The sequence below is a fragment of the Bacillus sp. EB V-12 genome, from assembly GCF_056158125.1.
The window spans coordinates 1-57,213 of record NZ_JBUXJL010000006.1 but is presented as its reverse complement, the minus strand read 5'-3'; the positions used below and the strand labels follow the sequence as shown (position 1 = coordinate 57,213).

General features: G+C 36.4%; 59 protein-coding genes and 1 pseudogene (1 of these 60 only partly in view). 34 read left to right on the top strand and 26 right to left on the bottom strand.

Annotation, left to right across the window (positions count from 1 at the left end; all coding sequences use genetic code 11):
- Window positions 1-758: the 3' portion of a spore coat putative kinase YutH gene (gene yutH, locus ACZDYH_RS19240; protein WP_000614215.1), read on the top strand. Its footprint begins 244 nt before the window's first position; 758 of the gene's 1,002 nt are visible here — the last part of the coding sequence; its start codon lies beyond the left edge, outside the window; its stop codon occupies window positions 756-758.
- Window positions 759-819: 61 nt separating this feature from the next.
- Here the strand turns inward: yutH and ACZDYH_RS19235 are convergent, their stop codons facing one another.
- Entirely contained in the window at window positions 820-1,035 is a 216-nt protein-coding gene (locus tag ACZDYH_RS19235) for a hypothetical protein (RefSeq protein ID WP_001125507.1), read from the bottom strand.
- A gap of 319 nt (window positions 1,036-1,354) precedes the next feature.
- The gene (locus ACZDYH_RS19230) at window positions 1,355-1,591 is read right to left on the bottom strand and encodes a NifU family protein (RefSeq protein ID WP_000431159.1); all 237 of its coding nucleotides are present in this window, start codon (window positions 1,589-1,591) and stop codon (window positions 1,355-1,357) included.
- Between the two features lie 195 nt (window positions 1,592-1,786).
- Here ACZDYH_RS19230 and ACZDYH_RS19225 point away from each other — a divergent pair, with 195 nt between their 5' ends.
- From ACZDYH_RS19225 to ACZDYH_RS19215, 3 genes are all read left to right on the top strand, one after another.
- Window positions 1,787-2,095 carry a YuzD family protein gene (locus ACZDYH_RS19225; RefSeq protein WP_000248588.1) on the top strand — a complete coding sequence of 103 codons (309 nt, stop codon included), beginning with the start codon at window positions 1,787-1,789 and terminating at the stop codon, window positions 2,093-2,095.
- A gap of 51 nt (window positions 2,096-2,146) precedes the next feature.
- A complete protein-coding gene (locus tag ACZDYH_RS19220) occupies window positions 2,147-2,941 on the top strand; it encodes a nucleotidyltransferase domain-containing protein (RefSeq protein ID WP_000788486.1) in 795 nt (264 codons plus the stop codon).
- Window positions 2,942-3,064: 123 nt separating this feature from the next.
- Complete coding sequence (locus tag ACZDYH_RS19215; protein WP_166694941.1) at window positions 3,065-3,733, top strand: hypothetical protein; 669 nt, start codon at window positions 3,065-3,067, stop codon at window positions 3,731-3,733.
- 73 nt (window positions 3,734-3,806) lie between these two features.
- On the opposite strand, the gene ACZDYH_RS19210 is transcribed toward ACZDYH_RS19215, so the two are convergent.
- Both ACZDYH_RS19210 and ACZDYH_RS19205 read right to left on the bottom strand, forming a co-directional pair.
- A complete protein-coding gene (locus ACZDYH_RS19210) occupies window positions 3,807-4,445 on the bottom strand; it encodes a DUF4304 domain-containing protein (protein ID WP_166694942.1) in 639 nt (212 codons plus the stop codon).
- Window positions 4,432-4,902 carry an SMI1/KNR4 family protein gene (locus ACZDYH_RS19205; protein ID WP_002025033.1) on the bottom strand — a complete coding sequence of 157 codons (471 nt, stop codon included), beginning with the start codon at window positions 4,900-4,902 and terminating at the stop codon, window positions 4,432-4,434. The genes ACZDYH_RS19210 and ACZDYH_RS19205 overlap by 14 nt, the downstream gene beginning before the upstream one ends.
- Window positions 4,903-4,991: 89 nt before the next feature.
- Here ACZDYH_RS19205 and ACZDYH_RS19200 point away from each other — a divergent pair, with 89 nt between their 5' ends.
- The 5 genes from ACZDYH_RS19200 to phnA all read left to right on the top strand — a co-directional run bounded on the left by ACZDYH_RS19200 (window position 4,992) and on the right by phnA (window position 7,496).
- On the top strand, window positions 4,992-5,246 hold the full coding sequence (locus tag ACZDYH_RS19200; RefSeq protein ID WP_000383680.1) for a DUF7660 family protein: 255 nt from the start codon (window positions 4,992-4,994) through the stop codon (window positions 5,244-5,246).
- Between the two features lie 36 nt (window positions 5,247-5,282).
- Window positions 5,283-5,666, top strand: coding sequence for a hypothetical protein (locus ACZDYH_RS19195; RefSeq protein ID WP_000607083.1), 384 nt, complete (start codon window positions 5,283-5,285; stop codon window positions 5,664-5,666).
- A 180-nt stretch (window positions 5,667-5,846) separates the two neighbouring features.
- Window positions 5,847-6,644: a DUF2628 domain-containing protein gene (locus ACZDYH_RS19190; protein ID WP_166694943.1), complete on the top strand. Its 798-nt coding sequence runs from the start codon at window positions 5,847-5,849 to the stop codon at window positions 6,642-6,644.
- Between the two features lie 69 nt (window positions 6,645-6,713).
- The gene (locus ACZDYH_RS19185) at window positions 6,714-6,995 is read left to right on the top strand and encodes a hypothetical protein (RefSeq protein ID WP_166694944.1); all 282 of its coding nucleotides are present in this window, start codon (window positions 6,714-6,716) and stop codon (window positions 6,993-6,995) included.
- 159 nt (window positions 6,996-7,154) lie between these two features.
- Window positions 7,155-7,496: an alkylphosphonate utilization operon protein PhnA gene (gene phnA / locus ACZDYH_RS19180; protein WP_000212737.1), complete on the top strand. Its 342-nt coding sequence runs from the start codon at window positions 7,155-7,157 to the stop codon at window positions 7,494-7,496.
- A gap of 199 nt (window positions 7,497-7,695) precedes the next feature.
- Here the strand turns inward: phnA and ACZDYH_RS19175 are convergent, their stop codons facing one another.
- The 4 genes from ACZDYH_RS19175 to ACZDYH_RS19160 form a co-directional block, all read right to left on the bottom strand.
- On the bottom strand, window positions 7,696-8,493 hold the full coding sequence (locus ACZDYH_RS19175; protein ID WP_000679254.1) for an ABC transporter permease: 798 nt from the start codon (window positions 8,491-8,493) through the stop codon (window positions 7,696-7,698).
- On the bottom strand, window positions 8,477-9,136 hold the full coding sequence (locus ACZDYH_RS19170) for an ABC transporter ATP-binding protein (protein WP_049107538.1): 660 nt from the start codon (window positions 9,134-9,136) through the stop codon (window positions 8,477-8,479). Before ACZDYH_RS19170 ends, ACZDYH_RS19175 begins: the two co-directional genes overlap by 17 nt.
- Window positions 9,137-9,190: 54 nt before the next feature.
- Complete coding sequence (locus ACZDYH_RS19165) at window positions 9,191-9,364, bottom strand: aspartyl-phosphate phosphatase Spo0E family protein (RefSeq protein ID WP_001054091.1); 174 nt, start codon at window positions 9,362-9,364, stop codon at window positions 9,191-9,193.
- 233 nt (window positions 9,365-9,597) lie between these two features.
- On the bottom strand, window positions 9,598-10,668 hold the full coding sequence (locus ACZDYH_RS19160) for an NAD(P)/FAD-dependent oxidoreductase (RefSeq protein WP_000682079.1): 1,071 nt from the start codon (window positions 10,666-10,668) through the stop codon (window positions 9,598-9,600).
- Window positions 10,669-11,019: 351 nt separating this feature from the next.
- On the opposite strand from ACZDYH_RS19160, the gene ACZDYH_RS19155 reads away from it, so the two are divergent.
- The 3 genes from ACZDYH_RS19155 to ACZDYH_RS19145 all read left to right on the top strand — a co-directional run bounded on the left by ACZDYH_RS19155 (window position 11,020) and on the right by ACZDYH_RS19145 (window position 12,791).
- Window positions 11,020-11,259 carry a YuzB family protein gene (locus ACZDYH_RS19155; protein ID WP_000595026.1) on the top strand — a complete coding sequence of 80 codons (240 nt, stop codon included), beginning with the start codon at window positions 11,020-11,022 and terminating at the stop codon, window positions 11,257-11,259.
- A 270-nt stretch (window positions 11,260-11,529) separates the two neighbouring features.
- Complete coding sequence (gene dapF / locus ACZDYH_RS19150; protein WP_102956709.1) at window positions 11,530-12,396, top strand: diaminopimelate epimerase; 867 nt, start codon at window positions 11,530-11,532, stop codon at window positions 12,394-12,396.
- A 41-nt stretch (window positions 12,397-12,437) separates the two neighbouring features.
- The gene (locus ACZDYH_RS19145; RefSeq protein ID WP_000573822.1) at window positions 12,438-12,791 is read left to right on the top strand and encodes a HesB/IscA family protein; all 354 of its coding nucleotides are present in this window, start codon (window positions 12,438-12,440) and stop codon (window positions 12,789-12,791) included.
- A 104-nt stretch (window positions 12,792-12,895) separates the two neighbouring features.
- Here the strand turns inward: ACZDYH_RS19145 and ACZDYH_RS19140 are convergent, their stop codons facing one another.
- Window positions 12,896-13,459 (bottom strand): GNAT family N-acetyltransferase, encoded by a 564-nt coding sequence (locus tag ACZDYH_RS19140; RefSeq protein ID WP_001084691.1) that lies wholly within the window; start codon window positions 13,457-13,459, stop codon window positions 12,896-12,898.
- A 357-nt stretch (window positions 13,460-13,816) separates the two neighbouring features.
- Here ACZDYH_RS19140 and ACZDYH_RS19135 point away from each other — a divergent pair.
- Both ACZDYH_RS19135 and ACZDYH_RS19130 read left to right on the top strand, forming a co-directional pair.
- A pseudogene (locus tag ACZDYH_RS19135) lies at window positions 13,817-13,885 on the top strand (methyltransferase); the annotation flags it as partial.
- 143 nt (window positions 13,886-14,028) lie between these two features.
- Window positions 14,029-14,382 carry a YxeA family protein gene (locus tag ACZDYH_RS19130; protein ID WP_000833148.1) on the top strand — a complete coding sequence of 118 codons (354 nt, stop codon included), beginning with the start codon at window positions 14,029-14,031 and terminating at the stop codon, window positions 14,380-14,382.
- Between the two features lie 30 nt (window positions 14,383-14,412).
- On the opposite strand, the gene ACZDYH_RS19125 is transcribed toward ACZDYH_RS19130, so the two are convergent.
- Window positions 14,413-14,874 (bottom strand): 2-thiouracil desulfurase family protein, encoded by a 462-nt coding sequence (locus ACZDYH_RS19125; RefSeq protein WP_000635481.1) that lies wholly within the window; start codon window positions 14,872-14,874, stop codon window positions 14,413-14,415.
- Window positions 14,875-14,954: 80 nt separating this feature from the next.
- On the opposite strand from ACZDYH_RS19125, the gene ACZDYH_RS19120 reads away from it, so the two are divergent.
- On the top strand, window positions 14,955-15,836 hold the full coding sequence (locus ACZDYH_RS19120; RefSeq protein WP_088361681.1) for a helix-turn-helix domain-containing protein: 882 nt from the start codon (window positions 14,955-14,957) through the stop codon (window positions 15,834-15,836).
- 17 nt (window positions 15,837-15,853) lie between these two features.
- On the opposite strand, the gene ACZDYH_RS19115 is transcribed toward ACZDYH_RS19120, so the two are convergent.
- Window positions 15,854-17,101: an MFS transporter gene (locus ACZDYH_RS19115; protein ID WP_048656031.1), complete on the bottom strand. Its 1,248-nt coding sequence runs from the start codon at window positions 17,099-17,101 to the stop codon at window positions 15,854-15,856.
- 217 nt (window positions 17,102-17,318) lie between these two features.
- Window positions 17,319-17,798, bottom strand: coding sequence for a GyrI-like domain-containing protein (locus ACZDYH_RS19110; protein WP_000606648.1), 480 nt, complete (start codon window positions 17,796-17,798; stop codon window positions 17,319-17,321).
- A 448-nt stretch (window positions 17,799-18,246) separates the two neighbouring features.
- Here ACZDYH_RS19110 and ACZDYH_RS19105 point away from each other — a divergent pair, with 448 nt between their 5' ends.
- The gene (locus tag ACZDYH_RS19105; protein WP_474886984.1) at window positions 18,247-27,921 is read left to right on the top strand and encodes an isopeptide-forming domain-containing fimbrial protein; all 9,675 of its coding nucleotides are present in this window, start codon (window positions 18,247-18,249) and stop codon (window positions 27,919-27,921) included.
- Between the two features lie 114 nt (window positions 27,922-28,035).
- Here ACZDYH_RS19105 and ACZDYH_RS19100 read toward each other — a convergent pair whose 3' ends face one another.
- Entirely contained in the window at window positions 28,036-29,025 is a 990-nt protein-coding gene (locus ACZDYH_RS19100; protein ID WP_000829789.1) for an NAD(P)/FAD-dependent oxidoreductase, read from the bottom strand.
- 461 nt (window positions 29,026-29,486) lie between these two features.
- Here ACZDYH_RS19100 and ACZDYH_RS19095 point away from each other — a divergent pair, with 461 nt between their 5' ends.
- The 5 genes from ACZDYH_RS19095 (at window position 29,487) to pepA (ending at window position 33,979) form a co-directional block, all read left to right on the top strand.
- Entirely contained in the window at window positions 29,487-30,695 is a 1,209-nt protein-coding gene (locus ACZDYH_RS19095) for an NAD(P)/FAD-dependent oxidoreductase (RefSeq protein ID WP_000856612.1), read from the top strand.
- A 120-nt stretch (window positions 30,696-30,815) separates the two neighbouring features.
- Entirely contained in the window at window positions 30,816-31,322 is a 507-nt protein-coding gene (locus ACZDYH_RS19090; protein ID WP_000415315.1) for an NUDIX hydrolase, read from the top strand.
- Complete coding sequence (locus tag ACZDYH_RS19085; protein WP_149149995.1) at window positions 31,319-31,636, top strand: YuiB family protein; 318 nt, start codon at window positions 31,319-31,321, stop codon at window positions 31,634-31,636. The genes ACZDYH_RS19090 and ACZDYH_RS19085 overlap by 4 nt, the downstream gene beginning before the upstream one ends.
- Before the next feature lie 86 nt (window positions 31,637-31,722).
- The gene (locus ACZDYH_RS19080; RefSeq protein ID WP_006922360.1) at window positions 31,723-32,349 is read left to right on the top strand and encodes a 3D domain-containing protein; all 627 of its coding nucleotides are present in this window, start codon (window positions 31,723-31,725) and stop codon (window positions 32,347-32,349) included.
- A gap of 145 nt (window positions 32,350-32,494) precedes the next feature.
- On the top strand, window positions 32,495-33,979 hold the full coding sequence (gene pepA, locus ACZDYH_RS19075; RefSeq protein WP_166694946.1) for a cytosol aminopeptidase: 1,485 nt from the start codon (window positions 32,495-32,497) through the stop codon (window positions 33,977-33,979).
- Window positions 33,980-34,152: 173 nt separating this feature from the next.
- Here the strand turns inward: pepA and cdaS are convergent, their stop codons facing one another.
- On the bottom strand, window positions 34,153-34,758 hold the full coding sequence (gene cdaS, locus ACZDYH_RS19070) for a sporulation-specific diadenylate cyclase CdaS (RefSeq protein ID WP_000545252.1): 606 nt from the start codon (window positions 34,756-34,758) through the stop codon (window positions 34,153-34,155).
- Window positions 34,759-34,901: 143 nt separating this feature from the next.
- On the opposite strand from cdaS, the gene ACZDYH_RS19065 reads away from it, so the two are divergent.
- Together ACZDYH_RS19065 and galU are read left to right on the top strand one after the other, a co-directional pair.
- Window positions 34,902-36,626 (top strand): phospho-sugar mutase, encoded by a 1,725-nt coding sequence (locus ACZDYH_RS19065; protein ID WP_166694947.1) that lies wholly within the window; start codon window positions 34,902-34,904, stop codon window positions 36,624-36,626.
- Between the two features lie 107 nt (window positions 36,627-36,733).
- The gene (gene galU, locus ACZDYH_RS19060; RefSeq protein WP_002097988.1) at window positions 36,734-37,621 is read left to right on the top strand and encodes a UTP--glucose-1-phosphate uridylyltransferase GalU; all 888 of its coding nucleotides are present in this window, start codon (window positions 36,734-36,736) and stop codon (window positions 37,619-37,621) included.
- Between the two features lie 46 nt (window positions 37,622-37,667).
- On the opposite strand, the gene ACZDYH_RS19055 is transcribed toward galU, so the two are convergent.
- On the bottom strand, window positions 37,668-38,261 hold the full coding sequence (locus ACZDYH_RS19055) for a biotin transporter BioY (RefSeq protein ID WP_001252150.1): 594 nt from the start codon (window positions 38,259-38,261) through the stop codon (window positions 37,668-37,670).
- 50 nt (window positions 38,262-38,311) lie between these two features.
- The gene (locus ACZDYH_RS19050; protein WP_000810329.1) at window positions 38,312-39,055 is read right to left on the bottom strand and encodes a DUF3298 and DUF4163 domain-containing protein; all 744 of its coding nucleotides are present in this window, start codon (window positions 39,053-39,055) and stop codon (window positions 38,312-38,314) included.
- Window positions 39,056-39,150: 95 nt separating this feature from the next.
- Between ACZDYH_RS19050 and ACZDYH_RS19045 the strand changes: the two genes are divergently transcribed.
- A complete protein-coding gene (locus ACZDYH_RS19045) occupies window positions 39,151-39,534 on the top strand; it encodes a hotdog fold thioesterase (RefSeq protein WP_001140612.1) in 384 nt (127 codons plus the stop codon).
- Between the two features lie 39 nt (window positions 39,535-39,573).
- Here the strand turns inward: ACZDYH_RS19045 and ACZDYH_RS19040 are convergent, their stop codons facing one another.
- Both ACZDYH_RS19040 and ACZDYH_RS19035 read right to left on the bottom strand, forming a co-directional pair.
- Complete coding sequence (locus ACZDYH_RS19040) at window positions 39,574-40,950, bottom strand: glycine--tRNA ligase (protein WP_166694948.1); 1,377 nt, start codon at window positions 40,948-40,950, stop codon at window positions 39,574-39,576.
- A gap of 346 nt (window positions 40,951-41,296) precedes the next feature.
- Entirely contained in the window at window positions 41,297-42,010 is a 714-nt protein-coding gene (locus tag ACZDYH_RS19035; RefSeq protein ID WP_166694949.1) for a DNA alkylation repair protein, read from the bottom strand.
- A 117-nt stretch (window positions 42,011-42,127) separates the two neighbouring features.
- Here ACZDYH_RS19035 and ACZDYH_RS19030 point away from each other — a divergent pair, with 117 nt between their 5' ends.
- Window positions 42,128-42,595 (top strand): hypothetical protein, encoded by a 468-nt coding sequence (locus ACZDYH_RS19030; protein ID WP_000390061.1) that lies wholly within the window; start codon window positions 42,128-42,130, stop codon window positions 42,593-42,595.
- 78 nt (window positions 42,596-42,673) lie between these two features.
- Here ACZDYH_RS19030 and ACZDYH_RS19025 read toward each other — a convergent pair whose 3' ends face one another.
- Entirely contained in the window at window positions 42,674-43,999 is a 1,326-nt protein-coding gene (locus tag ACZDYH_RS19025) for an ArsB/NhaD family transporter (RefSeq protein ID WP_000545207.1), read from the bottom strand.
- 289 nt (window positions 44,000-44,288) lie between these two features.
- Between ACZDYH_RS19025 and kapD the strand changes: the two genes are divergently transcribed.
- Window positions 44,289-44,912, top strand: coding sequence for a 3'-5' exonuclease KapD (gene kapD / locus ACZDYH_RS19020; RefSeq protein WP_000344356.1), 624 nt, complete (start codon window positions 44,289-44,291; stop codon window positions 44,910-44,912).
- Window positions 44,913-44,952: 40 nt separating this feature from the next.
- Here kapD and kapB read toward each other — a convergent pair whose 3' ends face one another.
- Complete coding sequence (gene kapB / locus ACZDYH_RS19015) at window positions 44,953-45,336, bottom strand: kinase-associated lipoprotein KapB (protein WP_474886977.1); 384 nt, start codon at window positions 45,334-45,336, stop codon at window positions 44,953-44,955.
- Window positions 45,337-45,500: 164 nt separating this feature from the next.
- Between kapB and ACZDYH_RS19010 the strand changes: the two genes are divergently transcribed.
- Window positions 45,501-45,677, top strand: coding sequence for a hypothetical protein (locus ACZDYH_RS19010; RefSeq protein ID WP_000982757.1), 177 nt, complete (start codon window positions 45,501-45,503; stop codon window positions 45,675-45,677).
- Between the two features lie 68 nt (window positions 45,678-45,745).
- Window positions 45,746-46,285 carry a superoxide dismutase [Cu-Zn] gene (gene sodC / locus ACZDYH_RS19005; protein WP_006922350.1) on the top strand — a complete coding sequence of 180 codons (540 nt, stop codon included), beginning with the start codon at window positions 45,746-45,748 and terminating at the stop codon, window positions 46,283-46,285.
- 219 nt (window positions 46,286-46,504) lie between these two features.
- On the opposite strand, the gene ACZDYH_RS19000 is transcribed toward sodC, so the two are convergent.
- A complete protein-coding gene (locus tag ACZDYH_RS19000) occupies window positions 46,505-47,656 on the bottom strand; it encodes a PatB family C-S lyase (protein WP_166694950.1) in 1,152 nt (383 codons plus the stop codon).
- A gap of 117 nt (window positions 47,657-47,773) precedes the next feature.
- On the opposite strand from ACZDYH_RS19000, the gene ACZDYH_RS18995 reads away from it, so the two are divergent.
- Entirely contained in the window at window positions 47,774-48,025 is a 252-nt protein-coding gene (locus tag ACZDYH_RS18995) for a YugE family protein (RefSeq protein ID WP_000537637.1), read from the top strand.
- Window positions 48,026-48,145: 120 nt separating this feature from the next.
- Here ACZDYH_RS18995 and ACZDYH_RS18990 read toward each other — a convergent pair whose 3' ends face one another.
- Window positions 48,146-48,985, bottom strand: coding sequence for an alpha/beta fold hydrolase (locus ACZDYH_RS18990; protein WP_001015860.1), 840 nt, complete (start codon window positions 48,983-48,985; stop codon window positions 48,146-48,148).
- A 109-nt stretch (window positions 48,986-49,094) separates the two neighbouring features.
- The gene (locus ACZDYH_RS18985) at window positions 49,095-50,087 is read right to left on the bottom strand and encodes a 2-hydroxyacid dehydrogenase (protein ID WP_002024995.1); all 993 of its coding nucleotides are present in this window, start codon (window positions 50,085-50,087) and stop codon (window positions 49,095-49,097) included.
- A 266-nt stretch (window positions 50,088-50,353) separates the two neighbouring features.
- Between ACZDYH_RS18985 and ACZDYH_RS18980 the strand changes: the two genes are divergently transcribed.
- The 3 genes from ACZDYH_RS18980 (at window position 50,354) to yugI (ending at window position 52,636) form a co-directional block, all read left to right on the top strand.
- A complete protein-coding gene (locus ACZDYH_RS18980; protein ID WP_000255696.1) occupies window positions 50,354-50,851 on the top strand; it encodes an Lrp/AsnC family transcriptional regulator in 498 nt (165 codons plus the stop codon).
- A complete protein-coding gene (locus ACZDYH_RS18975) occupies window positions 50,848-52,038 on the top strand; it encodes an aminotransferase (protein WP_474886972.1) in 1,191 nt (396 codons plus the stop codon). Before ACZDYH_RS18980 ends, ACZDYH_RS18975 begins: the two co-directional genes overlap by 4 nt.
- Before the next feature lie 253 nt (window positions 52,039-52,291).
- A complete protein-coding gene (gene yugI, locus ACZDYH_RS18970; RefSeq protein ID WP_000003764.1) occupies window positions 52,292-52,636 on the top strand; it encodes a S1 domain-containing post-transcriptional regulator GSP13 in 345 nt (114 codons plus the stop codon).
- A gap of 109 nt (window positions 52,637-52,745) precedes the next feature.
- On the opposite strand, the gene ACZDYH_RS18965 is transcribed toward yugI, so the two are convergent.
- Window positions 52,746-52,979: a DUF378 domain-containing protein gene (locus ACZDYH_RS18965; protein WP_000105788.1), complete on the bottom strand. Its 234-nt coding sequence runs from the start codon at window positions 52,977-52,979 to the stop codon at window positions 52,746-52,748.
- Window positions 52,980-53,253: 274 nt separating this feature from the next.
- On the opposite strand from ACZDYH_RS18965, the gene ACZDYH_RS18960 reads away from it, so the two are divergent.
- On the top strand, window positions 53,254-54,606 hold the full coding sequence (locus ACZDYH_RS18960) for a glucose-6-phosphate isomerase (RefSeq protein ID WP_000103654.1): 1,353 nt from the start codon (window positions 53,254-53,256) through the stop codon (window positions 54,604-54,606).
- A gap of 107 nt (window positions 54,607-54,713) precedes the next feature.
- A complete protein-coding gene (locus ACZDYH_RS18955) occupies window positions 54,714-55,127 on the top strand; it encodes a YugN-like family protein (RefSeq protein ID WP_000612334.1) in 414 nt (137 codons plus the stop codon).
- On the opposite strand, the gene ACZDYH_RS18950 is transcribed toward ACZDYH_RS18955, so the two are convergent.
- Complete coding sequence (locus ACZDYH_RS18950; RefSeq protein ID WP_000842320.1) at window positions 55,114-56,109, bottom strand: potassium channel family protein; 996 nt, start codon at window positions 56,107-56,109, stop codon at window positions 55,114-55,116. The two genes, ACZDYH_RS18955 and ACZDYH_RS18950, sit on opposite strands and share 14 nt — an antisense overlap.
- Before the next feature lie 92 nt (window positions 56,110-56,201).
- A complete protein-coding gene (locus tag ACZDYH_RS18945) occupies window positions 56,202-56,882 on the bottom strand; it encodes an MgtC/SapB family protein (protein WP_000386676.1) in 681 nt (226 codons plus the stop codon).
- Window positions 56,883-57,213: the final 331 nt, after the last annotated feature.

Sequence of the window (57,213 nt, the reverse complement as noted above, 5' to 3'; positions counted from 1 at the left end):
ATTACTGCTTATTAAAAGGTATGCGAGCGTTAGAACGACATGCTACGTCATTAGGAAGTGAACTTTCTATATTCCATAAACGAGGTGCATTCTTTCCAGAAGAAATCGAGCAATTAAGCCGCATTGGTGAATGGAAAGCGTTATGGGAAAAGAGACTCGATCAGTTAGAAAAGTTTTGGCAATCACAAGTGATGAACCACCCTACAGACGTATTCGATCAATTGTTTATTGAATCCTTCCCGTATTACTTAGGAGTTGCAGAAAATGCCATTCAATATGTTGTTGATACAGAAATGGATGATACGCCGCAACTAACGGATGCAGCGACAATTTGCCAAGAACGATTCACACCTTTATTATGGCATCAAACGAAGCGTCTCAAACTCCCTTTTGATTGGGTGTATGATCACCCAACTCGAGATATAGCAGAATGGATTCGCTATATGATGATTGAAAAAAAGAAAGACTGGGATCAAACAATCGTTCAATTTGTTACAGATTATGAACGGAATTACTCGCTGTCCTCATTTGGTTGGCGTTTATTATTTGCAAGGCTCCTGTTCCCGCTTCACTATTTTGAAACGGTCGAACGATATTACCAAACTGGAAACGAAGAACAAAAAAGCATATATAGAGATCGCTTAGAAGCCATTTTACACGATGTGAACCGCTCAGAGCAATTTATGAAGCACTTTTATGGCTCACTTCGTTTACCAGTAGATAAGCTCGGGATTAGAAAATTAGATTGGTTATCTTAAAAATATAAAAAAGAGACCGAGTGAGGTCTCTTTTTTATATACCACAATTTTATGTAATACATTATGCCCCTACCTGTTGATCTGTACATATATTTAAAACGAATTGATGCCTTTCGAGCTTTTCATTTACTTTACCCAATAATTCTTGCTGGATTTCTTTAAATAAAAATTGATAGCTTGTATTCCATGTTGGTATAACGGATGAAAGGCCTAATAAATACTCTTTTTTCTTTTCTAGTTCTTGAATTGTTACAAAAGTGTTCCCCATTTTTGGCATTTGTCGTCCCCCTATGTTTTTTTACTGTATATGTGTGAACGATTCACTATATAGTATTAATTATCGCATTTTTTGAGAGGGATTTCCAATTTTGTTTTATGATGTTAACGGATAAATGTGATTTGAATAAAAAAGGAGACCAAATTTGGTCTCCTTTTAGCAAGTGACTTTGAACGAGCCGCTTCTGCTTTTAGATTAATATCCAGCTCCAGCGGCTAAAATGTTCGGTGGCTTCGCTTCTTCCGCCGAGGCAAAAAGCGCCTCTATGTCAGAAGCTCCATCCCCCTCACATTTTGAGCGAGCCGCTTCCGCTTTTAGATTAAAATACTTGTTCTACTTCGATAACGCCTGGTACTTCTTCAAGTAACGCGCGCTCGATACCAGCTTTTAGTGTGATTGTAGAACTTGGGCAGCTTCCGCATGCACCCATAAGGCGTAGTTTTACGATACCTTCTTCAATGTCTACTAATTCAACGTCTCCGCCATCGCGAAGTAAGAATGGACGTAATTTATCTAATACTTCTAATACTTGTTCTTGCATATGTGGGTTTTCCATTTTTATCGACTCCTTTCATCAGTTTTATTATAATCAAGATAGAGGGGAAAATCTATTTTTTCTCTTCTTGTTTTATTGTCGAAATATTGTATCGTGTTTTTTCAGTATAGGGGTATGGAATAAGTTTGTAAAATGATGTGCTTATGTAATAAGACATCTGAATATACTGTTGGGACAAGAAGTGGGGGAGAAGAAATGGTTAATGTTCAAGTGTATGGGACGAAAGTAATTTGTGCGAGCTGCGTCGGAATGCCATCTTCAACAGAAACGTTTGAATGGTTACAAGCGGCAATTGGTCGTAAATATGAAGGACAAGAAAATAAATTTAATTTCGAGTATATTGATTTCCAAGAAGAACAAGAAGATGCGGATAAAAAAGCATTCGCTGAGCGCGTAGTGGAAGAAGATTTATTTTATCCGGTCGTTCTTGTAAATGGAGAAATTGTTGGAGAAGGAAATCCTCGTTTGAAGGATGTTTATGAAGAAATCGAGAAATATTTATAAAACAAGAAGTCTTTGCGAATTTGCAAAGGCTTTTTTATTGGAGGGATAGATATGAAAAATGGAGTGAAGCATGCGTTACCAACGGAAGTACAACAGTTAATGGAGCGGTACACAGTAGAATTAAAAGAAATTTTTTTGGATGAAAAAATAGTCGGGGTATATATTTACGGATCCATCGCACTAGGTGCATTTCATAAGGAAACGAGCGATGTTGATTTTGTTACAGTGATAAATGATTCCGTGAATGAAGCTGAAAAACAGCAGCTTGTGGAACTACATAAGAAACTTAGTGACAATACGCTAGGTAAAAGAATGGACGGTATGTATATTCCGCTTGCTGACTTAGGGAAATACAATGATGAAATGAACGAGTACGTGTATTGTGCAGATGGTAAAGCTAATGTTGGTCATTGGGACATTAATGCGGTCACATGGTGGACGTTGAAAAATCAAGGCATTACAGTTACAGGAAAAGAAGCAGAAGATCTTCCGCTGCAAATACAATGGAATGATGTAGTAAATACGATGAAATACAACGTAGAACAGTACTGGAGTGAAAAGGCGAAGAAGCCATATTTATTTTTTATAGAAGAGTGGGTAGAATCAGCTGTCGTTACGATGGGACGCATTTTATATACACTAGATTATAAAACAATCGTTTCAAAAGATAGAGGATTGCAATACTTGTCAGAACGTTCAGCGGAAGAATGGGAGCTCTTATTAAAAGAAGTAGCGAGAATACGGCACAATCCAAAAGAAAAGAGAATGCTCTCAAGGTGGAGAAGGGCAGATATGACGAAGAGGTACTTACTGCATTTAATTGAGACGTGTAGAGAGAAATGGTAGGGAAGAAAATGGACAATACAGTGGGGTGTATTGTCTTTTTTATTTTGTAGTAGATAGAAAAGTATTTACAAGTATTGTGTAGAGGAAAGATAATAGAAAAAAATATGCGCATGGGGGAAGATGATGAGTAAATATAAATTACATATAGATAGAGAACAATTATGGAAAGGATGCGTTTTAAATTCGATTGCCCATGCAATTAATGTAGCGCATTGTCCAGATTTCTCACATGAAAGTTCATGGGATGGATTTAACTATAGTATGCAAGATAGCCAAGGCGGACAAGGGACAATTACGTTTCATCCGAATTACACGATTGTATGTCTTCAAGATGTGAATAGCGAGAGAATTGATGAGTGGATTGATGCGAAAAATTATTTTGAAGGGGCACCTTCGGAAGTAATAGATATTGCGAAAGAAGAAGCACTTCAATACGTATTAGAAGAAGTAGAAGGCGAAACAGTTCCTTTTATTACAACTGCATTTTGGATTGAGGATAGCGGTGCGTATTCAATTGATTCATTTGAAGAGATGGAAGAGCACGGCGTATTCTTATTAGAAATTCCATTACTTGATACAGCATCAGCAATAGAAAGACTAGAAGAAGAGTATGAACTGACAGAGGAACAAATAGAGCTTTTACAACTCGTGTATAAGAAAAAAATCCAAAGTCCAAATGAGGAAATTAAGTTGTCCAAAGAAGAAGTAGCAATGATTGGAACGGAAGATAGTGAAGGATTGGAAGTTAGTAAGGATTCATTTGAAGAAATGAATATTACTTGGGAGTTGTAGGGGGGATAAAATATTTCTGATTTAAAAAGTTACAAGAGGAATATAAAGCACTAGTAGAAAGCACAATGTGAAATTACATTGCACTTTTTACTAGTTTTTTCATATACATATCAACTTCATGAAAGAATATGGGCTCTTTTTCCTCGGTATTCAGATGCACGGCGCAATGTAAATATTGCTGTAAGTAGCGAGTAGCTTGTTCGTACTGTTTTAATTTGTAGAAAGAAAAACAGGTAAGAAGTAGAAACGCTTTTTCTTCTAATATTGGAACGACAGCTAGTACGGGAGTAATGGAATGTATATTTATTTCCACTAAATTTTCATAAGATGCCCACGTTTGAAACCAGTCGAAAATAGTAGAAAGGTAATTCGGAATTTCGATAGTTTCATGTGAAACATTATGCAATAACTGGTTCTGTTTGATATGCATAGGCTCTATTCTCGTTTGTAGAATGCAATCGAATATTGAAATGTTCTCTTTTATTTGTAATTGGTTCGTAATAAGCTGCGGGAGACCGATAGGGTGAACTCCTATATTTATATAAAAATCATCTCCAAACTGGCTTTTTTGTATGTTAATGAGCTTATAAAATCCGTTTTCAGCTTTGAAAAATGTATGTCTTTTTTTCTTAAAGCCGAGTGGTTTTAAAGTGGCGTGTAAATTTGTAATAAAATCTTGCTCCTTTTTAGAGCCAAGCTTATTCTTCGTCATATTCATAAGTAGTTAAGTTTTGTAAGAAACTTTCAAAGTTAGGTGCTAATTCAATAATTTCCTCAAACTCATTATCGATAAATATAACTGGAGGATTTTCAGCTACATTTCGATAGTCTAATGCAATCCATGTATGTCCATCACCAGATAAAAGTACGATATTCTCAGGCATTTCCCATTCTCGAATTAAATAGCGGCTCTCTAAAATACTAGATTCATTTTCATTAAAAGAAATACCATATAAACCAGATACATTAACGTGATCGTCTGCCCAAGAATTTGGCTTTGAAGTAGGGTGAACATCGAGACGAAGAGTTCCCCCATTTTGTTCTTTTAGAAGGGTTATATATGATTCTGGAAGCTTTACGTTCAGTACTTCTTCTGCTTTTTTGATTAGTTCATCGTTAATGGGTGCTAGTTTTAAATAGTCATCGTCTGCCCAAATTGTACTCTTCATATTCGGTCACCTCAAATAATAGTTTTAAGAATCTTATGTCATATATTATAGTTAGTTTAGATAACACGCAATAGAGGGAGGGACGGAGTATGGATGTGTATGAATACCTCGATCACGTAAATTCTAAAGAAGATTTATTAAAATTTCTTGTATACCTCCAAAAGGATTTTAAAGTGAATAAAGATGAATGGGAGAATGTAGAGGTAGAGACTTATTTAGAGGCATTAAATAGTTGGTTAGGTTCTTGTGAATCGGTTTATATAAATCAAGGAGAGAAGTTTCCAGAAAATATTTCATGGAAGTTTATTGCTCAAATGTTACTTGCGGCAGCTCATTATGAATAAAATTAGATTTTTAAAAGATAGAATGGAGAAGATATCATGATTAACCATAATAAAATTAAACAACTTTTAGCACATGTAGATCGTGCTGAGGATAATGAAATTGAGCTAGAGTATGAATCTGAACCTATGACGATAGAATTGTTTAATAGTGAAGAAATAGAAGAAGGGCAACTTGGTTATAGTTTTGATGAAGAAGGACAAAGCTTAGTCGGGAATGAAGAAGGAGATTGGAAAGAAGGATGGATTGTAATAGGGATAGATTCATATCTTGGAGACCCGATTTTTGTAGATAGTAATGATGAGAATTGTCCAGTTTATACAGCTATGCACGGTGAGGGAGAATGGGAGCTGGAATGTATAGCGGAACGTATAGAAGATATTATTGAGAAAGTGAAGGGGAATGTGGGGGAAATAAAATAGTATTTCAATGTGATTAAGAGGGAGGAAATGTAGTATATATTTAAAAGTAAAATGAAATAAGAAACGGATAATTGTCGGAATATATTCGATTTCCGTTCATTTTTATGAAATATGTGTACTTTTTGTTAGATTCCTTCATTTTGTCCATATACAATAAATGTATATAGAAATAAGAAAAGGATGATGTACGTGAAGGACACTGTTTTACAAGAAACGATTTCTCCACAAGAATTACATAAAGTTGTTCAAAAGAATACAGCTTATTATGATTTTAAGTGGGGTAAAGTAGAAAACCCTGCGCAAGGGAATACATGGAATTGGGTAGCCTTTTTCTTCCCAACCTTTTGGTTAGCTTATCGCAAAATGTATAAGTTATTTATTATATTTGCGTTATTGGCTATACCTAGTATAGTTATAACCCCTTTTATAGATATTCCAGAGGGGATTTATGTAACATTTAGTTTAGCTCTTCAATTAGGAATGATGATATTTACTGGATGGCAAGGAAACCGTTTATATTATAAGCAGGCTGTTCGTATTTTTCGTAAGGGAGAAGATGCGTCTGATCATGAGAAGGCGTATTTCTTACAATCTAAGGGTGGCGCTAGTGTAGCTGGTATGATTGGTTTACAAGTTATAGTCGGGATTGTGTTTGGCGGAGCTATGCTCGGACTTTCTCTTTTACCAACTGAGCCGAATATTAAAAACGTTGTTCGTTCAACTGGTGAAGGGGTTACTTTAGAGATTATGACTGATAATCCAACTTGGAAGTTTGTGAAGAAAGAAAAAGATTATGACGTAGTAGAGTTTACTGGTTATGATTATACAGAGAAGAAAAACGTGAAAATTAAATTTGCTGTTTATTTCGATGAAGATTATTTCGAGTGGCAAGAGGTATATGAAAATAATAAGAAGTTAAGTGAAGAAGAAGTAGAAGAATATCAAATTTACATTGAAGAAAATAATTGGGGTTTCTAGAGGGAACTCGTTCATTTTGAAAAGAAGAATCTTGTGAAGGTTCTTCTTTTGTTTATTAGGGGGAGAGAAATGATTTCAGTATTAATAGAAGCTCTAATAGGATCGATTAGTTTAAGTACGGGTTTACACACGAAAAAGATTGATGCTAACATACTTTACTTGCAGCAGTATGAATGGTTTCGAATCATATATGAAGACGAAAAGTATCGAAAGTTATTTATTACGAACTACAAAGTTCGCTCATATTTACAAAGTAAGCTAAGAGTTCGATTGCTTGTAAAAAATAAAAATGCACAACGAAGATTTTTAAAATTAGTAGAAGGGCAAATAGAAAAACGGCATACAAATTGAAATTTTGTAAAATACAATAAAAAATGAGAATTTGAGGTAGGGTTGTCAATAACGTGAGACTATGGCACTATAAAGAAATGCTATACAAATTTTATTTATCGAGATGTAAACATCAATTTTGATTTTTACGTATAAATAATGAACGGAGGAAATGAATTTATGGCTACTTTACCAAATTGTCCAAAATGTAATTCAGAATATACGTATGAGGATGGCGTTCTTTTCGTATGTCCAGAATGTGCTCATGAGTGGGGCCAAGAAGCAGAAGCTGAAAATAATGATGGTGCGAAAGTTGTAAAAGATGCGAACGGAAACGTTCTTCAAGACGGCGATGCAGTTACTGTTATTAAAGATTTAAAAGTAAAAGGAACTTCTTCAGTTGTGAAGATCGGTACGAAAGTAAAGAGTATCCGTCTAGTTGATGGCGATCACGATATCGATTGCAAAATCGACGGCTTCGGAGCTATGAAGTTAAAATCACAGTTCGTTAAGAAGGCGTAAGTAAATAGAAGAGGAGGCGAATAGCCTCCTCTTTTTATTATGTCACTTTTTGTCGGTAAATCGATATTTCGTACAAAATCGTTGATATATTCTGAGTTATGATAGATATATTTGAAAAATCGTTGATATATTGCAAGTTATGATAGATATATTGAAAAAATCGTTAATATAATTTCATTCATCGTGAACTACGCACGATTCACCGTGCACCATAGTCAATTTCTTTCAATTGACATCGCTTATTAAAGAACGTTTTATATCCAAGCTGTAAAAAGATAATGACAGCAAAGGCAGTACTTCCAGAAATACCGAGTATGATGGCGATTTGATATTGAATGGCTGTGAATGGTGATACACCGGATAATATTTGACCAGTCATCATGCCTGGTAAGCTTATAATCCCCATTCCGACCATAGAATTGATTGTCGGTAAAATAGCAGAGTCAAAAGCGTCTCGAATGAGCGGAGCAGCTGCTTCTTTCGGTGTTGCGCCGAGCATAAGTGCACCTTCAATTTGACCTCTTTGCGATTTCATATTGTTTAAGAACGTATTTGCGCCGAGAGAAACGCCAGTCATGGCATTCCCAACTAACATTCCTGTAATAGGGACGATATATTGCGGAGCATACCACGGATCATGTCCGATAATAACAAAGATAAATAGTAGAAGTGGCCCAATTGATCCGGCGACCATGGAAAGGGCGGCTACTCGTTTTAATTCTTTAGACATTGGGATGTTAACTCGTTTATAAATATTAAAAATTGCAAAGGTAGTAATAGAAGTAATGAGAGCAATTGTATAAAATGGATTACTGTTTTCAAATACGTATGTAAGGACATATGCAACAAGTACGAGCTGAATCGTCATACGGAATGTTGCGAGCGCGATTTGTTTTTCGCGAGGTATTCCTTTTAATTTTACAAGTCCAATTAAAATAAGAATGAAAATATAGGCAGCTGCAAGTTGCCAAATTTGGAGTTCAATAACGCCCTTCAACAGAGAGCACTTCCTTTCTAGTTGCACCGTTTGCTTTACTAATCTCAATAATGTCGTCTGCAATTTCTTCTGGAAGTTGTTGTGAGTGTGTGATGAAGATAATTGTTTTTTTCTTTTTTCGTGCTAGTTCAGTAAATTGTTTCATAACGCGGCGTTCTGTATCACTGTCTAATGCTGAAGTAGGTTCATCTAATAAATAGACCGGCGGATCCATAAGTACGATACGTGCAAAGGCAAGTCTTTGTTTTTCACCGCCAGATAGTGAGGAGGCGCTATCTTCTAATTGCTTGTCTAAGCTAACGGTTTGTAATGCACTCCGCAGGGCATCATCATTTGGAAATGGTTTTTCAGAAAGACGAAGTCCCATTAATAAGTTGTCTTTAACGGTTCCATCAAAAATGGGTGGAGTTTGCCCAAGCATAACTACGTCACGACGTAATTGAATAGGATGATAATCAGAAATTAATTTTCCGTTATATTCAATTGTGCCGGATGTTGGAGATTGTAAATCGTTTAACATGCGAAGCAACGTGCTTTTTCCGCTTCCGCTTTCACCGATAATGCAAGTAATCTTTTCTTTTTGAATCTGTAAATAAGGAATGTATAGTATATCTTTATATATAACGTTTTTTAATATAAACATAAATCGCTCCTTTCTGATTCTAGTTATATCGTATCAAAAAAGAGAAGATAACGGTTATAAAGAGCAACGTTTTTTCTTCGTCTTGAGTTTTATTAATAAGTTAAGTAAACGATCTAATTCTTGGCTGAAAGAAATCACTTTATCATGAGTCAATCCGTATCGTTCAACGAGATAGATTAACTCTTTCTTTTTCGCTTCTATTCGATTGTTTAGTTTCGATAAGTTCATAAGTGGAATGTAATGCCTCCTACAAAAGTATTTATCACATAAAAAATAAGACCGAATGAATTCGGTCTTCAAGGAAATAATAAAACAACTTACAAATAGCATACAATGTTTATCAATATTTTTTAATATAAAAATGAAAAATAAATCATTATAAATATTGAGAAAGATGTGTCTGATAATTTTTAAAAACTGATGCAAAGAGGCTGCCTACATAGTAGACAGCTTGTAAAGTATTAACCTTTATGATATTTGTACATCCAAAGAAGACCAGATTTTAATAATCTCGGTACACGTCCCATTAATGGTTGGTTTGCGAGTAAACCGAATCCATGCTTCTTACCAAGAGATCCTAGAACACCTTTTAATTTAATAACAGGTAGTTCATCCGGGAGTGGTTCATTATTCCAACGTTTTAATAATATTTGGACAATTTGTTCTCCTTGACCTTCAGCAAGTTGGGCAGATGGTGCATGTGGAAGTGCTGCGCAATCTCCTACAACATACACGTGCTCATTGTTTGGAATATTGTGATATTTCGTTAAGACAACCCGTCCGCTACCATCTTGTTCAACTGGAAGGTTTCGAACAACTTCATTTGCTTGAATACCAGCTGTCCAGACGATTGCATCACATTCAAGTGGTTCATCGTGGTTGTACACAATATTTGGTTCTACTTTTGTAATGTTAGAGTTTCGTATAATGTTAACTTTATGCTTTACAAACCATTCTTCTACATATCTACTTAATTTCTCTGGATATGGGAATAAAATTCTATCTTTTCGATCAAATAAATAGATTTTTAAATCAGAACGGCTTTCACGAAGTTCACTTGCTACTTCAACGCCACTTAAGCCAGCACCAACAACAGCTACTGTTGCATTTGGTTCTAGACTATTTAATTGTTCATATGTTTTACGTGTTTGTTCAATTGATTGTAGACTATGTGTATATTCCCTAGCCCCAGGAACGTTATGATATTTATCTTCACAGCCAAGTCCGATAATTAAGTCATCATATTGGATTGCTTCGCCGCCATCGAGATGAACAGCTTTTTCTTCGAGGTCAATATTTGTTACTGTGCCGTATTGAATATTGAGGCGTGGGTGTTCAGGAAACGGTATACGAATATGCGTTTCTGAAATAGTACCCGCAACTAATGCATAATATTCAGTTTTGAAGCAATGATATGGTACTTTGTCGATTAATGTCACTTGTACATCATCTGGAAGTTGGTTGCTTGGAAGTAGCCTTTGCAGAATTCTCATTCCACCGTAGCCGCCACCTAGTATTACGAGGTGTTTCATGATGGATTACCCCTTTTCTGTTGAAATATCCCCTAATCATAAAATTTTATATTAATAAAATATTTTGACTTTACTCAATCAAATTATATCGAATTTGTGAACAAATAACAATGCATGAATGAATACTCTGTTGTACAATAAGAAGAAAAGTAAAATAAACTGTTTTTCCTTTGTAGTTACTATTTCATTGGAAGTAGCATGTTATATAGAAGAAGTCATCTACTTTGAAGTGAAATAATGAAGTAACTAAATAGTTTAGACTGTGTAACGAAAACAACAAGAAACAGCTTAGTTTTCTTCTTATAGATAAAGTGAAAAGGTAATTTGTTTTGTAGTACAGGGGGGAGAATTTTGATTAAACCATTAATTGAATTTTGTGTAGGTAACCTTGCAAGTGGTTCACAAGCAGCTCTAGAAAAATTAGAAAAAGATCCGAATTTAGATGTAATGGAGTATGGTTGTCTAGGATATTGTGGTATTTGTTTTGAAGGACCGTTTGCACTTGTAAATGGTGAAGTTGTACAAGGTGCAACAGTAGAAGAGCTTGTTAATAATGTATATGAGTATTTGGATGAAAATCCAATGTTTTAAGGTGTTGCGAATTAGCAGCACCTTTTTTATTAGATAAAATGTGATTTCGATTGGGAAGGGCTAATACTAATTATTAGCTCTCCCCAATCGAAAATAGTGGAATAAATAAAAAAAGGCCCTTTTTAGAAGGGCTTTTTTCTTACACAAATTGTGTAAGAGTGGCTCATCGCCAAACGTTGTCAAATATGAGAAACGGGGGACATTCATATTGTGTTCTAAAAGCATGCATTTTATACTTAACATAACAAATTATTTTTGGAGTGAATATAAATGAGCCAATTTTCTTTTACAAAAATGCATGGTCTTGGCAATAGTTATATATATGTAAATATGTTTGAAGAGCAAATTCCTGAAGAAGATTTAGCCCTTGTGGCCGAAAAGGTTTCAAATATTAATACTGGTATTGGAGCAGACGGGATGATTTTAATTTGCCCTTCAGACGTAGCTCCGGTGAAAATGCGCATGTTTAATAATGATGGTTCTGAAGGAAAGAGCTGTGGTAACGGTTTACGCTGCGTAGCGAAATATGCGTATGAGCATAAACTAGTAAAAGAAACAGTTTTTACAATTGAAACGTTGGCTGGTATTGTAACGGCTGAAGTAACAGTAGAAGATGGTGTCGTGACATTAGCGAAAATCGATATGGGAGCACCGCGTCTAACACGTGCAGAAATACCGATGCTTGGTGAAGGTGAAACACCATTTATTCGTGAAAACTTCTTATACAATAATCATCGTTATGCATTTACAGCTGTTTCAATGGGAAATCCACATGCGGTTATTTTTGTTGATGATGTAGAAAAAGCACCTCTTACAACACTTGGACCAGTTCTCGAGACACATGAAATGTTTCCAGAGCGAGTAAATGTTGAGTTTATCGAAATTTTGAATGATGACGAGATGAACTTCCGCGTTTGGGAACGTGGGTCTGGTGTAACGCAAGCTTGCGGAACAGGGGCGTGCGCTGCAGTTGTAGCTGCTATTCTAAATGGAAAGATGGAACGTGGTAAGGAAATTACAGTCCATTTAGCTGGTGGCGATTTAATGATTGCGTGGACTGAAGAAGGAAACGTGTTGATGAAAGGACCTGCGGAAGTAATTTGCCGCGGAGTGTATGAGTACAAGATAGAAGCGTAAAGATGTATAATGGACTAAGAACAGAAAGGAAGGTGTATTTCATGATTGAAGTAACAGAACAAGCAGCTTTTCAAATTAAAGATATGTTAAAAGATGCTGAAGATGGAGAGAAGTATGTGCGCCTTGCTGTACACGGCGGCGGATGTAGCGGTCTTTCTTACGGCTTAGGGTTTGAAGTAGAACCAAAAGAAGACGACACAGTTCTTGAGTTTTTCGGTGTTGAATTTGTTATCGATAAAGAAAGTGCTCCAATTGTTAAAGGAGTAAAAATTGACTATAAACAATCTATGCTTGGCGGTGGATTCACAATCGACAATCCAAACGCAATTGCATCATGCGGATGTGGATCATCTTTCCGTACAGCGACGAATGCTGGTAAACCAGAAGAGTGCTAAGTTTTTAGCCGAAATAGAAAAGGCCTTTTTAGCGATGGAATAAAATCGTTAGAAAGGTCTTTTCTTTTGCCGTAAAAGCCCGATTACCAAGGCTAATCAATATTTCACTTTATTTTTGCATAGATGCAAGTATCAGTTAGTTGTTTGCCGTCAGCTGAAAAATCTTCATTACGTAATATCCCTTCAAGTTCAAAGCCTAGTTTTTCAGGGAGTGCACGACTTTTCGTGTTATTACATTCACATCGTATTTCAATCCTTCTAAATTTGAATAACTGAAATCCAAGGTTTGTTAACGCACTTACTGTTTCTGTCATATATCCACTGCCACTAAATTGCGTGTTAATCCAGTATCCAATTTCACATTTAGAAACCTTCCAATCAATTCGATGAAGGCTAGCTGTTCCAACAAAATCATTCGTCTCTTTATGATAGATAAGATAGCGAAAGCTTTCTCTTTTCAAAAAATCTATATGTGCATTTCTCAGAAGAATCTCCGTTTCTTCAACAGTAGGAATGGACTGAAATAAAGACAACCATTGCTTTAATTCATTAATGGAATCTTTAATAGCTTGTTGTACTATATCCCCTTCACCAGCTTGAAGTGGTGCTCGAAGAATGAGTCTGTCTGTTTCTATTTGTAACGGAACATCTAATAAAATAGAGTTCATATCATTTCTCCTCTCGAAAACTTTAAATTAGGACAGAATGAAACATATGTAAAAAACTTTCGTTCAAAAGTTAGAGAACAATAAATATATATTCAATTCATCATTTAGAAATCCTTTTTCATCTATTGACTTCTAATTTCTTTATCATTTATTTGAGCTTTAAGTTCTCTTTTTCTAGTTATAATGGAAGGATAGAAAGAGGGGGATATATGCTGGAAGATGTTTTTGAATTTGTATTGAAGTATGTTATAGGTTCTATTTTTAGATGTATAAGATACCTTGTGATAAATATTATAATGGAATGCATAATAGAAGGCGTAATAAATGGTATAAGAAAATTACGTGATAAGTGGCGAAATTGGCGTGAAAGACGTTATTGGCGGTAGTGTAGCTGATGAGCGTGAGAAACAAAAACGTTATACAGAAGCTTAATGGAATGACAATTTCTAAAGTGAAGAAATAATTATTATCTTACAAAAGTGTAATGTTCATGTCATGTTTTTGAATTTCTTCTTTAAGCTCCGGGCTTTAAGATAAGAATATAAGAAAAAACATATGAGGTGAAGGAAATGAAAAGATACATTGCACTATTTAGTATTTTAGTTGTATTTGCAAGTTTGTTAGTTGGTTGTGATTTAAACCGTATGGGTAAAGATGAGTACTACGTTCAAATTACAGTAGATGGAAAAGAAGTTCATAGTAAAGCTGATAATGGTCAAAAATTTAAAGATTATGAATATAAGTTGACTGGCTTTGATAAAGACGGTAAAGAGAAAGAATTAGAATTTACAGCTCAAAAAAATCTTCGTAAAGAAGCATTCCTACGCGTATATCACTCAGATAAAAAAGGTGTATCAGCTTGGGAAGAAGTAAAGAAAGACGAGCTTCCAGCGAAAGTGAAAGAAAAATTAGGCGTGAAATAAGACAGATAGAAAAGGAATTGACGAACAGGGTCAATTCCTTTTTTTGCTTTCAAATTCTTCTTCTGAAATGACTTTAAATCCGTGTCTTTTAAATAAAGCAGTTGTCACTCCGAAACCAGTTTGCTTATTGCCGTTAAATTCTCCAGTGTAAATCGTAGAACTACCACAAGATGGGCTGCGTTCCTTTAAAATAATATATTCTGGGTGTAAATTTTTAATTTGTTCTAATGCTTTATAAGCGCCATTTACGAAAGCTTCTGTAACATCTTCACCATCTTTTGTCATCACTTTCGCTTTTCCGTCTAAAACGTCGTCGCCATTCCCGCCAATAATTTCAGCTGAGGGGCGAGGTGTTGGTAATCCCCCTAATATTTCAGGACAAATGAGGACTGTATCTTCTTTTTGCAAAAGCTCCTCTATTTTTGAAACGAGATTGTCATTTCCATCATACCGACAAGCGATACCACCTAAACAAGCACTAATTACGATCATATTTTCATCTCCAATAAAAAAATATTAACTATCACGCCAATTTTTCTTCCTGCCTCTTATTTATAAGTGAGGTGATAAAAATGGGAAGCTTATATAATTTAATGAAACCATATAGTGAATTTCAAAGTAAAGAAGAGTTTAATACATATCAAAAACAAGTTTTGAAACATTATCGATTTCAATTAAATAAAACGGATGCTACCATTATTCATTTTTTAGGAAAGTATGCAGTGAATGAGAAACAGAAAACAGTGGGGGTTGCTTGTCCATTAATGGAGACGATTGCTACAAATGTTGGAAAGAGTATTCGTACAGTACGCCGCTCTATTGCAAAGTTAGAGGAACTAGGAATTATAAAGCGTGTTGCGACAAAAGAAAGACATAGGCGCGGCGGATATAGTGCGAACTTATATGTATTTCTTACATCTGCAATTGACCGCATGGATGACCGTATGAAAATGTCCGCATGTGAAAGTGAGGATCGTGCATCTGGCTGTAGTAAAAATGTGCAAAAAAATGAGGGTGAAACAATTCTTTCTAAAAACATTCCACAAATAAAAGAGAATAGAAAAGAAACGTACGAGCTTGATGAGACGTATTGCCGTCACGATATACCAAAGCCTTTTATATACGCACTGGTGCCGATGACGAGTAATCCGAAGAAAATTAATATATTTTGGAGTAAGGTCGAGCTTGCATATAAAAAGAGCGGGTTACTAGAACAAGGTGTTTTACTAGAGCAAATATTAGCTGACGAAGAAGTGTATGGAAATTTAATTTGGCGTGTGAAAAGTGTTGTAAGAGCATATAAATATGGGGAAATTCGTAAAGACATTGGGGCACTTTTATACAGTACAGTGCGAGATTTATTTTTAGAGATTGGATTAGAATGGGGAGCAGCTGTGAGAAGAAGTAAGGGGATAGCGTTATTTGATCCATTTAAAAAAGAGCCATGCGTATAATACATGACTCCAAGTAGCTAGTCGAACTTTCTTACAACTGGAACACGAATCGCTACAAATAGTACGAAGACGATAACAGCTATTGCACCACTTTTCATAACGGTTACGATTGGAATTCCTATTGCAAGTGCAATGGATGTGAATGCATAAGAGAGCGGGATAAAGCCCATTGATGATAGCATAAGTAAGCTCATTACGCGTCCCATCATTTCCTCTTTTACTGTCGATTGAATCATCGCCATAAGCGGAACGATAGCCATTGCGATTGTAATACCATAAAACATGCCGGCTAATAATGCTTGCCAAAGTACGGTGCTAAAGTTGATGGATAAGAAGAATACACCAGACAGTAGCATCATGATAATACAAAATAGACCGCGTCTACGATTAATATTTTTTAAACCGACAATGACAGCACCGATTGCCATTCCGCCGCCTACAGATGCTTCTAAGTAACTAAACTGGAGCGAATCACCATGCAGCACGTTTTTAACAAAAAGCGGGAAACCAACTTGCATCGGACCGATTAAAAATAAGTTTAAAAAAGCGCTACAAATAAGGAAAGTTGAAAGGAATGGCGATTCCTTTACATATAAGATTCCTTCTTTAATGGAAGTGAACATACCTTTATCTGTATCTTTTTGTTCTGGCATCGTAAATTGTATTTTTTGAACGAGTATGGCAGCGACAATCAGTAATAAAATCGTAATGGAAAATATTGTCTCGTAGTTCGTAAATTTAATGAGAATTCCGCCAAGTACAGGGCCTAAGATGACCGATGCTTGGTTCGTCATTTGTGTAAGTGAATTCGCTTGTGTTAACCGGCTTTTTTCTACCAATTCCGGTAAGATAGATCCATCTGCTGACCAGAAGAAAGCATCAGCAAGTCCAAAGAATAAAGCGAATAAAGCAAATGTATATAGCGTTACATCACCAACGATAAACCATGTGAGAATGGTTGCGACAAGAATCGCTCGAATGATATTGGAGTAAAACATAATATTTTTTTTCGGGAATTTATCAGCTACAGCGCCGCCGACAATCATAAAAATAAGCCTTGGAACACTAAGGGCTACGAAAACAACACCGAGTGAAGCTTCAAGGTTTAATGTTTTTGCTATGTACCACGTTTGTGAAAAAGTAAAAAAGGCTAAAGCAAAGCTTGAAAAAAGAGTAGCTGCCCAAAGAAAAAGGAAATTCGTATTTTTTAATAACGGTTTTCCGCTTCCTTCTAAAGCAGTTTTATTTTGTTGTAGTTCCTCCATATTGCTTCCTTTCTATGTGACAAATTTAAACTAAAAAACCAGTAAACGCCCGATTGGTGAGGGCTAATACTTAATGGGAGATGCCCCCACTGATTATAGTTTCACTTTATACAGTTTCTAATATTTCTATACTGCACTTTCTCATTGTAGACAATAATAATGAATTTGCCCAGTAGCTATTTAACGACAAAAAAAGATGCCGAATGGGCATCTTTTTTTAGGCTAACGCAATATAAATATCCAATTGTGCATGATTTGGGTCTAATGCTCTTTCATCGTAAAGCTCAAAGTCTGTTGTGAAGGCACGTTTATTTTCTTTCGACCATTGCCAAATGTATTCCCAAGCTTCGCAAACGACTTCAGCAACTGGTCCCTTTCTCGTTGTAAATACCGCATATGTAGCAGCAGGTATTGTTAAAGTTGTCATATTTTCAGGAACGTCTTCTAATGAAGAAACGGGCGTACCGATTGTGAATGTATATGTACCAGTTTCATCTGATTCGTAGTTTGAGTAGAAAGCAAATGTTGCTTTCGTTTTTTGGTTTGGGATGTGATGCATCATTTGTTCTTGGAAGTAGCGGTTCCAAAGCTCGGGGATTTTTCCTTTAGTAGATGCCTCTCTTTCGTTAGTCGTCGTAACTGAAACGCCGATTGCTTGGAAAGCTTCTTTTTTCATTATAATGGGCTCGTTAATCATGAAAATTCCTCCTTTAAAATAAGAACATACGTTCCTTGATAATATAACATATTTTTACATGTAACGGTTATTGTTTTTTGAAAATTTTAATCATAAATAACAAACTGAAATGACTAAAAATGGTAAAATTTCTATTGTATGTATGAATAGATTAAGAGATATGTTAAGCTTTTTATGTATCCTTAAACTGTTATATAAACCTATACAATAGGGCATTTTTTACTATGTTAAAAAATGGTGAAGGTTTGTATAAGTGTCCGATATATATATGCTATTTTTGATAAATTAAAATAGTAATATTCTATGAGATTTATATTGTTGACATTGGGATTTCAACGATACATTTTCGTAGGTCGGATTGTTGCGAGTGGATATATATTGCTATGTATACGGCTACGAAATTAAGTAGACGGATAGCAAGTATATAGAAAGGAGAAAGGTAGAAAATATGAAGCAAGTATTGAAGTGTTTTAATGTCGTAACGATGATCACACTTCTCCTATCCATCATATTGCCTTCACCCAGTGCTTTTGCTACAGAGATAAATAAAAAAAGCTGGGATGAGCTACAAGGAAATGATGTGAAAATTAAGGCAGAGCAAGTAAATGCTGAAATATATAAGGGAGAAGTAGCAGAGAGGGAGCACGTATTTCAATATACGATTGAAAATACGGGAGCTACACCAATTCAAGAATTGGTGCTTAAACAAAATAATGAAAATGAAATTACGTTCCCTTCGCAATCTGTGAAAGTAAACGGAGAGAAGTTACCTGAAAATAAGGTAGCGGATTTCTATGTAGAGGAAAAAGATAAGGGAGGAAAGGTTCTTTCTTCTAATCTTAAAATTAAAGATTTAAAATCACATGAAAAAATGACTGTGTTAATAAAAGCTCGTCGTGCACAACATTTTAATAATGAGTATAAGCAAAAAATTAGTGTGCAAAAGGATCAACTACAAATAGGGAACATGTCTGTAGATGTTGAGGGAATCCCTTCTGAAGAAAAGGTAGCAGCTAATGCCGATGAGGAGGCTGACAGTAGTAAGAAAGAAGTTGGCCCATCAGCTAATAATACAATTAAAAAAGTTGATGAAAAGCTAAAAGTATCTGTAGAAGATAAAAATAACCCTACATCAAAAACAGAACCACCAAAACAACCAGTAACCGAAGCTGAGAAACTAGAAAAAGAAGCGGAAAATCAGAGCGATGCAAAAGTACAAGCTGCATCAGAGAATGCTTCGAAGGTTCAAATGCAAACAGGGGATAAGCAAGGATTTGGAGATCCACTGTATTCTACAATTACTGCTGGTAATTTAGTACAGACTGGTAATGTAACACTTGGTTTGACGACCGATCATTATGGCAGACAAAGTCTGGGGTATAAGACGAATAAAATGACTGTGGACGTTGATAACGATGATAGTACTTTTAATTCGTCAACAGGAGCTTTTCCTAACATTCCTGCTGGAAGTAAAGTGAAAAAGGCGTATTTATTTTGGACAGCAGCTATGGGAACGCCAACTTATCCATCTAAAGAGTATAGAGTTAGCGATGCAGAGGTAAGAGAGCCCGTTAAAATGAAAATGGGGAATAAAGGATACGCTGAAGTAAGTGCTGATAGTATACGAAAAGCGGATTATTTACCGTATATTTCAAATTACTCGGGTGCTGGTGCCGGTTATGTTGCATATGCTGACGTAACAAATGTAATTGCAAAGCAAGGTATTTCTCAAACGGTGACAGTTGCGAATGTGCCACAAATTAAATTTGAAAAAGGCAGTGGTTACTACTGGGGCAACTGGAATCTTATATTAGTGTATGAAAACCATAAAGAAACCGTAAAAGATATGAAGATTTGGGAAGGGTTAGTTGCTCAAAAAAGTGCAGCCTGGACAACTATTGGTATTAATAAAATAAATACGCCAAAAGAAGGGGCTTTTAAGGCGAAATTTAGTTATTTCTCGTCACAAGGAGATCCTGCTGAAAATGATATATATGCCTATGATTTTGGGCAGTATGATTTTGGATTCGGTTATAAAGATTTAGAAAACATTAACGGTAAAAAAAATGATGTTAATGATTCATCTATGACAGAAGTGCAAGTGGATGGTACTAACGAGTTTGTTACGAAAAAATATCCAGGATATAAACCGGATTGGACAAATTCATTCAGTACTGACATTCATACGTATCACCTTGAAGGACCGACTCAAGTAAAGAATGATTTGAAAGAAGGAAAAATGCGTTTTAGAGCATATGGTGGTGGCGGTGATATTTACGTATTAAATAACGCCACATTCGTTACAGAGCATAATGCTCCAAACTTACAAGTTGATAAAAAGGCATTAGATAGTACCGGTAAAGAAGTTAAGGAAATTAAAGCTGGTGAAGAGTTTACGTATCAAATTGAAGTGAAAAATGATACGAAAAATAACCAAGCACCGATATCGAATGTAAAAGGTTTTGATAAATTAGATGAACGTTTAGAGTATGTTCCGGGATCTATACAATATATTTCTGGAAGTAATAAAGGAAATAAAACAGATGATGCAAGCGATGATGAAGCGGAGTTTGTAAATAATCAAATTGATTTCCGTGTTGGTGAAGGTGCTAATGCTAAAGACGGCGGTGTTTTAAAGCCGGGTGAAAGTACCGTTATTACATTCAAAGTAAAAGTGAAAGATTCTGTACAATCAGATACAACAGTAAAAAATATCGTTGTTGTAAAGGGACAAGATAGTGCCGAGATAAAGTATGAAACTGAGGACGATGCATATATTACGGTTACGACTCCAAAAGAGATCCCTGGAGAAATAGAAGCTAAAAAAATAGCATCTAATAAAACACCGAAGTTAGGTGATGAGGTAGAGTATCGTATTACATTTAAAAATAAGACAAAAGATGGACGTCTAGATGTATTGATGATTGAAGATGAATTACCAAGCAATCTTGAATACGTGAAAGATAGTTTGAAAGCAGAAGGTGCAAAACCAGAGCCAGTAGAGCTGAAGTTTGAAAATGGAAAAGTAATTGCAAAATATCCAGAAATTATGGATATGGAAGAAAGAAGTATCGTCTTTAAAACAAAAGTAAAAGAAACTGCAAAAATTGGTGAAGAAATTGTTAATAAAGCAACCGTTAGAGATAAAACAAATCCACCAAAGAATCTAGAAGAGAAGATTACACCACAGCATAAGGCCGGTAAAATTGCTGCAAAGAAAAAAGCAACAAATAAGAAGCCGAAGCTAGGAGAAGAAGTTGAATATCAAATTAGCTTCCAAAATACGGTGGAAAACGGAAAACTAGATGCAGTTACAATAGAAGATGAAATTCCAGCTAACTTAGAATTTGTTCAAGGCAGTGAGAGAGCTGAAGGTGCCGAACCAAATCCAGTAGAGTTAAAAGTAGAAAATGGTAAGATAATCGCAAAATATCCAGAGATTACGGATACAAAAGAGCGAAGCATTGCCTTTAAAGTGAAAGTAAAAGAAGAGGCAAAAGCGGGAGAAACGATTGTTAATAAAGCGGTTGTGAGTGAGTCAAATGGACAAACTGAGCATCCAGAAGAAAAGATTACGCCGGATTATAAATACGGTAAAGTGGATGTAGAAAAAAGCGTAACGAATCAAACACCAAAACTAGGAGAAGAAGTGGAATACCGCATTACATTTCATAATACGATAGAAAACGGAAAACTAGAAAAGGTGCTAGTAGAAGATACACTACCTAAAGATGTTGAATACGTGAAAGATAGTTTGAAAGCTGAAGGTATAAAACCAGAGCCAGTAGAACTAAAAGTGGAAGACGGAAAAGTAATGGCAAAGTATCCAGAAATTACGGATACAGAAAAAAGAAGTATTGTTTTTAAAGTGAAAGTAAAAGATTCGGCAAAAGTAGGGGAAGCAATCGTAAATAAAGCAATTGCAAAAGATCCGAAAAATGAGCCTGTTGAATCAAAGGTTGTTATTACACCGCAAAGTAAAAAAGGTGAAATTGCTGCTACAAAGGTAGTTAATACTAAGAAGCCAAAGTTAGGCGAAGAAATCGAGTACCGCATTAGTTTTCATAATACGGTTGAGAACGGAAAACTTGAAGAGGTGCGAGTGGAAGATACAATTCCAAAAGGTCTTGAATATGTAGAAAATAGCATCAAGGCCGAAGGAGAAGCACCTGGACCAGTAGAATTAGCTGTTGAAAATGGGATAGTCAAAGCTAAGTATATCGATATTATGGATATGAAAGAAAGAAGTATCGTCTTTAAAGTAAAGGTGAAGGAAGAAGCAAAAGTAGATAAAGAGATTGTCAATAAAGCAATTGTTGATGATACGAGAAATCCACCGATTGAGCCGGAGGAAAGAATTACTCCGCAACATAAGGATGGAATAATTGATTCGAAGAAGACAGTAGATAATCCATCACCAAAACTAGGAGAAGAAGTAGAATACCGAATTAGCTTTAAGAACACGGTAGAAAACGGAAAACTAGAAAAGGTAATAATAGAGGATACAATTCCTAACGGTTTAGAGTATGTAAAAGGCAGTGAAAAGGCTGAAGGTGATAAACCAGCTCCATTAAAGTTAAGTGTGAAAGATGGAAAAGTCACTGCTGAATACGAAAATATTACGGATATGAAAGAAAGAAGTATTGTCTTTAAGGTAAAGGTGAAGGAAGAAGCGGAAGTAGGTAAGGAAATCATCAATAAGGCAATTGTGGATGATATGAAAGATCCGAAAGAACCAGAAGCGAAAATTACACCATTACACAAAGATGGAAAAATTAAAGCGAAGAAAATTGTAAATAATGAAACACCGAAGTTAGGAGAAGAAGTAGAATACCGAATTAGTATGAAAAACACGGTTAAGTACGGAAAGCTAACAGACGTGATAATAGAGGATACTTTACCAGAAGGTTTAGAGTATGTAGAAAATAGTTTGAAAGCAGAAGGTGCCGGAATAGATTCAGTAGAGCTGAAATTTGAAAACGGTAAAGTAATGGCAAAATATCCAGAAATTACGGATACAGAAGAAAGAAGTATCGTTTTTAAAGTGAAAGTAAAAGAAGAAGTAAAAGTCGGTAAAAAAATCATTAATAAAGCAACTATTGATGATTCGCAAAATAAGCCAGTTAATCCGACTGCGGAAATTATTCCTCAGTATAAAGATGGAAAACTTGAAGCGAAAAAGATGGTAAATAATGAAACGCCGAAGTTAGGAGAAGAAGTGGAATACCGAATCAGCTTTAAAAATACGGTAGAACATGGAAAGCTAACAGAGGTAAAGATAGAAGATGATTTACCAAATGGATTAGAGTATGTGAAAGATAGTGTAAAAGTAGAAGGTTCTAAGCCAGATCCAGTGGAATTGAAATTTGAAAACGGTAAGGTAATGGCAAAGTATCCTGAGATTACAGATACAAAAGAGAGAAGTATTACCTTTAAAGTGAAAGTAAAAGGTAAAGTGAGCGATTCAATTGTTAATGAAGCGATTGTGAGCGATACGAAACATCCGCCAGAAACACCGACAGCAGAAATTATTCCGCAACATAAAGACGGAAAAGTGAAAGCGAAGAAGACGGTAAATAATGAAACGCCGAAGTTAGGAGAAGAAGTAGAATACCGAATTAGTTTTAAAAACACGGTAGAAGACGGAAAACTAGCAGAGGTGAAAATAGAAGATACTTTACCCGAAGGTTTAGAGTACGTAGAAAACAGTGTGCAAGCAGAAGGTTCTAAGCCGGATCCAGTAGAATTGAAATTTGAAAATGGTAAGGTAATGGCGAAGTATCCAGAGATTACGGATACAGAAGAAAGAAGTATCACTTTTAAAGTGAAAGTAAAAGATGAAGTGAAAGTCGGTAAAAAAATCGTCAATAAAGCAATTATTGATGATACGAAAAATGAGCCAGAAACACCGACGGCAGAAATTACTCCACAGCATAAAGACGGAAAAGTGGAAGCGAAGAAAACGGTAAATAATGAAACACCGAAGTTAGGAGAAGAAGTGGAATACCGAATTAGCTTTAAAAATACGGTAGAAAACGGAAAGCTAGCAGAGGTAACAATAAAAGATGATTTACCAAATGGATTAGAGTATGTGAAAGATAGTTTACGAGCAGAAGGTTCTAAGCCAGATCCGGTAGAACTGAAAGTGAAAGATGGAAAAGTAATCGCAAAATATCCAGAAATTATGGATACAGAAGAAAGAAGTATCGTCTTTAAAGCGAAAGTAAAAGAAGAATTTAAGGTTGGTGAAGGCATTGTCAATAAAGTAGTTGTTAATGATACAAAAGATCCAACAACTTCAGAAGTAACAATTACGCCAGAATATAAAGACGGTAAGCTTAAAGCAGAGAAATTTGTAAACAATAAAAAACCGAAATTAGGAGAAGAAGTAGAATACCGAATTAGTTTTAAAAACACGGTAGAAAACGGAAAACTAGTAGAGGTAAATATAAAGGATACATTACCAAATGGTTTAGAGTATGTAGAAGGTAGCATCACAGCAGAAGGTTCTAAACCGAAACCAGTAGAGCTACAGGTGAAAAATAATAAGGTAATGGCAAAGTATCCAAAAATTACAGATACAGAGGAAAGAAGTATTGTCTTTAAAGCGAAGGTAAAAGAAAGCGCAAAAGTGGGTGAAGAAATCGTAAATGAGGCGATTGTGGATGATACAAAGAATGTACCAGAAGAGCCTTATGTACCGATTACACCGCAATATAAAGATGGAAAAATTGAGGCAAGAAAAGAAGTAAGTAATCATGAACCGAAGTTAGGTGAGGAAATCGAATATCGAATTATTTTTAATAATACGGTGAAAGATGGAAAACTAGCAGAGGTAAAAATAGAAGATAAAATTCCAGCTGGATTACAGTTTGTAGAAGGAAGCGAAAAGGCTGAAGGTGACGAGCCAAAACCAGTGGAATTGGAATTTGAAAATGGCAAGGTAATGGCAAAGTATTCAGAGATTATGGATACGAAAGAAAGAAGTATTGTCTTTAAAGTAAAGGTGAAAGATTCAGTTACAATAGGGAAGGACATTACAAATAAAGCGATTATTCATGTGGATGATCCGAACCATCCAGTAATTGATCCGACAGCAAAAATTACACCGCAATATAAAGACGGTAAAATTGCTGCTCATAAAAAGGTGAATAATGATAAACCGAAGCTAGGGGAAGAAATCGAATACCGAATTTCATTTAATAATACGGTGAAAGATGGAAAACTGGCAGAGGTGAAAATTGAGGATGAAATTCCGTCTGGTTTAGAGTATGTGAAAGATAGTCTAAAAGCAGAAGGTGATAAGCCAGCACCAGTAGAGTTGAAAGAAGAAGCTGGTAAGGTTAGTGCGAAGTATGAAAATATCACTGACTTGAAAGAAAGAAGCATTATCTTTAAAGTGAAGGTGAAAGATTCTGTTGAAGTGGACAAAGCAATTGTAAATAAAGCAATTGTTGATGATACAAAAAATCCACCAGAGCGACCAGAAGTAGAAATTACCCCGCAGCATAAAGACGGTAAAGTTAAAGCTGATAAAAAGGTAAATAAAAAAGATCCAAAGCTAGGAGAAGAAGTAGAGTACCGAATTAGTTTTAAAAATACGGTAGAAAACGGAAAACTAGCAGAAGTGAAAATTGAGGATCAATTACCAACTGGTTTAGAGTATGTGAAGGGTAGTTTAAAATCAGAAGGTAATGAGCCAGCGCCAGTAGAGTTAAAAGAAGAAGCTGGGAAAATTATAGCGAAGTATGAAAATATTACTGATACAGCTGAGCGTAGTATTAGCTTTAAAGTGAAAGTAACGGAAGTAGCAAAAGTCGGTAAGAAAATCGTGAATACGGCAATTGTGGATGATGACAATCCGAAGAATCCTCCGCAAAAACCAGAAGCGATTATTACGCCGGAGTATAAGGACGGAAAACTAAAAGCTGAGAAAACAGTAAATAATCCAGCTCCAAAATTGGGAGAAGAAGTAGAGTATCGAATTACTTTCCGTAACGTAGTAGAGCATGGAAAAGTAGCGAAGGTAAAGATTAAGGATGAATTACCAACGGGCTTAGAGTTTGTAGAAGGTAGTGAAAGAGCCGAGGGAGAGAATCCGAAACCGTTGTATATGAAAGTGAAAAACGGAATCGTTCTTGCGGAATATCCAGAAATTACGGATACGAAAGAAAGAAGTATCGTCTTTAAAGTGAAAGTGAAAGAAAAAGCTAAAGTAGGCGAAGAGATTGTGAACAAGGCGATTGTGGAAGATACAATAAATCCACCAGAGCAACCGAATATCTCTATTCAGCCTCAATATAAAGATGGTGCATTACAAGCAGAAAAAACAGTAAGTAATCATGAACCAAAGTTAGGAGAAGAAGTAGAATATCGAATTAGCTTTGAAAATACGGTAGAGAATGGAAAACTAACTGAGGTAAAGGTAGAAGATGAAATTCCAGCCGGTTTAGAATACGTACAAGATAGTATAAAATCTGATGGGCCGGAACCATATCCAGTGGAACTTAAAGTAGAGAATGGAAAAGTAACAGCAAAGTATCCAGAAATTACGGATACGAAAAAAAGAAGTATCATCTTTAAAGTGAGAGTACAAGAGACGGTACAAGTAGGAAAAGAGATTGTAAACAAGGCGGTTGTGGATGATAATAATCCGACGACTCCGCCAGTTGAGCCACTTATACCAATCACACCGCAATATAAAGGTGGGAAACTAGAGGCAAGAAAAGAAGTAAGTAATCATGAACCAAAGCTAGGGGAAGAAATTGAATATCGAATTACTTTTAACGGCACAGTAGATGGCGGGAAGTTAGTTGATGTGAAAATTGAAGATGAAATTCCAGCCGGTTTAGAATATGTGACAGATAGTTTGGAGGCTGTAGGTGATAAACCTGCACCAATAGAGCTTAAAGTAGAGAATGGAAAAGTAACAGTGAAGTATCCAGAAATTACGGATACGAAAGAAAGAAGTGTCATCTTTAAAGTAAAGGTAAAAGAAACAGCAAAAGTTGGAGGAGAAATAACAAATAAAGCGATTATTGAAGTGGATGATCCGAAACATCCAGTTATAGAACCGACAGCGAAAATAAAGCCAGAATATAAAGATGGTAAGTTAACAGCAGCGAAGACAGTAAGTAATAAAGAGCCAAAGCTAGGAGAAGAAGTAGAATACCGAATTAGCTTCAAAAATACGGTGGAAAACGGAAAACTAGATGTAGTTACAATAGAAGATGAAATTCCAGCCGGTTTAGAATACGTGCAAGATAGTCTTAGATTTGAAGGTGCTGAGCCAAATCCAGTAGAGTTAAAAATGGAGTTTGGAAAAGTAATCGCGAAATATCTAGACATTGCGGATATGAAAGAACGTAGTATTATTTTTAAAGCGAAGGTAAAAGAAGCACCAAGTAAAGGGATAACAAATAGAGCGGTAGTGGATGATGGAATAAATCCGCCACTTGAGCCTACAGTTACAATTTTACCGAAAACAAAAGAAGATTTTAAGATACCGGAAGAACCAGAAGTGAAACCGGAAGATCCGAAAGAACCAGAAGTGAAACCGGAGGATCCGAAAGAACCAGAAGTGAAACCGGAGGATCCGAAAGAACCAGAAGTGAAACCGGAAGATCCGAAAGAACCAGAAGTGAAACCGGAAGATCCGAAAGAACCGAAGGAGCCAGAAGTGAAACCGGAAGATCCGAAAGAACCGAAGGAGCCAGAAGTGAAACCGGAAGATCCGAAAGAGCCGAAGGAGCCAGAAGTGAAACCGGAAGATCCGAAAGAACCGAAGGAACCAGAAGTGAAACCGGAGGATCCGAAAGATCCGAAAGAACCAGAAGTGAAACCGGAGGATCCGAAAGAGCCGAAGGAGCCAGAAGTGAAACCGGAAGATCCGAAAGAACCGAAGGAACCAGAAGTGAAACCGGAGGATCCGAAAGAGCCGAAGGAGCCAGAAGTGAAACCAGAAGTAAGATTGGAAAAATTAATTAAAGAGCCGCAAGTAAAAACAGAAAGAGAATTACCGAAAACAGGGGCAGCGTCTCCATGGATGATGTCAGTTGGTGCTGGAATTTCATTCTTAGTTGGCGGAGTATTATTCGTATTAGGTAGAAGAAGAAAACAATAATTTTTTTAGACGAAAAGCACACTGAGTTCGATAGTTTATCGAATTCAGTGTGCTTTCGTGGTATATAAAATAAAAGCTCCTTCCACGTATGGAAGGAGCTTTTATTTTTACATATTAAAACATGCTTGAGCTATGCATTGGTTGAAGTTTTGCATTTGGATCGAAGTAAGCTTTTGCATTGTTTACTGCTGTTGGTGCTTCACCGAAGCCGCAAGCAATGAGTTTTACTTTTCCTTCATATGTACAAATGTCACCAGCAGCGTAAATGCCAGGAATATTTGTTTCCATTTTTGAATTTACAAGGATGCTATTTTTTTGTATATCTAAGCCCCAGTTTTTAATTGGGCCAAGAGAAGAAACGAAGCCATAGTTTACAATTACGTCATCAACATCGATGATAACTTTTTCTTCCGTTTTTACATGTTGAAGAACGACTTGTTCAATTTTGTCATCACCAATGAGTTCTACTGGAACGTATGGTGTACTTACTTCTGCACGAGAATTCATTAAGCTTTCTACGCTATGTTCATGCGCACGGAATTTATCACGGCGATGAACGATTGTAACTTTTTCAGCAATTGGTTCTAACATCATTGTCCAATCAACAGCTGAATCGCCGCCGCCAAATACTACGACGCGCTTACCGGCAAATTTATTCATATCATCAACGAAATAGTGTAAGTTTTTCTTTTCATACTTTGCTGTACCTTCTAATTCTAAGCGGCGTGGTTGGAAAGCACCATTGCCAGCAGTAATAATAACTGATTTAGAATAGTGAGTTTGCTTATTCGTAACAAGTTTAAATATACCGTCAGCTTGTTTCTCAAGCGTATCGACAGCTTCTTCTAAACAAACGGTTGGGTCAAATTTCTTCATTTGCTCTTTTAAGTTATCAACTAATTCTTGTGCGCGCACTTTTGGGAATCCAGCTACATCATAAATGTATTTTTCAGGGTAGAGTGCGGATAATTGTCCTCCAAGTTGAGGTAAGCTTTCAATGATTTTTACACTTGCTTGTCTCATACCGCCATAAAATGCTGTGAACAGTCCCGTTGGACCACCACCAATAATTGTTATGTCGTAAACTTTTTGATTTTCTGCCACTTTCATTCCCCCTATAGATGGAATTTTGATATTGATTTCATATATTGTTCATATGTACACGAAAATCCTGCAAATGATGATACTTTCAAATAAATGATAGCATATTTGAGTTCATAATACTTCTGAAAACGACTGAATTGTGTGTAAGTTTTCGCATAGGTTCTTTTTTATTGTATAAAATATACAGAAAGGAAAATACATGAAAAAAAGGCTAAAAAACCCTTGAAAACGCTATGTTATTTTAAAATATTGATAATTCTCCAGACGCTTGAATTCTGGAATAAAACCGACTAATATAGGGAAGTATTATGTTAAATTTCTATGACAAAATTCGTACGATTTTTTGACTGCGTTTTGTTATGATATAGAATGTGATAAATTCCACATTCTTGACAAATAGAGTTTTTAGTACTTGGTATTATTTTTCATTACTATTATATAAAGAAAAGGGTTGTGATTTGGTGAAGACTCCAAAAATCGTAGTTTTAGGTGCAGGTTATGGCGGGATGATTACGACTGTTCGTCTGCAAAAAGCATTATCTGTAAATGAAGCTGAAATTACGCTAGTAAACAACAACAGCTATCACTACCAAGCGACTTGGTTACACGAGAGCGCAGCTGGTACATTACAAGATGAAAAAATCTGTCTAGATATTCAAGACGTTATTGATACAAATAAAGTGAACTTTGTACAAGACACAGTAGTAGAAATTAAAGCTGCTGAAAAACGCATTATCTTAAAAGACGGCGAGTTAGAGTATGACTACTTAGTAATTGGTCTTGGTTTCGAATCAGAAACATTCGGAATTACAGGATTAAAAGAGCATGCATTCTCAATCGCTAACATTAATGCAACTCGTGAAATTCGTGAGCATATGGAAGCTAGTTTCTCTAAATATGCAACTGAACAACGCGATGAGTTAGTAACAATCGTTGTTGGTGGTGCTGGATTTACTGGTATCGAGTACGTAGGTGAGCTTGCAAACCGTGTTCCTGAACTTTGCAAAGAGTACAATGTACCACGTGAAAAAGCACGTATCATCTGTGTAGAAGCTGCTCCAACAGCACTTCCAGGTTTCGATCCAGCGTTAGTAGAATACGCTGTAAAACAACTTGAGAAAAAAGGTGTAGAATTCCGCATCGGTACAGCAATTAAAGAAGCAACTGAAGAAGGTATTATCGTTGCGAATGGCGATGACACTGAATTAATTAAGTCTGAAACAGTAGTTTGGGCTGCAGGTGTTCGTGGTAACGGTATTGTGGAAGAGTCTGGATTTGAAGCAATGCGCGGACGTGTAAAAGTTGACGAGTACATGCATGCTCCAGGATACGAAGATGTATTCATGGTTGGTGACGCAGCGTTAATCATTAATGAAGAAATTAACCGTCCATACCCACCAACAGCACAAATCGCAATTCAACAAGGTTACAATATTGCACACAACTTAACTGTATTAGTTCGTGGTAAAGGCGAAATGAAGAAATTCGCATTTGATAATAAAGGATCTGTATGTTCTTTAGGTCATGACGATGCAATGGGCGTTGTTATGGGTAAAAAGTTAACAGGTTGGAAAGCTTCCTTCATGAAGAAAGTAATCGATAACCGTTACCTATTCTTATTAGGTGGACCTTTATTAGTTCTTAAAAAAGGTAAATTAAAGTTCTTTTAATATATATTAGAAAAAGCAGAAACGGCTAAGAGCTGTTTCTGCTTTTTTCATATTAAAAATATAGTATAATATAAAAAGAAAGAATATTCTGTCCGTTCTGAAAGAGGAGGTTATTACATCATGGAGAAACGAGGGAAGGTATGGCTAGCTGTTAGTGGTTTAGTAGCTACAAAAGATGGTAGGTGGCTATTTGTTAAGAAGAAATACAGTGGATTAAAAGGGAAATGGTCTTTACCGGCTGGTTTTGTAAATGAAGGTGAGACGGTTGATGAAGCTGTGAAACGCGAAGTGTTAGAAGAGACAGGCATTGTCGCTCATGTGAAGGGGATCATTGGTGTTCGATCGGGTGTTATTCGTAATGAGATTAGTGATAATATGATTATTTTTCTTTTGGAGCCTGAAGGAGAAAATATTATTATACAGGAGAAAGAATTGTCTGAAGTGGCGTTCTTACATCCGGATAAGATTGTAGACGATCCGAATACGTCTGTGCTTATTAAATATTTGTTAGAAGGAAGATCAGAACTACATCTTGAAGTGGACAAAACATTAAATCCAGGCGAACCATTTGGTTATACAGCTTATCACGTATTTACGGCACGTGCGAAGGAGAGGGGAAAAGAGTGAGTATACCGGTACTACTTATTTCAATGATGTTATTCTTTATTTTGTTCTTTGGAATTGGATTTTTACTCAACATGATTTTGCGAGCTACTTGGGTAATGGTTATTGTGTATCCGATTGTTTGTATGCTTATTATTAATAAAGCGAGTATGTGGGATTATTTTTCAAAACCGAAAGAAACATTTTCTTCATTTGGGAGAAGTGTATCGCACTTAGGACAAGCAGACGTATTTATTCTATCTACTGGATTAGTAGGGGCTGCTTTAGCAGGAGTCGTAATCAAGAAACTTCGGAAAAGCGGATATCAAATGTTTTAATCTCCAATTAAGTTGGAGATTATTTTTTTGCATATTCCTTCATGGTATAGGGAATGATTAACGATGAAGGAGTGTGGAATATAAAAATGTTAAAACGATATTGTATTCGCATTATGATGACTTGTTTACTTGCAATTGCATTATGCGTAACATGGAATGCTTTCACAGGAGTTTCTTTATTAGAGATTGTAAAGAAGTATGAGGGAACGAGTGCAAAAGAAGTACATGCAGCAGAAGTTAAGAGAAATGTTGCTCCGAGTAAAGAAGTGATAAATGCTTTAGAGCAGGCAAACGACTGGTCTAAATATCGTTCAATTGAAATGACTGCAACAGGTTATACGTCGGGAATCGAGTCAACTGGTAAGAGGCCGGGACATCCGGAGTATGGTATTACATATTCAGGTGTTAAGGCGAAAAGGGATTTATATTCCACAATCGCAGCGGACTTACGCGTATTCCCAATTGGAACAATTTTATTCGTACCAGGTTATGGGTATGGTGTAGTAGCTGATAAGGGCGGTGCAATAAAAGGAAACCGTCTTGATCTATATTATGATACGGTGAAAGATGTTTATAGCCAATGGGGTAAGAAAAAAGTAAATGTGTACGTAGTAAAAGTAGGAAATGGTAAGTTTACAGAAGAAGAGTTAACGATGTTAAATCAAGACGAAACGATGCAAGTGTTTCGTGGTCAATATTTAAAACAAAGATAGTCTAGTCGTAATTACGCTAGACTTTTTTTCTTGGCTTATTTCATAATAGAGGGGATTTTACACGTCATATAACTGTAGTTAGAATTGTCGCATTTTATCGAAAATAAAGTTATAATGGTGGTAGAGAAATTTAGGGGGTCTGAACATGTTTCAAGTACAAAAAGAATTAGCAGGTCACGAAGCAGTAATTGTCGCTTTATTTGAAGAAGAGAAAATGAGTAGTTTTGTACAAGAACTGGACAAAGCGTTTGAAGGACAATTACAAGTTTTACTAGAAGAGAAAGAATTATCTACGAAGAAAAAGGCCATTTCGAAAGTACATAGCTTAGGAAAAACAAATGTGAAACGTTATTACTTTGTTGGTTTAGGCAAGAAAGAGTTTTATACGACAGAAACGTTACGTGCGGCTCTTGGTAAGGCATTTAAAACACTGCAAGCAGCAAAAGTACAAGATGCAGCAATCTTACTTGATTCTTTCGTAACAGAGAAATTAGACGCGATTGATGTCGCTCATATTGCAGCAGAGGTACAAGGCCTTGGTACATATGAATTACAAACGTATAAATCAGATAAAAAGGATCGTGTAGAGTTAGAGAAGTTCACGGCTATTACAGCGGAAGATGCACAAGAAATTGAAGCCGCATTAACAGTTGGCTACGTACATGGAAGTGCAACAAATTCAGCTCGTACACTTGTAAATATGCCGCCAAACGTATTAACAGCGACAAAGCTTGCTGAGTATGCTGTTGAATTAGCGGAGAAGTATGATATGGACTATAAAGTTCTTGAGAAAGAAGAGATGGAAGATCTTGGTATGGGTGCGTTACTTGCAGTAAACCAAGGTAGTGTAGAGCCACCAAAAATGATTGCTCTTATTTATAAAGGAAAAGAAGAGTGGACAGATGTCATTGGATTCGTTGGAAAAGGTATTACATACGATACAGGTGGTTATTCTTTAAAACCACGTGAAGGCATGGTCGGTATGAAAGGTGATATGGGCGGTGCAGCTGCTGTATTAGGTGCGATGGAAATTATCGGTGAACTTCGCCCAGAACAAAATGTGATCGCTGTTATTCCTTCAACTGATAACGTTGTAAGTGGTACGGCATTTAAGCCAGACGATGTAATTACATCTATGAGCGGAAAAACAATTGAAGTATTAAATACGGATGCAGAAGGTCGTCTAGCTTTAGCTGACGGTATCACGTATGCGAAAAAACTTGGTGCAAACTACCTTGTTGATGTTGCAACATTAACAGGCGGTGTAATTGTTGCGCTTGGAAACTATACGACAGGCGCAATGACAAATAATGAAGAGTTATTTGAGCAAGTGCTAGAGGCTTCTATGGAAACAGATGAGCCAATTTGGCAACTACCGATTTTTGATCGTGATAAAGAACGCGTTCGAAACAGTAAGTTTGCTGATTTAAATAACTCACCAGGCCGTGAAGGACATGCGGTTATGGCAGGTACATTCTTAGGCGAATTCGCTGAAGATACACCGTGGGTACACTTAGATATCGCTGGAACATCAGAAACAAAAGGCGCGCACGACTTAGGTCCAGCTGGAGCAACTGGTGCAATGGTACGTACACTTGCAACACTTGTGGAGCGCTTCGGAGAAGAATAAGAGTATAAGTGAAGACTGTTCCAATATTTTGGAACAGTCTTCTTTTTATAGGTTTGTTTACCCCGCTATTTGCCGGGTAGTAAGACTCGCACCCCAAAATTCAGCGAAAGCAAAGCAGTTAGGTGGGGTTGTTGGTAAAAGCCCGATTGGTGAGGGCTGATTAAAGTTTCACTTTATAAAGAAATCGTATACAAAATCCCGTTTAAAGCAAAAGAAGTACGGCCCGTTTCTTCAGAGACAACTAATATAAGTGCATCACTCTTTTCTGATAAGCCAATTGCAGCTCTATGACGTGTTCCTAGCTCAGGATCAACTTCTGTACTTTTCGTTAAAGGAAGAATATTAGCAGCTGAGACAATATGATTATTTTTTACGAGAACGGCACCGTCATGAAGAGGGTTACCTGGATAAAATATTGATTCGAGTAATGGTGCAGTTAAATGAGCGTTTAATGTCGTTCCAGTTTGAATGAGAGCTTCAAGCGTCTCGTTTCGTTCCACAACGATAAGAGCACCATGTTTTCTGGCGCTTAAATGTTGGATAGCTGTCGTAATAAAAGATGAACTTTCCGTATAAGGTGATAAATATGCCTGAATGTAGTATGTAGCTGCCAATGTTTGTACATTTGCTAACATATGATGAATATCTTCCATTTTGCATAAAATACATTCGTCTTCTTTATCGATTGCGTTCCTCATAATCGATAGTTCTTTTTCAGCAATTTCAATCATTTGCTTTGTTTGTATTTTGAGCTCTTCTGACAAGCCCCATTCGTGCATAATCCTCATTCCCTTTAGTGGAGTATTTAACAATAGTGTATACAAATATTCCTAGTAAAATCCTACTAGATTTTATAAAATATTGAGATACAGCATGTTTTTTTCATATAATAAAGGTATGACGAGCGAGAGGAGAGAGAAGAATGAATTGGAAACAAGAATTTAGTCGCTGGCTTTCTTACGCACAATTAGATGCAGAATTAAAAGAACAGCTAGAAAATATGAAGCAAGATGAGAAGAAAATCGAGGATAGCTTTTATAAAAATCTAGAGTTTGGCACAGGTGGTATGCGTGGTGAACTTGGTGCTGGTACGAACCGTTTAAACGTATATACAGTTCGTAAAGCAACAAAAGGATTAGCAAGCTTTATTGAAAAATTAGGTGAGGAAGCGAAAAAACGCGGTGTTGTTGTAGCCTATGATTCTCGTCATAAATCACCTGAGTTCGCAATGGAAGTTGCTGCTACACTTGGGGCACGCGGTATCACAACATATGTGTTTGAAAGCTTACGTCCAACGCCAGTACTTTCTTTCGCAGTTCGTCATTTACATACAGTAAGTGGAATCGTTCTTACGGCAAGCCATAATCCACCTGAATATAACGGATACAAAGTATATGGTGAAGATGGTGGACAGTTACCTCCAAAAGAAGCAGATGAGTTAATTAGCTACGTAAATGCAGTAGAAGATGAATTAACAGTTGAAGTCGCTGATGTAGAGCAATTAAAAACTGACGGTTTATTACATATTATTGGACAAGAAGTAGATGATGCATATGCTGCAGAATTGAACAATGTCATCATTAATAAAGAAATGGTGCAAAAGGTTGGTAAAGACTTAAAAATCGTCTTTACACCATTACACGGAACATCAAATATTTCTGTACGCCGTGGTTTAAAAGAAGTTGGATTTACAGATGTAACAGTTGTAAAAGAGCAAGAGTTACCAGATCCAAACTTCTCTACAGTAAAATCACCGAACCCAGAAGAGCACGCAGCGTTTGAGTATGCCATTCGTGACGGTGAAAAGGTAGGCGCAGATGTATTAATCGCAACTGATCCTGACGCAGATCGTCTAGGTGTAGCGGTGCGCAATCATAATGGTGAGTTCCAAGTATTAACAGGAAACCAAACAGGTGCATTAATGCTTGATTACTTACTATCTCAAAAGAAAGAAAACGGAACGCTTCCGGAGAACGGTGTCGTATTAAAAACAATCGTAACGTCTGAGATTGGCCGTACAATTGCGAAAGCATACGGTTTAGATACAGTTGATACGTTAACTGGATTTAAATTTATCGGTGAGAAAATTAGGCAGTATGAAGAAAGCGGACAATATGAATTCCAATTCGGTTATGAGGAAAGCTATGGTTATTTAATCCGCCCATTCTGCCGTGATAAAGATGCAGTACAATCTGTCCTATTTGCATGTGAAGTAGCTGCATACTACAAATCACAAGGGAAAACGTTATATGACGGTCTATTAGAAGTATTTGAGAAATACGGCTTCTTCCGTGAAGACCTTGTATCGTTAACGTTAAAAGGAAAAGATGGAGCGGAAAAAATCCAAGAGATGATGGCAACGTTCCGTGAGAATCCTCCGAAAGAAGTAGCGGGCTTAACAGTCGTAGCAGTGGAAGACTATAAAGCAAGCATCGTTACATCTTTACAAGATGGACATAAAGAAGAGATTCACTTACCGAAATCAAATGTGTTAAAATATCAATTAGAGGATGGTTCATGGTTCTGCCTACGTCCATCTGGAACTGAGCCGAAGATTAAGTTTTACTTTGGTGTAAAAGATAGTTCTTTACAAAATAGTGAACAAAAGTTACTTACTATTAAAGAAGACATTATGAATCGTTTATAATACAAAGTAATTTTAAGTAGTAAGGAACAAAAGGGAGCGAAATCTCCCTTTTGTTTTATGTAGGAAATAATTGCTATTGATTCCGACAGGAGAGAGGGTATTTTGTGATGAAAAAAGTAAGAAAAGCGATAATCCCAGCAGCTGGATTAGGAACACGTTTTTTACCAGCAACGAAAGCAATGCCGAAAGAAATGTTACCGATAGTAGATAAACCAACGATCCAATACATTGTAGAAGAAGCAGTGAAATCGGGTATCGAAGATATTATTATCGTTACTGGTAAAACAAAGCGTTCTATTGAAGATCATTTTGATAATGCATTTGAACTAGAACAAAACTTATTAGAGAAGAAAAAATATGAGTTGCTTGAAAAAGTACAAGCTTCTTCAAAAATGGTAGATATTCATTATATCCGTCAAAAAGAGCCGAAGGGACTAGGGCATGCTGTTTGGTGTGCGCGTAAATTCATTGGTGATGAGCCGTTTGCAGTGTTACTAGGTGATGATATTGTCCAAGCTGAGAAACCGTGTTTACGTCAATTAATGGATGAGTATGAAAAAACACTTTCTTCTGTTATTGGTGTACAAACTGTTCCAGAGTCGGAAACACATCGCTATGGAATTATCGATCCATTAGAACAAGAAGGTCGTCGTTACCAAGTTCGCAATTTCGTTGAGAAACCAGCACAAGGTACAGCTCCTTCAAACTTAGCAATTATGGGCCGTTACATTTTAACGCCTGAAATCTTTATGTTCTTAGAACAGCAACATGTCGGTGCTGGTGGTGAAATTCAATTAACAGATGCGATCCAAAGCTTAAATGAAATCCAACGTGTATTTGCTTACGATTTCGAAGGAAAGCGCTACGACGTAGGTGAAAAGCTAGGATTCGTTCAAACGACAATTGAAATGGCCCTGCAACACCCAGAATTACGTGATGACATGGTTGCAATGATGAAGAAAATTTTAGAAGAACAAGCGAATCAAGAGTCATAATAAAAAAATGAGTTATTTCAGTATACTGAAATAACTCATTTTTTTATTATGAAATCGTCGAATGAGAATGCTGATAAGCAGAACGACGCACAGCATAGTATATGCGAGGTGCGATAATAGCACCGATAATTGTAAATGCAATATCTTTTACTGCAAACCACATCATAATCATCCAAGCAGCTTTATAGCTCATATTACCGCCCATAAAGAGATTGACTGCTCCGTACATGTAAGTAGTACCGATTATATAAGTTAAAATAATTCCAGTGAAAGAGGCAATTGCAAATGTAATGAAAGTTGGTCTTTCTTTTTGTTCTACTAGTTTTCCTGATACGTAAGCAACGATAATAAAGGCGATAATAAAACCACCAGTAGGATCTAAAAGTGCTCCAAATCCAGCTTTGAAGTTAGCGAAGATTGGTGCGCCGGCTAAGCCAACGAGCATATATACAGTCATGGATAAGGCACCAAGTCTACTTCCAAGAAGAAGACCTGCTAAAATTGCGAAAAATGGTTGCATAGATAATGGGATGCCTGCTACTTGTAAGAAAGGTGCCCAAGATACAATATTTGCACCGATGGCCATAAGAGCAACGAACATGGCAGCTAATGCTAAATCTAAAACATGAAATCTTCTCATAATGTTAACCTCCTGTTGTTTTTAGGTTAACATTATCGTAGCGAAAATATTTACTTGTTGTCAATCAAAATATTTTGATAAGAAGGCTTTAAATAGTCTCTTAGCAACGTATATGGAATACGAAATTGCGGAATTCCACTTGAATAGGGAGCAATCTCATATAAAGGGAAATAAATGACGAGATTGTCTGGCTCTAAAAAGAAGTGAAATTTTTTCATACTCATTACTTTTTCAGTTGCATCAGGAAAATAAATGCTTTCATTTTGTTTAATTTGTCGTACAATCTCTGCACGGATTACATCTTTATATTTATCCTTTTGTTGAAATAAATCGTCTAAGTGCAGCACCTTTTTTTCGTTTAAATCAAATGTATTTGCCTTCCACGTATAAAGACCGTGTGCTCCGCCAGTATATTGATAGTAATTCACATATAGGCTAAGAAAAGGTGGTTTGTTTAAAGAGACTTTATAATCAACATTTGCTACGTACGGATGAAAGGGTGTACTAGATCCTTCTGTCTCTTTATAATATTTTTTTGCTTCTTTTTCTAATTTGTTTTTAAATTTGTCAGTGGATTTTTTGTAGTATAAATTGAGTTTATTTTGAAATTTAGAATCAGAAAAGTTGTGAAAAGAAGGCCTATTTATTTGATATTCTATATAAGGTTTCTTACCTTTTTGCGTTACAGTCTTAACATCGATTGTCAGGTTAGATGCTTTGGCTGTTATTGCACAATTTGGTACAATAGTCAGCAAGGAGAACATAAGCAGTAATATACAAAATTTCTGTTTCATTTAGGTGAAGCCTCCTTATATAAGTGTTATAAGTAGTTTGAAAATAAATAGGTAAAATTATACATTTAATTAAAGTAAGAGAAGGGGGAAGCGATATGGCAAAAACTTTAATGGATTCACTTGGAATTGAGTTGTTAGAGATGACAGAAGATAAGGTAGTTGCTACGATGCCTGTTGATGAGCGTACGCATCAACCGTTTGGATTTTTACATGGAGGTGCATCGGTTGCATTAGCGGAAACAGTGGCAAGTGTTGGTTCATATAATTTAATTGATCAAGAAAAATGTATTTGTTTCGGATTAGAAATTAATGCAAACCACATTCGCTCAAAGAAAGATGGAATTGTAACAGCGATCGGAACACCGATACATAGAGGACAATCGACAATGGTTTGGGATGTTCGTATTATTGATGAAAATGATGATTTACTATGTATATCAAGATGTACAGTAGCAATTAAAGAAAAACGTGAAAAGTAAAAAAGAGGCGCTCTTATGAGCAGCCTCTTTTTCTTATAATTAGAACTGGATTTTCTTCTCTAAGAAACCTTTTAGTTCGCTAATTGGCATACGAACTTGTTCCATTGTGTCACGGTCACGTACTGTAACAGCTTTGTCTTCAACTGAGTCGAAGTCGTATGTGATACAGAATGGTGTACCGATTTCGTCTTGACGACGGTAACGTTTACCGATAGAACCAGTTTCATCAAAGTCTACCATGAAGTCTTTAGCTAATTCTGCGAATACTTCAGTAGCACCTTCAGATAGCTTCTTAGATAATGGTAAGATAGCTGCTTTGTATGGTGCTAAAGCAGGGTGGAAACGAAGAACTGTACGAGAATCGTTTTCTAATTGCTCTTCTTCATATGCATCACATAAGAATGCTAATGTTACGCGGTCTGCGCCTAAAGATGGCTCGATGCAGTATGGCACGTAACGCTCATTCGTTTGTGGATCAATATAGTTAAAGTCTTCGTTTGAATGTTCCATGTGACGTTTTAAGTCGAAGTCTGTACGAGATGCAACGCCCCAAAGTTCGCCCCAACCGAATGGGAATTTGAATTCAATGTCAGTTGTTGCATTACTGTAGTGAGATAACTCTTCTTCACCGTGGTCACGAAGACGCATGCTCTCTTCAGACATACCAAGTGAAAGTAACCAGTTTTTACAAGTTTCACGCCAGAATGCAAACCACTCTAAATCTTCACCAGGCTTACAGAAGAATTCAAGTTCCATTTGTTCGAATTCACGTGTACGGAATGTGAAGTTACCAGGCGTGATTTCGTTACGGAAACTCTTACCGATTTGGCCGATACCAAATGGAAGCTTTTTACGCATAGAGCGTTGAACGTTTTTGAAGTTTACGAAAATACCTTGTGCTGTTTCAGGACGAAGGAAGATTTCGTTTGTGCTAGACTCTGTAACACCTTGGAATGTTTTGAACATTAAGTTGAACTGACGGATTTCAGTGAATTCTTCACTACCGCAATCAGGACATTTTACTTCATATTCTTTCATTAAGTCAGCCATTTGGTCGAAAGTAAGACCGTCAACAACCATTTCGATGCCTTTTGCATCTAAAGCATCCTCAATTAATTTGTCAGCACGGTGACGAGCTTTACATTTTTTACAGTCAATCATTGGATCGTTGAAGTTACCAACGTGACCAGAAGCGATCCAAGTTTTAGGGTTCATTAAAATAGCTGCGTCTAAACCAACGTTGTGTGGAGATTCTTGAATGAATTTTTTCCACCAAGCTTTTTTAACGTTATTTTTTAATTCGATTCCAAGTGGACCGTAATCCCAAGTGTTTGCAAGACCACCGTAAATTTCAGAACCAGGGAAAACAAAACCGCGATGTTTCGCTAAGTTTACAACTTGTTCCATTGAATACATAAGAAAATCCTCCTTTTGAAAGTTAACGTATTGGCGATGACATACTCTGATACTTTGGAAATGAGCAGTATATGCTAAAAAGAACATAAAAAAACGCTCATCCCAAGGCTTATTTGCCTAGGGACGAGCGTTTGCCCGCGGTTCCACCCTAGTTGATACACAAAAGGTGCATCCACTTTATCATGTATTGCTCGGGACTGCCGTTTCCTTGCGGCTTCAGGCTTTCACTATCCCTGAATCGCTTTTTATGCAAGTACTTATAAGTCCGTCATCGCTACTTATATTAATAATAATGAACATATTCTAACACGTTCTTTTTTAAATCTCAATAGAGGAACGCGTCTATCTATGATAGAGTCTCGCCTATTTTTTCATTATTTATTCCGTAATTTTCTTTAATATGCTTAATTGCTTCACGCTTACTTAATGGAGCGAGCTCATTGTTTTGAACGTATTCCCAAACTACATCCGGACTTGTTTTTGCATATTCACGAAGGACCCAGCCAATCGCTTTTTGAATGAAAAATTCTTTTGAAGAATGTAGTTGTCCAATAATCCAGAAAAGAAGTTCTTCATCCATCTTTTGTTTATATTTTAGTTGGAATAAAATAGCGGCACGTTGTAACCATATGTTATCTGATGCAATCCATTTTGGAATATAGGCAGAAATTAATTCTGGATGTTTTAAAAAGATATCGCCTAAAAATGTAGGGACGATGCTATCGACAGAGTCCCACCAAGATTTTGTGACAATCAGTTCTTCTAAGAAGGGGATATGAGTTTCGTTTATATGCTTTTTATATTTTTGCATAATATCAAGTGCGGCCGCTTGGAATTCACGTTCTGGCAAGTCCCAAAGCTCACGTATGATAATTTGGAAGTCTTTTTGATCTGGGAGAGTATGTATTTGAATGATGTCTTTTAATAATTGGCGTCTTTCCGGTGTTTGAATACCTAGAAATGGGAAGTGATTTTTCATATAACGAGCCATAGGTTCTGCTTTTTCAGGATTTTGATGAGCTGTGAAATGCTCTTGTAATGCTTTTACAAATGGATGCATAAGTGTCGCTCCTCTCTTATTCTCTTTCTTCTCTTATTATACAAAGAGTTTGGATAAATTTTAAAACATAACTTGCAATGTAATGAAATATGTTGAAAGTAGAGAGGAGAGGATAAGATGGAGGATCAAGGCGTATTAGCAGGTTTCTTTGCTCTTAGTTTTGCGTTTATTCTTGTTATATTGATTTGGGCAATTATTTCATATTTGTTAACGGCTTTTGCACTTTATTCGATGGCGAAAAATGATGGTGCAACGGACGGGGTGCTTGCGTTTATTCCGTTTTTGAATAGTAAGACATGGGGTGACTTAGCGAAAGATAAATTACCAGATTTTTTGAAAGAAGAGGCAGGGTGGAAAGTATTCGGCATATATGTTGCATGTTTTATTTTTAATTTCGTACCAATTATAAGTTTACTAGCAACAGCTGTATCGATTGTATTGTCCATTTATCTTATCTACGCTATTTTAGACAGATACGGAACGAACTCTATATTATTTACGATTATTCATGTAATCACATTTTCGGTGTTCTTACCGATTCATTTATTTATTATTCGGAATGAACCGGTGAGATATAAAGAGTAGATTTTTCGTTTTGTTGATAAGTCGATATATTTTAGATATAAGTAAAAAAGCGCCCTGATTATCAGAGCGCTTTTTTTACTACATAAGGTAGCGTAAATAAATATAAATGTGAGAAATGATTAATGAAACGATCATAATTGGGAAACCGACTTTTAGGAAGTCCATGTAACTAAATTTATGTCCTTCGCGGCTCGCTATACCTGCAACGATTACGTTAGCAGAAGCTCCGATTAATGTTCCGTTTCCGCCCAGACAAGCACCTAGTGCTAATGCCCACCATAATACATCGATTTGTGCGTCAGATGGTGATAAGCCTAGCCCAACTGCCATATCGTTAATAAGTGGAATCATTGTTGCAACGAATGGGATGTTATCAATTGTTGCAGAGGCGATACCAGATACCCATAAAATAAGGATGGATGCGTAAGAAATATCTCCGCCTGTTATACCAATTACTTTTTGAGCTAACATTTTGATAAGACCGATATCGATAAGTCCTCCAACAAGTACGAATAGCCCTGCGAAGAAGAAGATTGTTACCCATTCTACGCTTGCAAATACTTCTTCAATTTCATGCTCTTTCACACCAATTAACATAAGTACAGTAGCACCAGTTAAGGCGATAATAGCGGCATCGATATGGAAAATAGAATGAGTCATGAAACCTACAATTGTAAGTCCAAGTACCGTTAAAGATTTTTTCATTAATACTGGATCTTTAATGTATTGTTTTTCATCTAAGCTCATTAATTTTTTAACTTGTACAGGATCGGCAATTAATTGTTTGCGATACATGAAGTAAAGTATTATCGCTGTAACTGCAATAATAATAATTACGATTGGTGCTAGATTCAATAGGAAAGCATTGAAGTCTAAATGCTTATTTGCAGAACCAATCATAATATTAGGTGGATCACCAATTAATGTTGCTGTTCCTCCTATATTTGAAAAAATAATTTCAGAAAGTAAATAAGGAACAGGATTTACTTGCAGTATGCGCGTAATAGATAAAGTAACTGGAACAACAAGAAGTACAGTTGTAACGTTATCTAAAAATGCGGAGCCAAGCGCGGTAAGTAGGGAAAGGGAAATTAAAATTTTAATTGGATTTCCTTGTGCCCCTTTTGCTGCTTTAATGGCAACGTATTGGAAAACACCTGATTTACTCGTAATGTTCACCAAAATCATCATACCGATGAGTAGCGTAATCGTTCCCCATTCAATATGTTTCGTAAAGGCGTTATGTAAATCGACGACCCCCACAATTACCATGAATGCTGCACCGAGAAGTGCGATGACAGCGCGATTAATTTTTTCAGAAATAATAATGGCATATGTAATTAAAAAGACTGCGATAGCAAAATAATACTGCCAGTTAGCGAGTTCTTGCGTTGTTTCGTGCAAAGATCTCATCTCCTTTCATTCATTTTTCTTAGTGTGTCAAATATTAACTAGATGAAACACACATAACGTCATTATAAAGTAGAAAAACTGCGGATGTAAATGAAAGGAGAGATTTTGTCATATTTTCTGCATAGGTCATTTTTTCTTATTTTTTAAAATATTTGTGGGCATTTGACATATATATAAGATACATCCAATCTGAATATTTAAAATGGAATTAGCATTCGAGCTTGTTCGTGTAGGAGTGTCAAATAGAAAGGAATGACAAAAATGATAAGGAAGGGATCGTATGGATGAACAACGATTTTTATTTTTAGACTTTGAGTTTACGATGCCCCAGCATAGAAAGAAACCGAAAGGATTTTTTCCAGAGATTATTGAGGTAGGACTCGTTTCAGTTGCTGGCTGTAAGGTAGAAGATACGTATTCATCACATGTCAGGCCGAAAACATTTCCCTCTTTAACGGATCGATGTAAGAAGTTTTTGGGAATAAAACAAGAAGTCGTAGATAAAGGGATTTCATTTCCTGAACTCGTTAAGAAGCTTGCAGAATACGAAACGAAATGTAAACCGACAATTGTAACGTGGGGAAATATGGATATGAAAGTGCTGAAGCATAATTGTGAGATGGCAGGGATAGCTTTTCCATTCTTCGGACAGTGTCGTGATTTATCGCTTGAGTATAAGAAGTTTTTTGGAGAAAGAAATCAAACAGGATTATGGAAAGCAATTGAGGCGTATGGAAAAGTAGGGACAGGGAAGCATCATTGTGCGCTTGATGATGCGATGACGACGTACAATATTTTTAAACTAGTAGAAAAAGATAAAGAGTATTTAGTAAAGCCAGCACCTCCAACATTAGGAGAACTCGTTGATTTTTCAAAAGTGTTAAAGAAAGTGAGCACACAGTAACGACCAAATTGCACATTATGTAATTTGGTCGTTTTGTTTTTTAGAGTTTGTAGTCTTTCTTTAACTGTTGTAATGTTTCTAGACTACGCTCTGCAAAAGGTGAATCATCTTCAAAAAATGAATTCATTTGAGTTTCTAATGCTAATTTTAGTGACTCGGTATAATCCGGAATTTCTCCTTCATATTTTTTCACCATTTGCTCTGGAATGTTCGTCTGTTCACGGAAAGCTAAAGCGCGTCTTTCATGGAAAAATGGTACGTCAGCCTGTTTTACGTTATGTAAGTCACCTTGCACCGGATGTTTTAAAACAGCTAATACTTTTACGACGTAACTGCCAGGGCGGCTATTTGTAACTTCGCCAATGTATTTTCCTGTTTTATAAATACCAGTAATGATTTCGCCAATTTCAAATGTTTCTCTCATATTTTTCACCTCAAGTTTATAGTAAGGAAAGTAGGAGAAGGAGTCAAAGAAATCATTTGCTTTCAGAACGCCCCTTGAGAATATGGATAGGTTCCACTATAATTTAAAATGATATAACAGAAAATTCTGATGTTTTATAAAGCCTATAATAAGGAGTGTTCTATATGATGCCTTTATATTTTCCGGAAGATAAAACAGAATATATTATTCCAGGGATTGTTTGCGTTCTATTTATTATCGGTGCTATTGCCACGTGGCGCATGTTTATTCGTGTATCAAAAAGAGAAGCAGAGCGATTGCAGAAAGTTGAAGAAAAACTATTAGCTGAAAAGAAACAGTAATGCATTTTTGTATGTTTCCCTCTATGCTCGGACAATCTAAGGGCAGAATATATTTTGGAGGGAATAGAATGAAGAAACGGCTTTTTTTCAGTTGTTGTTTATTATTTCTGATGGCAGGTTGTGACCAAGGAAAGCCGAAAGAAATTGAAGTGAAATTACATAATGCTTCAGGAGATGAAGTAGGGACTGCGAAAGTAGTTCAGCAAACAAGTGGAGTGAAAATTACGATTAAAGGGGAAGGTTTCACGCCAGGCCCGCATGGACTACATGTACACGAAATTGGAGAGTGTAAAGCACCTCGTTTTGAATCAGCTGGAAATCATTTTAATCCAGATGATAAAAAACATGGTCTTCTTAATCCGAAGGGTGCAGAAAACGGTGATTTACCGAACGTAGTTGCAGATGGTTCTGGAAAGATTAAGGCGGAAATTAATGCCCCACACATCACACTTGAAGAAGGAAAAACGACGATTCATAGAAAAGATGGAGCGTCTATTATTATTACAGAAAACCCTGATGATGGTATGACTCAACCGACAGGTAAATCAGGGGATCGAATTGCTTGTGGCGTAATTGTAAAAAAAGCATCGGATATGAAGAAAAAGTAAAAGCTACCGTGAATGGTAGCTTTCTTTGTGAAATGTAATTGAAAATATATTAGCGATTATTGGAATATATCGACTGTAACTCAAATTATATCGGCGATTATTGGAATATATCGACCGTAACTTGAAATATATCAGCGATTATTGAAATATATCGACTTACCGACAAAATATGAGAAAGGAGTCTGCCCCAAGAATGATTAGGGGCAGACTCCTTTCTTATTATGAAAACGTATGATGCAGTCTGTTTAAAATTTCTTCTAAAACAGATCGTGGACAGCCGATATTAATTCGAATATGTTCTTCGCCACCTAACCCGTATTTCTCACCAGGTTCAACAATGATTTTTCCTTTTTCCTCAAGTAATGCAGTACGCTCGTTTTGAGAAAGCTTTAGACGAGAACAATCAATCCATAATAAAAAGCTACCTTCTGGCTTCGTTACGGAAAGAGCAGGTATGTGAGTTTTAATATATTCACAAGCAAATTGAGCATTATCTTCTATATATAATCGAATTTCGTTTAGCCAATCATTACATTCTGTATAGGCACTTTGCATCGCTGTATAAGCGAAGATATTTAATCCGTGGAAGCCTTGTCTATATTGGATAGATGTAAAGGCTTGACGGAGTTTTTTATTTGGAATGATAATAATCGATGCTTGTAATCCAGCGATATTAAATGTTTTACTTGGAGCCATACAAGTGATAGTGCGCTCTGCTAATTCTTCAGATAAGGAAGCGAACGGTGTATGTGTATGATCTGCATAAATAATATCGGAATGAATTTCATCCGCCACAACGATTACGTTATATTTAGTACATAACGATCCGAGCTGCAAAAGTTCCTCTTTCGTCCAAACGCGCCCGATTGGGTTATGAGGGCTACAAAGAAGCATGAGTTTGATGCCTTGCTGAAACTGCTTTTCTAAATGCTTGAAGTCTATCACATATGTATCATTTTGTTTCTGTAATGGACTCACGTATAACTGTCTGTTGTTTGTTGTGACCATTTCGAAAAATGGAGGATAAATAGGTGGTTGTACGAGAACGGATTCGTTTTCTTTTGTGAAAGCTTGTATGCTCGTACTAAGAGCTGGAACGATTCCGGCGCTAAAGACAATCCATTCTTTTTGAATATCCCAGTCGTATTGTTGTTTTGTCCAGTTACAAATAATATTCCCAATATTTTCGGGAGGAAGTGTATAGCCAAAAATCGGATGTTCGATTCGTTGTTTTAAGGCAGCTTGGATTGGTTTTGGTACTTCAAAATCCATATCAGCAATCCAAGCATGGATAAGTTCTTCGTTTTTATATGTATCCCATTTTATACTATGCGTTCCACGTCGATTGATTGCTTTATGAAATAGTTGCATAAGTTTGCTCCCTTCTTCTGTAAAACCAATAAGTTATGAAAGTTCTCTCTCTTCTTATAGAATAGCTGATGTGATAGGATAAAGAAAACTATTAAAAAGTGAAAAGGCGGGAAGCGAATGGGTACATATGAAAAGATGATAGAGGTTGTGAAGAATTGGGATCCGTTTCAAATGGGACCGGAGTTTTATGAAACAGAAGCGAGCGATGTTGTGAACGTCATAAGTGTGTTTGACGATCCAAAATACATCGCAAAGAAGATTCAACATATATACTTTATGTCTTTTGAGGAAGTACCTGCGCTTGAAAAATGTGAGAAATTAGCTATGGAATTACTTATAATAAAAGAAGGTGGAAGCTGTTCATTATAGGCTGTCAGAATTTCCGACAGCCTTTTTTATATTATCCCGCTATTTGCTGGGTAGTAAGACCCTCACCTCAAAATTCAGCGAAAGCAAAGAAGTTAGGTGGGGGCTGATTAAAGTTTCATTTTATTGCGCGGAAAAAGCGATAATTTCTTCATAAACATGTTCAGGCTTTTCTTCAGGTAGTAAATGTCCTGTATTTTCATAAGAAATAAATTTTGAATTCGGTAAATCTTTGTGTAGACGATGACCTACATGTACAGGGACGACGCGGTCTTTTTCACCCCAAATGAGTAGGATAGGTGTTTCGATTTTTTGTAATTCAGTTGAAGATAAGTCACCTTCACGGTCTCGTATCATGCGAGTTAAAGCGGGAAATATACGGTTGTCATAAAAAGGAGCGGAGTAACCTTTTTTCATTTCATCGTCAATTAATGAGTGATCATGAACGACATTCATTAAGTTATGAACAATGCCGCGTCTAATAATCCAGTTCTTTACGTATAAATGAAAGAACGGTAAATAAGAAGAGTATAGTAAAGGTAAGGTTGCGCGCGCTAAATAGCTCGAGCTACATAGTAAAATCGTCTTTGAAATGAGTTCAGGACGTATACGGTTTACATAGAGAGAAATTTGCCCACCCATAGAATGCCCAACTAATACAATGTTTGAGAGAGATAAATGTTCAATTAAATCAATAATAATCGTTGCTAAATTGTGATAAGAATACTTAAACAGATGAGACTTATCACTTTTTCCGAACGGTGGTAAATCAAGAGCAATGACTGTTCCTTCCTTCGCTAGTAAAGGAATGAGACGGCGGTAACTGAATGAGGAAGATAAAAAGCCGTGAACGAGTACGAAAGTAGGGCGTTCTGTTTTATTATCATGTTCATACAATTCGTAATGAACAGTAGTGCCGCGAGTGGAAAAAGTGAAATAAGGACAAGTATATTTATGATTCATTTTTTGTCACTCCATTGATTTTTGTTCATATCATCTCCAAGGAAGAAGAAAATATGTTAACAAAAAAAGGCAAGATGACGATGTCATCTTGCCTTTCGTTTATTCAGTATTACCCGCGCACAATATTAGGCGGTGTTTTTCCTTGTAATCCTGCAACTAAATTTTCAGCGGCGGTCATGGCCATTTGCTGACGAGTTTTTAATGTTGCAGATCCGATATGTGGTAAAGTCACAACATTTTGTAATGATAAGAGTGGATTATCTTTTTGAATTGGCTCTTGTGTAAAAGTATCGATGCCGGCTGCAAAGATTTTCTTTTCTGTTAAAGCATGGATTAACGCTTCTTCATCTACTGTTTTCCCCCGAGAAGCATTAATGAAGATTGCTGTTTCTTTCATTAATGAAAATTCCTTTTCTCCGATAAGGTGATATGTTTCATCTGTTAATGGAGTAAGAAGAACAATAAAGTCAGACTGCTTCAGTAGCGTCTGTAAATCACAATATGTAGCATCGAATTTTTGTTCAGCTTCTTCTTTACGACGGCGGTTATAGTAAAGAACATTCATATCAAATCCGAATTTTGCTCGTTTTGCAACGGCTTCTCCAATTCGGCCCATACCGATAATACCAATTGTGCTATGGTGTACATCTAGTCCGAAGTGTTCTTTTCCGATTTCAGCGTTCCATTCACCATTTTTTACGTAAGAATCGAGTTCGCAAACGCGGCGCCCAGCTGATAGCATAAGGGCGAAAACGAGATCAGCTACTGTATCATCTAATACGTATGGTGTATTCGTTCCGATAACATTTCGGTTTTTCATCGCTTGTAAATCAAAATTATCGTAACCAACAGAAATATTGCTCACTACTTTTAAGTTAGGAGCCACTGTCAGTAATTCTTCATTAATAGCAGATCCGAAATTTAATAACCCATCTTTATCTTGTATTTTCTCTAATAGAACATCACGAGGCACTTTCTCATTTTGATCCCATTTTTCGTAATCACAGTGTTCTGATAAATAGTTTTCTACAAATGTCGGAACTGGTTCAGCAATATAAATTTTTGGTTTCACGGTTCCATCCCCTTTCGCTTTATCACGCATTTTTCCACTGATTAAAGTTTCACTTTACCCCGCTTTAACGAGCAGTAAGACTCCAACCTAAAAAGACGGTTGAGACAAAGAAGTGAGGTGGGAGATCAACTGCTCGTAAAAGCCCGATTGGTGTGGGCTGATAATCAGCGGGGTGAAGCATTCCGCTGATTAAAGTTTCACTTTATTTTGACATAATTCAATAGAAAAATCTTCTTTTCAAACTGGAAAGGGTATTTGTATAATTTAGACACAAACGAAAAGGAAGGATGATTTATATGGTGACAGAAAAAGAATTAGAATTATTAGCTTGTCTTGAAAAGAGTAGTCGATTATCTGTAGATACATTAGCGAAGCTGTTAAATATAGAAGTAGAAGAAGTAAAGAAGATGGTTGCGAGATTAGAAAATGAAAAGATTATTGTGGATTATGTAACACATATCGATTGGACGAAAGTGAAAGAACATACAGGTTTAACGGCAATGATCGATGTGAAAGTTACGCCAAAGCACGGCGTTGGGTTTGATGCGGTTGCTGAGCAAATTTATCGTTATTCAGAAGTGAAATCCGTTTATTTAATGTCAGGGACATATGATCTTTCTATTACATTAGAAGGGAAAACGATGGGGGAAGTAGCGATGTTTGTTTCTGAGAAATTAGCAACAATTGAATCTGTCGTTTCTACAACTACTCATTTCATTTTGAAGAAGTATAAACATGAGGGCGTTATTTATGAAAAAGACGATGATGATAAGCGAATTGTGGTGACACCATGAAGCAATTTGAACTATCTAGATCAGCAGAATCTTTAAAACCATCTGGTATTCGAAAATTTTTTGATTTAGCAGCAAATATGAAAGGTGTTATTTCCCTCGGGGTAGGAGAGCCGGATTTTGTTACCCCTTGGAATGTAAGGCAAGCATGTATTCGTTCTTTGGAACAAGGGTATACGTCATATACAGCAAATGCAGGATTATTGGAGCTCCGTCAAGAAATAGCAAAGTATCTAAAAAAACAATTTGCAGTATCTTATGATCCAAGTGATGAAATCATTGTTACAGTTGGAGCGAGCCAGGCGTTAGATGTAGCGATGCGTGCCATTATAAATCCTGATGATGAAGTGCTCATTGTTGAACCAAGCTTCGTTTCTTATGCACCACTTGTGACATTAGCTGGAGGAGTTCCGGTTCCTGTGGCGACTAAGCTAGAAAACGAGTTTAAAGTACAACCAGAACAAATTGAAGCAGCTATTACAGCGAAAACAAAGGCGATTTTACTTTGTTCACCAAATAACCCGACAGGTGCAATGCTAAATAAATTCGAGCTTGAAGAAATAGCAGTGATTGTTGAGAAGTACAATCTAATTGTATTATCTGATGAAATTTATGCAGAGCTTGTATACGACGAAGCATATACAAGTTTCGCGAGTATTAAAAATATGCGCGAGCATACGATTTTAATTTCAGGATTTTCAAAAGGATTTGCGATGACAGGATGGCGTCTCGGTATGATTGCAGCTCCTGTTCAGTTTTCAGAATTGATGCTCAAAATTCACCAATATTCCATGATGTGTGCACCGACGATGTCTCAGTTCGCAGCACTTGAAGCGTTACGTGCGGGGAATGATGAAGTAATTCGGATGAGAGATAGTTATAAGAAGCGTCGTAATTTTATGACGACATCTTTCAATGAAATGGGCTTAACGTGTCATGTGCCGGGCGGAGCATTTTATGTTTTCCCTTCTATATCTTCAACAGGATTATCTTCAGCGGAATTTGCAGAACAGTTATTGCTGGAAGAAAAAGTAGCTGTTGTCCCTGGTAGCGCATTTGGCGAAAGTGGTGAAGGGTTTATTCGTTGTTCTTATGCGACGTCGCTTGAACAACTTATGGAAGCAATGAAGAGAATGGAACGGTTTGTTGAAAATAAAAAAAGGACAAAACGTAATACGTTTTGTCCATAAAAGGGGGGGAATACTAGAAAGCCATGTGTTAGTAGTCTATCCCAATATTGGAGAATTATACTTCTTTAAGGGAAATTTTTCATGAATTTTGAATGAGTTCTGTCATAGTGGTATAATTTACTAATATAAGGTATGCGCATTCTAGATATTGTTATCTAGAATGTGTACTAACCAATCGGATATTTAAAATAAATATATCTGCTTTGCTCTCTATAATTGTAGAGAGAATGGTAAACGTATGGGAGTGTTTCATATGTCAGAACAATATACAACAGGAGTGGTTGTAACAGGGAAAGTGACTGGAATTCAAGATTACGGTGCGTTTGTAGCGTTAGATGCAGAAACACAAGGACTTGTGCATATATCTGAAATTACAAATGGATATGTAAAGGATATTCATGACTTTTTAAAGGTCGGCGATACAGTAGAAGTAAAGGTACTTTCAATTGATGAAGAGCACAGAAAAATGAGTTTATCGTTAAAAGCGGCGAAAAGAAAACAAGGAAGGATTCTTATACCGAACCCATCTGAAAACGGATTTAATACGCTGCGAGAAAAGTTGGCAGAATGGATTGAAGAGTCCGAGTTAACAAAGTAAAAGAGGAACGCATATGAGCGTTCCTCTTTTACTTTATCTTATGATATATATTTGCAAATATGATTGCATGCAATCATATTCGTATGTCGGAGGTGAAAGGACATACTGATTATCGAATTTCGTTTGTTTCTGGGTGCGTACCAAGATTTTCAGATGGTTTAAACAGTAAACCAAGGTTGATAAGCCCAGATATACCAACAATGCCGTAAATAATACGTGCAAGAGCTGAATTTTGTCCACCGAAAATGGCTGCTACTAAGTCAAACTGGAAAAACCCGATTAGTCCCCAGTTCACAGCGCCAATTACAGTAAAGACTAATGCGATACGTTGTAAAGTACTCATGAAAAAGCCCCCCTTAATTGTGAAGCATGAGCAAGCGATGAGTTAATTAACTCTTTTATAGAATGGGGTAGTTATGTTGTTTTTATACATAAAAAATGTTTGAAAGAAGATGTATATACATCTATACCGAAAAATGCGAATTTTTATGCAAAAAATGAACTTTTTCTAAAAAATATATATTGGTTACGTTTACAATGTTTGAATCGCTTGATTTACAACTTCAGTTTCGCTAAAGTGAATACAGAAATACATATCCATAATTGGAGGGAAAAAGATGAGTACACATGTAACGTTCGACTATTCTAAAGCGTTATCCTTCATCGGTGAACATGAAATCACTTATTTACGTGATGCAGTGAAAGTAACACATCACGCAATCCACGAAAAAACTGGAGCTGGGAACGATTTCCTTGGGTGGGTAGACCTTCCGCTTCAATATGACAAAGAAGAATTCGCTCGCATTCAAAAATGCGCAGAAAAAATTAAAAATGACTCTGACATTTTACTTGTTGTAGGTATTGGTGGTTCTTACCTAGGAGCACGCGCAGCAATCGAAATGTTAAACCATTCTTTCTACAATACGCTTTCTAAAGAACAACGTAAAACTCCACAAGTGCTATTTGTTGGACAAAACATTAGCTCCACTTACATGAAAGATTTAATGGACGTATTAGAAGGTAAAGACTTCTCTATTAACGTTATTTCCAAATCAGGTACAACAACAGAGCCAGCACTAGCATTCCGTATCTTCCGTAAGTTATTAGAAGAAAAGTATGGAAAAGAAGAAGCTCGCAAACGTATTTATGCAACTACAGATAAAGCGCGTGGTGCATTAAAAACATTAGCTGATAACGAAGGTTACGAAACATTTGTTATTCCAGATGATGTTGGAGGTCGTTTCTCTGTATTAACGCCAGTTGGTTTATTACCAATCGCAGTAAGTGGCTTAAATATTGAAGAGATGATGAAAGGTGCAGCTGCTGGTCATGATGACTTCGGAACATCAGAACTAGAAGAAAATCCAGCTTACCAATACGCAGTAGTTCGTAACGCTTTATACAATAAAGGAAAAACAATTGAAATGCTTGTTAACTATGAGCCAGCACTTCAATACTTCGCTGAGTGGTGGAAACAGTTATTTGGTGAAAGTGAAGGAAAAGATCAAAAAGGTATTTTCCCATCTTCAGCAAACTTCTCAACTGATTTACACTCATTAGGTCAATACGTTCAAGAAGGGCGTCGTGACTTATTTGAAACAGTTCTTAAAGTAGGTAAATCTACACATGAACTAACAATCGAATCAGAAGAAAACGATTTAGACGGATTAAACTACCTTGCTGGTGAAACTGTAGACTTCGTAAACACAAAAGCATACGAAGGTACATTACTTGCACATAGCGACGGGGGAGTACCAAACTTAATCGTAAATATTCCTGAATTAAATGAGTACACATTCGGTTACCTTGTATACTTCTTCGAAAAAGCATGTGCGATGAGCGGCTACTTATTAGGCGTGAATCCATTTGACCAACCTGGAGTAGAAGCATACAAGAAAAACATGTTTGCTTTACTTGGTAAACCAGGATTTGAAGAATTAAAAGCAGAATTAGAAGAGCGTTTAAAATAATAAAAAGCGACCGGATTCCGGTCGCTTTTTATTATTTTATCGAAAAGTTCATCAGTATATTCAAACTAAAGTGGGTATGCTAAAGGAAAAGTCTAGGAGGGATGGGCTTGATTCCGATTCAATCAAATTTAGAAGGACGTACATATGCGTTATATAAGTTAGAAGAGATTATGAAACCACTTGGATATAGCATTGGTGGTAATTGGGATTATGATAAAGGATGCTTCGATTACAAAATTGATGAAGAAGATGGGTATCAATTTTTACGAGTTCCATTTACAGCCATTGATGGAGAACTAGATGTACCAGGCGTAATAGTTCGTCTTGGAACGCCGTATATTCTTTCGCACGTATATCAAGACGAACTAGATGATAATGTGAATACTTTAACAGCTGGAACAAGTGGAATGGATCAATTTGCTGAGCCGAAAGATCCAGATGGAGATGTGAAAAGAAAATATATCAATATTGGGAAAGTGCTCATGCAAGAATTAGAGCGTCATTTTACTAATGGTGAATAACAATGAGTATGTCGCTTTCAATGAGAACAAAGGAATGAACTGGATTAATCATATATTGTTCGTCGCGCTTTATACCTAGTAAGAGAATGTTTTGCTTTAAAAGAGTATAGCTACAATTGGCAAAAGTTTGTCCGGTGCAGGACGATGGAAGCTCCATCAGTTGTAATTTATTATCAGAGATTTCGTCGTAAAGTGAAAATAGTACACCTGAAATGGAAGGGAATAAAAGAGAAGCGGTAAATACATAGCTCGTTAATTTATTTCCTTCTATAATTTCTGACACGCCAGCTCTCGTTGCATTTTGTATTTGTTCAGAAGTAAGAAGTTCAGCGATGCAGTGAATGTTTGGGTTGAGCCCTTTTGCAGTTAAAATATTTAAAATGGACTGTGTATCCGCTAAGCTTTCGTTTTTTTCTTTATCAGCTGTTATTAATATGGTGTGTGCCGTTGCAATATTGGCCTTTAATAAAGTTTGATCGTGATGCGGACAACCTTTTATAAATTCTAAATGATGAAATGGTTTTGGGAGTAAAGAAAGTGTTTCATCAATTAAAACGATATCAAGGTTTGGTTGTAATACGTGCATTTGCTTTACAACATGTTTTGCGCGCTCATTCCAGCCAACGATAATCATATGACCGTTAGAAGTAGCGGCTTCTTCACCTTTAATTTTCATATATTGTTTATTAATCATTTCAGTAGCAAACAGCACCATATAATAAGAACAAAAGCCAGTTCCTAATAAAATAATACTTATACCTATTAGTTTTCCTATCGTTGTATGGGGAGCAAAGTCGCCATATCCAACTGTAAAAATGGTAACGATTGACCACCAAATTCCGTCAAACCATGTAGTGAAATGAAAAGGTTCTAATCTATGTATAAGAAAACCGGAAAAAGCAGTCAGTACAATAATAAAACAAATTAAACGAAAAATAATGGAATCACGAAATGTATCTACTAAATTCGGACGGGATTTCAATTGCCTATTCCTCCTTACTTTGTAGGACTACATTCATTGTTGCCATTATAGAAAAAAGAAAAACTCTCTAATTAAAGAGAGTTTGTTTTACGTTACATACTTTCCACTTCAGTTTGTTGGACACTTTCAAGATGCTGGAGAGCATAGTAAACATCAGCAGTATGTCTTTTTTGATCAATGGACAGTTTAAGATGTAAATAGTGAGAACCGTTTTCTAATGTTTTAAGCTTCATATTCTTAACTTTTATATCCATTTCTTTTATTTCTTCAATTACGATTGGGATATTGTCCATATTTCGTACAACAAGTTTCACAGCGATATCACGTTGACGAAATGATCTAGGGCCTACATATTTCATCGCGAGTGGTATAAGTTCGACACTAATCATAAGGAAACACATTCCGAATATCGCTTCAATATAGAATCCGGCCCCAACAGCAATACCAATACCAGAAGCACCCCAGATCATAGCGGCAGTCGTGAGCCCTGCAATGCTATCGTTGCCTCTTCTTAAAATTACGCCAGCACCTAAAAAACCAATTCCTGATACAATTTGAGCGGCAAGTCGAAGTGGATCCATATTCATATGATCGGTATGTGGTAAGTTATAAGCTGCTTTAATAGAAACAATCGTTAGGAGGCAACTAATAATAGAAATAACTAAACACGTTTTTAAACCAAGTGGTTTCCGTTTTAATTCACGTTCTAAACCAATGGCAAATCCTAAAATAGCCGAGAGACCTAGTTTGATTAATAAATCGGTATAGTCCATATATATTCCTCCCTGTATGATATGCTATATGAATAAAACGCTTATTATAGAAAGAAACGTCTTTTGATAGAGTAACTTTATATAAAATATATGTAGGAATTGCTCATACATGAAAGAGATATTTCGTTTAAGTATATGATATAAAAAAAGAAATGTGGGCAGTTTTAAAAAAAGTTTATAAAAGGTGTTGCATTTCATTTTTCACCATGATATATTAATAACCGTCGCTGATGCGGAAACGCAGAAAACGACAAAAAAGAAATTAAAAAACTTAGTTGACATCGAAAAACGAAGATGTTAACATAAGGGAGTCGCAAATGAGCGACCAAGT

Bases quoted from the DNA above. Each gene is read 5' to 3' on its own strand.
- ACZDYH_RS19235 (WP_001125507.1), bottom strand. From the start codon at position 1,035: ATGCCAAAAATGGGGAACACTTTTGTAACAATTCAAGAACTAGAAAAG.
- ACZDYH_RS19230 (WP_000431159.1), bottom strand. From the start codon at position 1,591: ATGGAAAACCCACATATGCAAGAACAAGTATTAGAAGTATTAGATAAA.
- ACZDYH_RS19225 (WP_000248588.1), top strand. From the start codon at position 1,787: ATGGTTAATGTTCAAGTGTATGGGACGAAAGTAATTTGTGCGAGCTGC.
- ACZDYH_RS19220 (WP_000788486.1), top strand. From the start codon at position 2,147: ATGAAAAATGGAGTGAAGCATGCGTTACCAACGGAAGTACAACAGTTA.
- ACZDYH_RS19215 (WP_166694941.1), top strand. From the start codon at position 3,065: ATGAGTAAATATAAATTACATATAGATAGAGAACAATTATGGAAAGGA.
- ACZDYH_RS19210 (WP_166694942.1), bottom strand. From the start codon at position 4,445: ATGACGAAGAATAAGCTTGGCTCTAAAAAGGAGCAAGATTTTATTACA.
- ACZDYH_RS19205 (WP_002025033.1), bottom strand. From the start codon at position 4,902: ATGAAGAGTACAATTTGGGCAGACGATGACTATTTAAAACTAGCACCC.
- ACZDYH_RS19200 (WP_000383680.1), top strand. From the start codon at position 4,992: ATGGATGTGTATGAATACCTCGATCACGTAAATTCTAAAGAAGATTTA.
- ACZDYH_RS19195 (WP_000607083.1), top strand. From the start codon at position 5,283: ATGATTAACCATAATAAAATTAAACAACTTTTAGCACATGTAGATCGT.
- ACZDYH_RS19190 (WP_166694943.1), top strand. From the start codon at position 5,847: ATGATGTACGTGAAGGACACTGTTTTACAAGAAACGATTTCTCCACAA.
- ACZDYH_RS19185 (WP_166694944.1), top strand. From the start codon at position 6,714: ATGATTTCAGTATTAATAGAAGCTCTAATAGGATCGATTAGTTTAAGT.
- phnA (WP_000212737.1), top strand. From the start codon at position 7,155: ATGGCTACTTTACCAAATTGTCCAAAATGTAATTCAGAATATACGTAT.
- ACZDYH_RS19170 (WP_049107538.1), bottom strand. From the start codon at position 9,136: ATGTTTATATTAAAAAACGTTATATATAAAGATATACTATACATTCCT.
- ACZDYH_RS19165 (WP_001054091.1), bottom strand. From the start codon at position 9,364: ATGAACTTATCGAAACTAAACAATCGAATAGAAGCGAAAAAGAAAGAG.
- ACZDYH_RS19160 (WP_000682079.1), bottom strand. From the start codon at position 10,668: ATGAAACACCTCGTAATACTAGGTGGCGGCTACGGTGGAATGAGAATT.
- dapF (WP_102956709.1), top strand. From the start codon at position 11,530: ATGAGCCAATTTTCTTTTACAAAAATGCATGGTCTTGGCAATAGTTAT.
- ACZDYH_RS19145 (WP_000573822.1), top strand. From the start codon at position 12,438: ATGATTGAAGTAACAGAACAAGCAGCTTTTCAAATTAAAGATATGTTA.
- ACZDYH_RS19140 (WP_001084691.1), bottom strand. From the start codon at position 13,459: ATGAACTCTATTTTATTAGATGTTCCGTTACAAATAGAAACAGACAGA.
- ACZDYH_RS19130 (WP_000833148.1), top strand. From the start codon at position 14,029: ATGAAAAGATACATTGCACTATTTAGTATTTTAGTTGTATTTGCAAGT.
- ACZDYH_RS19125 (WP_000635481.1), bottom strand. From the start codon at position 14,874: ATGATCGTAATTAGTGCTTGTTTAGGTGGTATCGCTTGTCGGTATGAT.
- ACZDYH_RS19120 (WP_088361681.1), top strand. From the start codon at position 14,955: ATGGGAAGCTTATATAATTTAATGAAACCATATAGTGAATTTCAAAGT.
- ACZDYH_RS19115 (WP_048656031.1), bottom strand. From the start codon at position 17,101: ATGGAGGAACTACAACAAAATAAAACTGCTTTAGAAGGAAGCGGAAAA.
- ACZDYH_RS19110 (WP_000606648.1), bottom strand. From the start codon at position 17,798: ATGATTAACGAGCCCATTATAATGAAAAAAGAAGCTTTCCAAGCAATC.
- ACZDYH_RS19105 (WP_474886984.1), top strand. From the start codon at position 18,247: ATGAAGCAAGTATTGAAGTGTTTTAATGTCGTAACGATGATCACACTT.
- ACZDYH_RS19090 (WP_000415315.1), top strand. From the start codon at position 30,816: ATGGAGAAACGAGGGAAGGTATGGCTAGCTGTTAGTGGTTTAGTAGCT.
- ACZDYH_RS19080 (WP_006922360.1), top strand. From the start codon at position 31,723: ATGTTAAAACGATATTGTATTCGCATTATGATGACTTGTTTACTTGCA.
- pepA (WP_166694946.1), top strand. From the start codon at position 32,495: ATGTTTCAAGTACAAAAAGAATTAGCAGGTCACGAAGCAGTAATTGTC.
- cdaS (WP_000545252.1), bottom strand. From the start codon at position 34,758: ATGCACGAATGGGGCTTGTCAGAAGAGCTCAAAATACAAACAAAGCAA.
- ACZDYH_RS19065 (WP_166694947.1), top strand. From the start codon at position 34,902: ATGAATTGGAAACAAGAATTTAGTCGCTGGCTTTCTTACGCACAATTA.
- galU (WP_002097988.1), top strand. From the start codon at position 36,734: ATGAAAAAAGTAAGAAAAGCGATAATCCCAGCAGCTGGATTAGGAACA.
- ACZDYH_RS19055 (WP_001252150.1), bottom strand. From the start codon at position 38,261: ATGAGAAGATTTCATGTTTTAGATTTAGCATTAGCTGCCATGTTCGTT.
- ACZDYH_RS19050 (WP_000810329.1), bottom strand. From the start codon at position 39,055: ATGAAACAGAAATTTTGTATATTACTGCTTATGTTCTCCTTGCTGACT.
- ACZDYH_RS19045 (WP_001140612.1), top strand. From the start codon at position 39,151: ATGGCAAAAACTTTAATGGATTCACTTGGAATTGAGTTGTTAGAGATG.
- ACZDYH_RS19040 (WP_166694948.1), bottom strand. From the start codon at position 40,950: ATGTATTCAATGGAACAAGTTGTAAACTTAGCGAAACATCGCGGTTTT.
- ACZDYH_RS19035 (WP_166694949.1), bottom strand. From the start codon at position 42,010: ATGCATCCATTTGTAAAAGCATTACAAGAGCATTTCACAGCTCATCAA.
- ACZDYH_RS19030 (WP_000390061.1), top strand. From the start codon at position 42,128: ATGGAGGATCAAGGCGTATTAGCAGGTTTCTTTGCTCTTAGTTTTGCG.
- kapD (WP_000344356.1), top strand. From the start codon at position 44,289: ATGGATGAACAACGATTTTTATTTTTAGACTTTGAGTTTACGATGCCC.
- kapB (WP_474886977.1), bottom strand. From the start codon at position 45,336: ATGAGAGAAACATTTGAAATTGGCGAAATCATTACTGGTATTTATAAA.
- ACZDYH_RS19010 (WP_000982757.1), top strand. From the start codon at position 45,501: ATGATGCCTTTATATTTTCCGGAAGATAAAACAGAATATATTATTCCA.
- sodC (WP_006922350.1), top strand. From the start codon at position 45,746: ATGAAGAAACGGCTTTTTTTCAGTTGTTGTTTATTATTTCTGATGGCA.
- ACZDYH_RS19000 (WP_166694950.1), bottom strand. From the start codon at position 47,656: ATGCAACTATTTCATAAAGCAATCAATCGACGTGGAACGCATAGTATA.
- ACZDYH_RS18995 (WP_000537637.1), top strand. From the start codon at position 47,774: ATGGGTACATATGAAAAGATGATAGAGGTTGTGAAGAATTGGGATCCG.
- ACZDYH_RS18990 (WP_001015860.1), bottom strand. From the start codon at position 48,985: ATGAATCATAAATATACTTGTCCTTATTTCACTTTTTCCACTCGCGGC.
- ACZDYH_RS18985 (WP_002024995.1), bottom strand. From the start codon at position 50,087: ATGCGTGATAAAGCGAAAGGGGATGGAACCGTGAAACCAAAAATTTAT.
- ACZDYH_RS18980 (WP_000255696.1), top strand. From the start codon at position 50,354: ATGGTGACAGAAAAAGAATTAGAATTATTAGCTTGTCTTGAAAAGAGT.
- ACZDYH_RS18975 (WP_474886972.1), top strand. From the start codon at position 50,848: ATGAAGCAATTTGAACTATCTAGATCAGCAGAATCTTTAAAACCATCT.
- yugI (WP_000003764.1), top strand. From the start codon at position 52,292: ATGTCAGAACAATATACAACAGGAGTGGTTGTAACAGGGAAAGTGACT.
- ACZDYH_RS18965 (WP_000105788.1), bottom strand. From the start codon at position 52,979: ATGAGTACTTTACAACGTATCGCATTAGTCTTTACTGTAATTGGCGCT.
- ACZDYH_RS18960 (WP_000103654.1), top strand. From the start codon at position 53,254: ATGAGTACACATGTAACGTTCGACTATTCTAAAGCGTTATCCTTCATC.
- ACZDYH_RS18945 (WP_000386676.1), bottom strand. From the start codon at position 56,882: ATGGACTATACCGATTTATTAATCAAACTAGGTCTCTCGGCTATTTTA.